Origin of the sequence: Paenibacillus sp. 22594 (genome assembly GCF_052044425.1) — a bacterium.
In the GTDB taxonomy this organism is placed as follows: Bacteria; Bacillota; Bacilli; order Paenibacillales; family Paenibacillaceae; genus Paenibacillus_AQ.
The window spans coordinates 230,685-288,355 of record NZ_JBQENA010000004.1 but is presented as its reverse complement, the minus strand read 5'-3'; the positions used below and the strand labels follow the sequence as shown (position 1 = coordinate 288,355).

At 48.8% G+C, this 57,671-nt stretch carries 57 protein-coding genes and 1 tRNA gene (1 of these 58 only partly in view); 49 read left to right on the top strand and 9 right to left on the bottom strand.

From position 1 onward, the window contains the following. Window positions 1–65 precede the first annotated feature (65 nt). A tRNA-Leu gene (locus ACTJKB_RS15375) sits at window positions 66–148 on the top strand. Between the two features lie 385 nt (window positions 149–533). Here ACTJKB_RS15375 and ACTJKB_RS15370 read toward each other — a convergent pair. Continuing rightward, the gene (locus tag ACTJKB_RS15370; protein WP_440835089.1) at window positions 534–845 is read right to left on the bottom strand and encodes a GHKL domain-containing protein; all 312 of its coding nucleotides are present in this window, start codon (window positions 843–845) and stop codon (window positions 534–536) included. 104 nt (window positions 846–949) lie between these two features. On the opposite strand from ACTJKB_RS15370, the gene ACTJKB_RS15365 reads away from it, so the two are divergent. The 3 genes from ACTJKB_RS15365 (at window position 950) to ACTJKB_RS15355 (ending at window position 2,795) form a co-directional block, all read left to right on the top strand. Further along, on the top strand, window positions 950–1,231 hold the full coding sequence (locus ACTJKB_RS15365; RefSeq protein WP_440835088.1) for a hypothetical protein: 282 nt from the start codon (window positions 950–952) through the stop codon (window positions 1,229–1,231). A 20-nt stretch (window positions 1,232–1,251) separates the two neighbouring features. Then, on the top strand, window positions 1,252–1,722 hold the full coding sequence (gene tsaA, locus ACTJKB_RS15360) for a tRNA (N6-threonylcarbamoyladenosine(37)-N6)-methyltransferase TrmO (RefSeq protein WP_440835086.1): 471 nt from the start codon (window positions 1,252–1,254) through the stop codon (window positions 1,720–1,722). 92 nt (window positions 1,723–1,814) lie between these two features. After that, window positions 1,815–2,795 (top strand): GNAT family N-acetyltransferase, encoded by a 981-nt coding sequence (locus ACTJKB_RS15355; protein ID WP_440835085.1) that lies wholly within the window; start codon window positions 1,815–1,817, stop codon window positions 2,793–2,795. Here ACTJKB_RS15355 and ACTJKB_RS15350 read toward each other — a convergent pair. After that, window positions 2,756–3,238, bottom strand: coding sequence for a glutathione peroxidase (locus ACTJKB_RS15350; RefSeq protein ID WP_074083280.1), 483 nt, complete (start codon window positions 3,236–3,238; stop codon window positions 2,756–2,758). The genes ACTJKB_RS15355 and ACTJKB_RS15350 overlap by 40 nt on opposite strands. A 186-nt stretch (window positions 3,239–3,424) precedes the next feature. Between ACTJKB_RS15350 and ACTJKB_RS15345 the strand changes: the two genes are divergently transcribed. The 3 genes from ACTJKB_RS15345 (at window position 3,425) to ACTJKB_RS15335 (ending at window position 4,939) form a co-directional block, all read left to right on the top strand. After that, the gene (locus ACTJKB_RS15345) at window positions 3,425–3,844 is read left to right on the top strand and encodes an organic hydroperoxide resistance protein (RefSeq protein ID WP_074083343.1); all 420 of its coding nucleotides are present in this window, start codon (window positions 3,425–3,427) and stop codon (window positions 3,842–3,844) included. Window positions 3,845–4,129: 285 nt separating this feature from the next. Beyond that, the gene (locus tag ACTJKB_RS15340; protein WP_074083281.1) at window positions 4,130–4,408 is read left to right on the top strand and encodes a hypothetical protein; all 279 of its coding nucleotides are present in this window, start codon (window positions 4,130–4,132) and stop codon (window positions 4,406–4,408) included. 105 nt (window positions 4,409–4,513) lie between these two features. After that, window positions 4,514–4,939, top strand: coding sequence for a thiol-disulfide oxidoreductase DCC family protein (locus tag ACTJKB_RS15335; RefSeq protein ID WP_440835083.1), 426 nt, complete (start codon window positions 4,514–4,516; stop codon window positions 4,937–4,939). An 88-nt stretch (window positions 4,940–5,027) separates the two neighbouring features. Here ACTJKB_RS15335 and ACTJKB_RS15330 read toward each other — a convergent pair whose 3' ends face one another. Further along, complete coding sequence (locus tag ACTJKB_RS15330) at window positions 5,028–6,218, bottom strand: copper amine oxidase N-terminal domain-containing protein (protein WP_440835082.1); 1,191 nt, start codon at window positions 6,216–6,218, stop codon at window positions 5,028–5,030. 275 nt (window positions 6,219–6,493) lie between these two features. On the opposite strand from ACTJKB_RS15330, the gene ACTJKB_RS15325 reads away from it, so the two are divergent. From ACTJKB_RS15325 to ACTJKB_RS15275, 11 genes are read left to right on the top strand one after another with little or no spacing between them, the layout of a single operon-like run. Further along, complete coding sequence (locus ACTJKB_RS15325) at window positions 6,494–7,663, top strand: hypothetical protein (RefSeq protein ID WP_440835081.1); 1,170 nt, start codon at window positions 6,494–6,496, stop codon at window positions 7,661–7,663. Continuing rightward, window positions 7,656–8,888, top strand: coding sequence for a CpaF family protein (locus tag ACTJKB_RS15320; protein WP_440835610.1), 1,233 nt, complete (start codon window positions 7,656–7,658; stop codon window positions 8,886–8,888). Before ACTJKB_RS15325 ends, ACTJKB_RS15320 begins: the two co-directional genes overlap by 8 nt. A gap of 5 nt (window positions 8,889–8,893) precedes the next feature. Beyond that, on the top strand, window positions 8,894–9,682 hold the full coding sequence (locus ACTJKB_RS15315) for a type II secretion system F family protein (RefSeq protein ID WP_440835080.1): 789 nt from the start codon (window positions 8,894–8,896) through the stop codon (window positions 9,680–9,682). 14 nt (window positions 9,683–9,696) lie between these two features. Continuing rightward, window positions 9,697–10,569 (top strand): type II secretion system F family protein, encoded by an 873-nt coding sequence (locus ACTJKB_RS15310; RefSeq protein WP_440835079.1) that lies wholly within the window; start codon window positions 9,697–9,699, stop codon window positions 10,567–10,569. 15 nt (window positions 10,570–10,584) lie between these two features. Beyond that, a complete protein-coding gene (locus tag ACTJKB_RS15305; RefSeq protein ID WP_440835078.1) occupies window positions 10,585–10,773 on the top strand; it encodes a Flp1 family type IVb pilin in 189 nt (62 codons plus the stop codon). After that, window positions 10,770–11,432 (top strand): TadE/TadG family type IV pilus assembly protein, encoded by a 663-nt coding sequence (locus tag ACTJKB_RS15300; RefSeq protein WP_440835077.1) that lies wholly within the window; start codon window positions 10,770–10,772, stop codon window positions 11,430–11,432. The genes ACTJKB_RS15305 and ACTJKB_RS15300 overlap by 4 nt, the downstream gene beginning before the upstream one ends. A 39-nt stretch (window positions 11,433–11,471) precedes the next feature. Continuing rightward, on the top strand, window positions 11,472–13,775 hold the full coding sequence (locus ACTJKB_RS15295) for a hypothetical protein (RefSeq protein WP_440835076.1): 2,304 nt from the start codon (window positions 11,472–11,474) through the stop codon (window positions 13,773–13,775). Between the two features lie 16 nt (window positions 13,776–13,791). After that, entirely contained in the window at window positions 13,792–14,286 is a 495-nt protein-coding gene (locus ACTJKB_RS15290) for a TadE/TadG family type IV pilus assembly protein (protein WP_440835075.1), read from the top strand. Window positions 14,287–14,316: 30 nt separating this feature from the next. Next, window positions 14,317–14,808 carry a hypothetical protein gene (locus tag ACTJKB_RS15285; RefSeq protein ID WP_440835074.1) on the top strand — a complete coding sequence of 164 codons (492 nt, stop codon included), beginning with the start codon at window positions 14,317–14,319 and terminating at the stop codon, window positions 14,806–14,808. Window positions 14,809–14,810: 2 nt separating this feature from the next. Next, entirely contained in the window at window positions 14,811–15,320 is a 510-nt protein-coding gene (locus ACTJKB_RS15280; RefSeq protein WP_440835073.1) for an A24 family peptidase, read from the top strand. A 17-nt stretch (window positions 15,321–15,337) separates the two neighbouring features. Continuing rightward, window positions 15,338–17,005 carry a DUF6382 domain-containing protein gene (locus ACTJKB_RS15275; protein ID WP_440835072.1) on the top strand — a complete coding sequence of 556 codons (1,668 nt, stop codon included), beginning with the start codon at window positions 15,338–15,340 and terminating at the stop codon, window positions 17,003–17,005. A gap of 17 nt (window positions 17,006–17,022) precedes the next feature. Here the strand turns inward: ACTJKB_RS15275 and ACTJKB_RS15270 are convergent, their stop codons facing one another. Both ACTJKB_RS15270 and ACTJKB_RS15265 read right to left on the bottom strand, forming a co-directional pair. Beyond that, window positions 17,023–17,928, bottom strand: a complete 906-nt coding sequence (locus ACTJKB_RS15270) for a TIGR01777 family oxidoreductase (protein WP_440835070.1) — start codon at window positions 17,926–17,928, stop codon at window positions 17,023–17,025. Window positions 17,929–17,944: 16 nt separating this feature from the next. Next, window positions 17,945–18,409 (bottom strand): DUF2621 domain-containing protein, encoded by a 465-nt coding sequence (locus tag ACTJKB_RS15265; RefSeq protein ID WP_440835609.1) that lies wholly within the window; start codon window positions 18,407–18,409, stop codon window positions 17,945–17,947. A gap of 171 nt (window positions 18,410–18,580) precedes the next feature. On the opposite strand from ACTJKB_RS15265, the gene ACTJKB_RS15260 reads away from it, so the two are divergent. From ACTJKB_RS15260 to ACTJKB_RS15195, 14 genes are all read left to right on the top strand, one after another. After that, window positions 18,581–19,708 carry a deoxyribonuclease IV gene (locus ACTJKB_RS15260; RefSeq protein ID WP_440835069.1) on the top strand — a complete coding sequence of 376 codons (1,128 nt, stop codon included), beginning with the start codon at window positions 18,581–18,583 and terminating at the stop codon, window positions 19,706–19,708. Window positions 19,709–19,755: 47 nt separating this feature from the next. Continuing rightward, window positions 19,756–20,652: a formyltetrahydrofolate deformylase gene (gene purU, locus ACTJKB_RS15255; protein WP_440835068.1), complete on the top strand. Its 897-nt coding sequence runs from the start codon at window positions 19,756–19,758 to the stop codon at window positions 20,650–20,652. 245 nt (window positions 20,653–20,897) lie between these two features. Further along, window positions 20,898–21,680 (top strand): SAF domain-containing protein, encoded by a 783-nt coding sequence (locus ACTJKB_RS15250; RefSeq protein WP_440835067.1) that lies wholly within the window; start codon window positions 20,898–20,900, stop codon window positions 21,678–21,680. 21 nt (window positions 21,681–21,701) lie between these two features. After that, a complete protein-coding gene (locus ACTJKB_RS15245; RefSeq protein ID WP_440835065.1) occupies window positions 21,702–22,766 on the top strand; it encodes a hypothetical protein in 1,065 nt (354 codons plus the stop codon). Then, complete coding sequence (locus ACTJKB_RS15240) at window positions 22,763–24,310, top strand: hypothetical protein (protein ID WP_440835064.1); 1,548 nt, start codon at window positions 22,763–22,765, stop codon at window positions 24,308–24,310. Before ACTJKB_RS15245 ends, ACTJKB_RS15240 begins: the two co-directional genes overlap by 4 nt. 18 nt (window positions 24,311–24,328) lie before the next feature. Continuing rightward, entirely contained in the window at window positions 24,329–25,378 is a 1,050-nt protein-coding gene (locus ACTJKB_RS15235) for a hypothetical protein (RefSeq protein WP_440835062.1), read from the top strand. Between the two features lie 15 nt (window positions 25,379–25,393). Beyond that, window positions 25,394–26,263, top strand: coding sequence for a hypothetical protein (locus tag ACTJKB_RS15230; protein WP_440835061.1), 870 nt, complete (start codon window positions 25,394–25,396; stop codon window positions 26,261–26,263). 79 nt (window positions 26,264–26,342) lie between these two features. After that, window positions 26,343–26,555: a hypothetical protein gene (locus tag ACTJKB_RS15225; RefSeq protein ID WP_440835060.1), complete on the top strand. Its 213-nt coding sequence runs from the start codon at window positions 26,343–26,345 to the stop codon at window positions 26,553–26,555. 5 nt (window positions 26,556–26,560) lie between these two features. After that, the gene (locus tag ACTJKB_RS15220) at window positions 26,561–26,704 is read left to right on the top strand and encodes a hypothetical protein (RefSeq protein ID WP_440835058.1); all 144 of its coding nucleotides are present in this window, start codon (window positions 26,561–26,563) and stop codon (window positions 26,702–26,704) included. Window positions 26,705–26,719: 15 nt separating this feature from the next. Further along, complete coding sequence (locus tag ACTJKB_RS15215; RefSeq protein WP_440835057.1) at window positions 26,720–27,100, top strand: hypothetical protein; 381 nt, start codon at window positions 26,720–26,722, stop codon at window positions 27,098–27,100. A 20-nt stretch (window positions 27,101–27,120) separates the two neighbouring features. Then, window positions 27,121–27,618 (top strand): hypothetical protein, encoded by a 498-nt coding sequence (locus tag ACTJKB_RS15210; protein ID WP_440835056.1) that lies wholly within the window; start codon window positions 27,121–27,123, stop codon window positions 27,616–27,618. 380 nt (window positions 27,619–27,998) lie between these two features. Next, entirely contained in the window at window positions 27,999–28,595 is a 597-nt protein-coding gene (locus ACTJKB_RS15205; RefSeq protein ID WP_440835055.1) for a hypothetical protein, read from the top strand. 11 nt (window positions 28,596–28,606) lie between these two features. After that, complete coding sequence (locus tag ACTJKB_RS15200; RefSeq protein WP_440835053.1) at window positions 28,607–30,868, top strand: hypothetical protein; 2,262 nt, start codon at window positions 28,607–28,609, stop codon at window positions 30,866–30,868. A 759-nt stretch (window positions 30,869–31,627) separates the two neighbouring features. After that, window positions 31,628–34,744, top strand: coding sequence for a hypothetical protein (locus ACTJKB_RS15195; RefSeq protein ID WP_440835052.1), 3,117 nt, complete (start codon window positions 31,628–31,630; stop codon window positions 34,742–34,744). 108 nt (window positions 34,745–34,852) lie between these two features. Here ACTJKB_RS15195 and ACTJKB_RS15190 read toward each other — a convergent pair whose 3' ends face one another. Continuing rightward, the gene (locus ACTJKB_RS15190; protein WP_440835050.1) at window positions 34,853–35,500 is read right to left on the bottom strand and encodes a hypothetical protein; all 648 of its coding nucleotides are present in this window, start codon (window positions 35,498–35,500) and stop codon (window positions 34,853–34,855) included. Between the two features lie 462 nt (window positions 35,501–35,962). Between ACTJKB_RS15190 and tkt the strand changes: the two genes are divergently transcribed. The 3 genes from tkt to ACTJKB_RS15175 all read left to right on the top strand — a co-directional run bounded on the left by tkt (window position 35,963) and on the right by ACTJKB_RS15175 (window position 40,058). Next, the gene (tkt, locus tag ACTJKB_RS15185; RefSeq protein WP_440835049.1) at window positions 35,963–38,011 is read left to right on the top strand and encodes a transketolase; all 2,049 of its coding nucleotides are present in this window, start codon (window positions 35,963–35,965) and stop codon (window positions 38,009–38,011) included. A 34-nt stretch (window positions 38,012–38,045) separates the two neighbouring features. Beyond that, complete coding sequence (locus ACTJKB_RS15180; RefSeq protein ID WP_440835048.1) at window positions 38,046–38,363, top strand: pyrimidine/purine nucleoside phosphorylase; 318 nt, start codon at window positions 38,046–38,048, stop codon at window positions 38,361–38,363. 252 nt (window positions 38,364–38,615) lie between these two features. Then, the gene (locus tag ACTJKB_RS15175; protein ID WP_440835047.1) at window positions 38,616–40,058 is read left to right on the top strand and encodes a M14 family zinc carboxypeptidase; all 1,443 of its coding nucleotides are present in this window, start codon (window positions 38,616–38,618) and stop codon (window positions 40,056–40,058) included. A 15-nt stretch (window positions 40,059–40,073) separates the two neighbouring features. Here ACTJKB_RS15175 and ACTJKB_RS15170 read toward each other — a convergent pair whose 3' ends face one another. Both ACTJKB_RS15170 and ACTJKB_RS15165 read right to left on the bottom strand, forming a co-directional pair. Further along, window positions 40,074–40,550 (bottom strand): GNAT family N-acetyltransferase, encoded by a 477-nt coding sequence (locus ACTJKB_RS15170; protein ID WP_440835046.1) that lies wholly within the window; start codon window positions 40,548–40,550, stop codon window positions 40,074–40,076. A 94-nt stretch (window positions 40,551–40,644) separates the two neighbouring features. After that, window positions 40,645–41,547 (bottom strand): NAD(P)-dependent oxidoreductase, encoded by a 903-nt coding sequence (locus ACTJKB_RS15165; RefSeq protein ID WP_440835045.1) that lies wholly within the window; start codon window positions 41,545–41,547, stop codon window positions 40,645–40,647. 247 nt (window positions 41,548–41,794) lie between these two features. On the opposite strand from ACTJKB_RS15165, the gene ACTJKB_RS15160 reads away from it, so the two are divergent. The 3 genes from ACTJKB_RS15160 to ACTJKB_RS15150 all read left to right on the top strand — a co-directional run bounded on the left by ACTJKB_RS15160 (window position 41,795) and on the right by ACTJKB_RS15150 (window position 44,497). Continuing rightward, a complete protein-coding gene (locus ACTJKB_RS15160) occupies window positions 41,795–43,150 on the top strand; it encodes a glucose-6-phosphate isomerase (protein WP_074084892.1) in 1,356 nt (451 codons plus the stop codon). A 129-nt stretch (window positions 43,151–43,279) separates the two neighbouring features. Beyond that, the gene (locus ACTJKB_RS15155) at window positions 43,280–43,912 is read left to right on the top strand and encodes a YigZ family protein (RefSeq protein WP_074084944.1); all 633 of its coding nucleotides are present in this window, start codon (window positions 43,280–43,282) and stop codon (window positions 43,910–43,912) included. 3 nt (window positions 43,913–43,915) lie between these two features. Then, window positions 43,916–44,497, top strand: a complete 582-nt coding sequence (locus tag ACTJKB_RS15150) for a TetR/AcrR family transcriptional regulator (RefSeq protein ID WP_062523860.1) — start codon at window positions 43,916–43,918, stop codon at window positions 44,495–44,497. A gap of 188 nt (window positions 44,498–44,685) precedes the next feature. Here the strand turns inward: ACTJKB_RS15150 and ACTJKB_RS15145 are convergent, their stop codons facing one another. Continuing rightward, window positions 44,686–45,087: a secondary thiamine-phosphate synthase enzyme YjbQ gene (locus ACTJKB_RS15145; protein WP_440835043.1), complete on the bottom strand. Its 402-nt coding sequence runs from the start codon at window positions 45,085–45,087 to the stop codon at window positions 44,686–44,688. A 186-nt stretch (window positions 45,088–45,273) separates the two neighbouring features. Between ACTJKB_RS15145 and cysT the strand changes: the two genes are divergently transcribed. The 11 genes from cysT to ACTJKB_RS15090 form a co-directional block, all read left to right on the top strand. Continuing rightward, window positions 45,274–46,089 carry a sulfate ABC transporter permease subunit CysT gene (gene cysT / locus ACTJKB_RS15140; RefSeq protein ID WP_440835041.1) on the top strand — a complete coding sequence of 272 codons (816 nt, stop codon included), beginning with the start codon at window positions 45,274–45,276 and terminating at the stop codon, window positions 46,087–46,089. Further along, window positions 46,086–46,883, top strand: coding sequence for a sulfate ABC transporter permease subunit (locus tag ACTJKB_RS15135; RefSeq protein ID WP_074112423.1), 798 nt, complete (start codon window positions 46,086–46,088; stop codon window positions 46,881–46,883). Before cysT ends, ACTJKB_RS15135 begins: the two co-directional genes overlap by 4 nt. Window position 46,884: 1 nt before the next feature. Further along, entirely contained in the window at window positions 46,885–47,949 is a 1,065-nt protein-coding gene (locus ACTJKB_RS15130) for a sulfate/molybdate ABC transporter ATP-binding protein (protein ID WP_440835039.1), read from the top strand. 75 nt (window positions 47,950–48,024) lie between these two features. Continuing rightward, the gene (locus ACTJKB_RS15125) at window positions 48,025–49,092 is read left to right on the top strand and encodes a sulfate ABC transporter substrate-binding protein (RefSeq protein ID WP_440835038.1); all 1,068 of its coding nucleotides are present in this window, start codon (window positions 48,025–48,027) and stop codon (window positions 49,090–49,092) included. A 209-nt stretch (window positions 49,093–49,301) separates the two neighbouring features. Beyond that, window positions 49,302–50,090: an MBL fold metallo-hydrolase gene (locus tag ACTJKB_RS15120; RefSeq protein WP_440835036.1), complete on the top strand. Its 789-nt coding sequence runs from the start codon at window positions 49,302–49,304 to the stop codon at window positions 50,088–50,090. 568 nt (window positions 50,091–50,658) lie between these two features. Further along, complete coding sequence (hydE, locus tag ACTJKB_RS15115; protein ID WP_440835034.1) at window positions 50,659–51,717, top strand: [FeFe] hydrogenase H-cluster radical SAM maturase HydE; 1,059 nt, start codon at window positions 50,659–50,661, stop codon at window positions 51,715–51,717. Between the two features lie 61 nt (window positions 51,718–51,778). Beyond that, complete coding sequence (locus ACTJKB_RS15110; RefSeq protein WP_440835033.1) at window positions 51,779–52,768, top strand: 2-oxoacid:acceptor oxidoreductase family protein; 990 nt, start codon at window positions 51,779–51,781, stop codon at window positions 52,766–52,768. 27 nt (window positions 52,769–52,795) lie between these two features. After that, window positions 52,796–55,087, top strand: a complete 2,292-nt coding sequence (locus ACTJKB_RS15105) for a thiamine pyrophosphate-dependent enzyme (protein WP_440835032.1) — start codon at window positions 52,796–52,798, stop codon at window positions 55,085–55,087. A gap of 87 nt (window positions 55,088–55,174) precedes the next feature. Then, complete coding sequence (locus ACTJKB_RS15100) at window positions 55,175–55,675, top strand: NADH-quinone oxidoreductase subunit NuoE family protein (protein ID WP_440835030.1); 501 nt, start codon at window positions 55,175–55,177, stop codon at window positions 55,673–55,675. 42 nt (window positions 55,676–55,717) lie between these two features. Next, entirely contained in the window at window positions 55,718–57,595 is a 1,878-nt protein-coding gene (nuoF, locus tag ACTJKB_RS15095) for an NADH-quinone oxidoreductase subunit NuoF (RefSeq protein ID WP_440835028.1), read from the top strand. A gap of 17 nt (window positions 57,596–57,612) precedes the next feature. After that, window positions 57,613–57,671, top strand: the 5' portion of a protein-coding gene (locus tag ACTJKB_RS15090) for an NADH-dependent [FeFe] hydrogenase, group A6 (RefSeq protein ID WP_440835026.1). 1,678 nt of this gene lie beyond the right edge of the window; the window shows 59 of its 1,737 coding nt (coding positions 1–59); the start codon lies at window positions 57,613–57,615; its stop codon lies off the right edge, out of view.

Sequence of the window (57,671 nt, the reverse complement as noted above, 5' to 3'; positions counted from 1 at the left end):
GTAAGAATCAATTTATAATATTGAATGTTGGCCTCAAACAATGATTTTGTTAAAGTACACACCGCGCGGTAGTGGTGGAATGGCAGACACGCTATCTTGAGGGGGTAGTGGGTGTATACCCGTGGAGGTTCGAGTCCTCTCTACCGCATAACATTCAAATGAGCAAAACCCCCTTGATGATTCAAGGGGGTTTTGCTGTATGTATCTTCAACAAAACTGGCTCTCGAATAATTCTGTTATGACTTTGTTGACCAATTATTGAGGGGGATTTATTAATCCTGCGAGAGAATGTTAAAGAATAAAACTTATGAAAAACCTAAAGTTAGTCGGTGTTATTTTTACTAAAGGACATAATGAACCAAAAACACATACTTGTCAATTTTCGACAAAGGGTTGGTGGGAAACGAGTGCTGTGAGGTTAAGTTTTATAAAGCAACTCGTCTGCTGACGCGAGCTGCTTTTTGTTTTGTGTGGGTTATATCTAAGTAAGATATTTGATATTTGGGGTATCTGGAGAAGAATACGAACATCGTTTATCCACATGTTTTCAATCCCGGACGGGAAAAAATTGCTTTCATATGTCCTCCGTATTTTTCTGCCGCCAGTTGAACATTGGATAAGCCTAATCCGTGAAAATTACGGTTTTTTAAAGGATAAGTTCGGGATTGTTCTGATATATTTGGACATGAGTTCTCCGCGTGGATAAATAACTTAATATTGGAAATCTGAAGTTTAATCCATCGGTCCATGGCGTTATGAACTAATTGCGTTGCTTCAATAGCTTTTTCAATACTTTTATCGGACGCTGGCAACAAGACAGAGAAAAAGTAATGCAGCAACAGCAATTGTATAAGTGTTCATCCCCCTTTTTCTCCATTTAGAGACTATTTTAACCCATTAATGGTTTTATATGATATATTCATTTTGACGGGAGGGCGGGGAATAATTTGTGAATAAAAACACAATGTTGGCGGTCAGACAGGGTGCTATAACTGATGAAGAAATTCCAGTTTTTCGCTATAAAATACAGTATATGAAAGAAGTTTTTATGATTTCAGCGACTATTCTCTTTATATTCTTGCAAATTGGCCGATTAGCTGAGGCGTGTGCCAGGGGAAAAAGAATGCAGCATGTGATTACATCGAATAGCGGACAACACATTATCGGTGATGAACCGGAGCTGATTACATCAAATATCACTATGATGCTGAAATCCCTATCCAATACATGAAAGAAGGATGGTGAAGGGAAATGAGTTGGTCGGACAGCAACTACTCCTTATCCACAATCGGCTTTGTAAAAAAAGTGCAGGGCCCTTTCAATGAGAGCAGCTTTCTGGAGATCATTCCTCCATATGCGGAAGGCCTGAAAGGACTAGATGAGTTTAGCCACGTTATTGTTGTATGGTGGGCGGGAGGCGATAACAACACGCAAACCAATGCTCTAACGATCAGACCTCCATATATGCAGGGGAGAAAGATAGGTGTTTTTGCCAGCCGCGCGCCGTTCAGACCCAATTCTATTGCCATTACCACTTGTGAACTGCTGGCTGTCAATCAAGAAGAGGGATTTGTTCAGCTCAGGGGAATTGATGCAGCTGATGGAAGCCGCATCCTAGATATCAAGCCCTATATTCCTGTGTGCGACAGAGTCAAGGATGTTGAAGTAGCCGAATGGATACCTGAAGAATGGAGGGAATGGTGGAAACTTGAAGAATCCTGATTATTCTTATGTGAATCTGAGTCTTCCTTTTGAATGCCTTGCGGGTAAAGTATCCGAAATGGGAGTAATGAAAAACAAGGAGGACAAAATTATTGAGTATTTTGAAAAAAGAAAATTATGGGAGGGTAACTCACCTTATAACTAGTCAGAATGAGCTGTCCGCATTTTCGATTCTGGATGGGCTGATGGCGGGCGAGATCATGGTGAATTCAGTGGGAAATCCTAAAGCTGTAATGATTGAATCCAGTGAAACAACTTTGATAGCCGGCTGTACGGATGACGAAGATTTTAACATAGCAGTTTCTGAATCCTTGGACTTCTGGGATCAAGTAACCCCAGATAGCGAAGAATGGAGAATAAAGATACCGAGCGTTCATTGCAACAAGTTTATTAGGGAATATACAAGACATAGATACACCTTAACCCGCGAAGAGTTTACTCCGGCTGATCTTTCTCTGCCTGAAGGTTATGTTTTGGAAATGGTTGATCTGAAGGTGCTTCGGCATAAAAACTACGTGAACGCAGACAAAATTTACGATTGGGTAAAGGCATGGGGGATCGATGAGCATTTGGATAAAGCAGGTTGCGGCTGCTATATTCGTTATCAGGATACAATCGTCAGTTGGTCAATAAGCGACTGTTATGCCAGAGACAGAATTGCTGTGGGAATTCACACGGATTCCAGCTACAGAAAAATGGGGTTAGCCAGCAAGGCTGCTTCAGCAGTCGTTCAATCCTGTTTTGACAAAGGTTATAACATCGTAGAGTGGTTGTGCGTATCCACCAATGTTGGCTCCAAAGCAATTGCCCAAAGACTGGGTTTCAAGCTGGAAAATAAATATGTCTCTTTCACATCGTACCCTGCCATAGAAAACCTGACTGATTTAGACGAGTATGGGTGGTATGAGTGGGGAATTTATTTGGAACAAGCATTACAGGAAGAACCAAGGCTGTACTGGGAATGTCTGAGAAGAGACTCTATCCCGCAAGGCACCGGGCCCTGCGTGAAGAGTCTCTTTTGTTTACGCGGTGATTATTTGCCAAGCAGCTTGGCAATATCGGCTTCAATCTGATCCGGCGTAGTCTGCGGGGAGAACCGTTTCAGCACCCGGCCCTCCTGGTCAACCAGGAACTTGGTGAAATTCCATTTGACGCTCTTAGAGCCCAGTACGCCTGGTGCTTCCTTGGAGAGGTATTTGAATAACGGATGAGCTTCGTTGCCTTTTACATCAACTTTCTCGTACATCGGGAAGGTTACGCCGTAATTGATTTCGCAGAACTCTGCAATATCTTCACTCTCACCCGGCTCCTGGCCGGCGAACTGATTGCTTGGGAAGCCAAGTACTTCAAAACCGCGGTCCTTAAATTTATCGTACACTTCCTGGAGACCCTTATACTGAGGAGTGAATCCGCACTTACTGGCTGTATTGACGACGAGCAGCACTTTGCCTTTGTACTTGGACAGTGATTCTTCCTGGCCTCGCAGTGTGTTTGCTTCAAAATCATAAATACTCATGGATAATTCCTCCCGAACATTGATTTATCACAATTTAATTTTACACTATTTATCGAAAGAAGCAAGCTAAAAGGTTGTAACAATATTTCGTATTCGTTTCAAAATGTGCCAGTGGTTTAAGTTAGAAGTATGCGGAAGTAAAAATTTGGCTTGAAAAGGAGCGAATTGGCGATGACAGCATTGAAAATGAAAGCATTATACACTGCTTCAGCTACGGTACGGGGCGGACGCGAAGGTTCAGTGGAATCCTCGGACGGTGCTCTCAAGCATGATTTGAAAATGCCGAAGGAGCTAGGCGGTCCGGGGGGCATGGGTACAAATCCGGAGCAGCTGTTCGCTGCAGGCTACGGCGCATGTTATGAAAGTGCGCTGGCGAATATTGCCCGTAAAGAGGGTGTGAAGCTTCAGGATGTCGTTGTGACTTCCAATGTGCTGATCGGCAAGGATGAGAGCGACGGAGGCTTCAAACTGGCGGTGAGACTGGATGTGAGCTTGCCCGGTATTGAACGCGCGAAGGCGGAGGATTTGGCCGAGAAGGCTCATGCCTTCTGCCCTTACTCCAAGGCAACCCGCGGCAATATTGAAGTTGAACTGAACGTGTTGTAATAATGGTAAGGAGTGGCTTGCAGCACTACAGTATTAGTTTATATCTAAATTAAGCCGGGCAGATATGTCCGGTTTTTTGGTGTTCCCCCTAAATGGATGGCATATATATAAGGTTTCTGGAAATAATGTCTAAATGGAGTCGGGAAATTCAGGTAAACGCATAAATGCAAGTCCAGAGAGACTGCTTTGGTTGACATCACCCCTAAAATTCTTTAATATGTCTAAGTATCTGTTAATGTCGCGTGTGCTATTAACTACCAAAAATTTAAATAATGGGTGATGAAGATGTCTTACAGACCGAATATTACGAATGTGACCAAAGCCAGCAGCAACGATAAGGAAGGATTGTACGAGTTCATTATCAAGCTTGCTGACGGAACGGAGTGCCGCGCGTTCTACAATCGGTTTCCGGAATGGAAAATGACGAACATCAGCCGCCTGCTTAAGACACCATGTCCGGTATGCCGCAAAGACTTCATCTGTAAATGCATGGAGGCTTTCACAGCTGATTTCGAAGGGCAAATGCTCGGGGACGAATGGATCGACAAGGCAATCGCAGAATAACTTAAACGGACGGATCATGACGGCGCGGGAGCTTATCCCGCGTTTTTGTTTTTTTTCTAAGCATAGTTCTGGATATACTGTGACTAACGGAAGGGGGAGAGGGCAATGAAGGAAGAACAGAGGGGAATTATGATGAAGAACAAATCTGTTGTGCTGATCGACGGGGTCTGCCATCTGTGTCAAGGTATGGTCCGGTTTATTATTCCGCGCGATCCCAAAGGCAGGTTTCTGTTTGCCCCGTTGCAGAGCGAGGTTTCTCATCAACTGTTGAGTGACAGCGGTCTTGTGCCTGGTCAGCTAAACACGGTAGTCCTGGTCGAGGATGGGGTCTTCTATACGGAGTCGGCTGCGGTGCTGCGGATCGCGCGCAGGCTGCGTTTTCCTTGGCCGGCTGCTTATCTGCTCATTGTTGTCCCCCGGCCGCTTCGCAGTGCCTTGTACAGACTTGTAGCCAGGAACCGTTACCGTTGGTTCGGGCGGGATGATCAGTGCCTGGTCCCAACGCCAGAGATCCGCCAACGGTTTCTGTGAGGGGTTATGGTTCCAAATAAAAACGCAGCAGATGCTCCCGGCAGGGAGTCTGCTGCGTTTTTTAATATCAGGAAATTGTCCATTTAGCCTATTTGGTCAGCGGTTCGATATTTAGATTGTAGGTTTGAACCAGCTTCCATTTGCCATCTGCTGATTTCTTGACGGTTGTCACGGTTTCTGCCCGGTAATCGGTGAATTGTGGCCCCTTCAGCTTTTTGGATGTTAATACGGCATAGATGGCTGCCTCGTTATTATTGTAGTAAATGATTTTGGAAGATTCCACAGCGGACTCCAAATCATAAGCGGCGAAAAGCTGCTTATAGGTTTGTTCGCTCTGTGCATAGGCTGGTGAGGATTCGTCTATTGTAGACAGTACGCCGCTCAGGTCTTCTTTGTTGGAGAAATCTGTATTGGCCTGCAGCACAGCCTTGATTTGATCTTCATCAGCCGCGGGAACAGGAGGTTTGGCTTCAAGTGTGCCGTCAGGCAGGGAGTATTTGATTGCCTTAATCTGCACATTGCTAATCAGCCAGTCGGAGCCGCCAGCATTTTTGGTAAGTGAATAAATGTACTCTGCGGTGCTGTTAGGTGTAAAGGCTCCGCTGTTTCTAACGGTTGTTTCCACTACGTCCACCGTTGCTTCCTTTGCCTGAACATCGATAATGTCCATTTTTGCGATCGCTGTGGTGGTATCAGATTTTTCCATCTGCTCTTTGAGTGCAGGGGCTGCTGCGGCAAGCGGTGACTTCGGATCAATCAGACCCAGGAATCCGGCGAAATCATTTTTGTTGGAATAGCTGGTGTATTTATCAAAAAGCTCAGATATTCCCTTGGTCACGGCGCTGCTCTGATTGCTTTTGATTTCTACGGTATTGGCTTTGGCATTCCAGGTGACACTGTTGCCTGTCGCTTCGCCTACGAACCGGAGAGGGACATAGGTAACGTTGTTGATCATTTTGGGTGCGGAAGTGAGCTGCTTCACAGTCCCGTTCACACTTGCTTTTTTGCTGCCAAGCTGCAGGGTGATCGTCAGGCCCTCCTTGGAGGCTGTGATCGTGCTTGTCTTGGCATTCCATACCAGGCTGAGGCCCAGCTTCTCAAAAATAGGACGCATAGGAACGAGGATAGCATCATGGTCTTTGACCGGTGCACTGGTGCTTAGGTTCAGCTTTTGCTGATCGATCGTTACGGTGATGGGTTGGTCTGATGCTGCTGCTGCCGATACGGTGATGGCACCGGATAAGGCTAGAACTGCAAGAAAACCGGGTACGAATTTCATGTGGTGTAAATCCCCTTTGTTATGGTTTTGAGTTAGGTGAATGATGAACGTATGTATTATACAGGGGGATAGGGGACTTGGGAATATCCAGCACTGGATATGGGAGTTCATGGGATTTTGAGGTAATGGAAAAAAAGCTATTGCTGTACTCTTATATATATGCTACTATTGCTGTAAATTATAGGAATAGTAACGGAAGCACCGTTCAATGACCGTATCCCACGGTTATTGGCGGTGCTTTTTTGTTGTCTTTATGCAGAAAGGAGAGAGGGAGCATGGCGGCAAGAATCGTACTTGCAGTGCGGGAGAGTCAATACATTGAGCCATTGCTGCACTATATTCACCATAGTGAATATGGAGGAATGCTGCGGATCAGCGCTTTCAGCCGGTTGGATACTTTTATGGAATTCATGAAGGGGGAGGAGGTTCCGGATGCTGTAGTGGCAGATCCTTCTTTCATTGAGGCCTGGCTGGTGGAGGGGAAGAGCACTGTTCCGTGGGCAGTTCTCAGCGATGCAGGGGACGTCCGCGGCAAACCTTCCGGAAATCTGGCGGGCGGACAAGTGATTGAAAAGTATCAATCGCTTCCTTCTTTGCTGGATGCCATTCTACAGCTGTGCGATGTGAAGCGGAGCAGAATGGCATCCATCTCCAAGGAGGAGACACTGCTGATTGGAGTCGTTTCAGCCAGTGGCAGCAGCGGCAAAACCACGCTTGCGCTCAATTTGGCCAAGCAGCTAGGAGGGCTGGGACTGTCCGTTTTTTATCTGAATCTGGAGAGTGTGGACAGCAGCGGGTTGTTCCTGCGGGTGCCGGACGGAAACGCCCCCGGTCTGGAGCGGCTGCTCTATGAACTGAAGGCGAATGAAGGGGAAGGGAGCAAAGTAAAGACAGAGCTGGAGCTTGAAAGGTATGTGATCAGACACGAAAGTCTAAGGAGTGAAGCCTTCAGACCGGTAGAGAATCTTAAGGAAAAGCTGCAGATGACACGTACAGATACGCTAGATGTTCTGGAGCAGCTGTCCGGGGCAGGACGCTATGATGTTGTCATTGTAGATACGGGAGCCCTTGAGGAGGAGCAAACCCAGGCTGTTCTGCATAGATGTGGACTTCTGCTCTGGGTACTGACGGGTGCTAAGACCAGTCACCATAAGACTGCCGGGTGGCTGGGTCACTGCAGTAATCCGCATTCTGGCATGCTTCAGGAGGTACCCGTCAAAAGCAGGTTTGTCATGAACCTCGCAGCCGATGCGCATAACGCGGGGATTCTTCCTGAAAGGATACAGGTTGATGCTGTGCTTCCTTATATCCCATCCTGGGCCATGCAGCATCATGTGGAGCTATGCTTGAATTCTCCGCAATTCACGGCCGGAGTGCAGCAGCTGTGCTCGGGAATTATTGAACCGGCGCTGCCGCATGTCTTTACCGGGAATGTATATGAATGAAGAAATGTTCAGGTCGCTGCGCAGTGACATTCGATCCGGGCTGGATCTGACTTCTGCGGTAGGCAACCGTGAGCTTACCGCGTATATTGAGCGGACGGTTCTTGCACGGGACAGCCTGCAGCATCTGACGGCTCAAGAGAAACATGCCCTGGTCAAGAAGCTGTTCGACTCCTTCCGGGGGTTGGATGTACTGCAGCCGTTGGTGGATAATCCGGCCATCACCGAGATTATGATTAACAGTCATGATGAAATCTTCGTAGAGGAGGAGGGGCAGATCCGGCGTCTGCCGCTGGCTTTTGAGTCCAGAAGCCGGCTTGAGGATATTATCCAGTCCGTAGTATCGGGTGTGAACCGGGTGGTTAATGATTCCTCGCCAATCGTTGATGCGCGGCTGAAGGATGGTTCCCGTGTCAATATCGTTCTGCCGCCGGTAGCACTGAAGGGGCCGGCAATGACAATCCGCAAGTTTCCCGAAACCCCGATGACGATGAATGAGCTGATCCGCCGGGAAGCAATAAGCGCGGAAGCAGCGGAAATGCTGCAGATGCTTGTGGTGGCCAAATACAATATTTTCATCAGCGGTGGCACCGGGTCGGGTAAAACCACCTTTCTGAATGCTTTGTCACAATTCATTCCGCCGCAGGAACGTGTGATCACTGTAGAGGATTCAGCGGAGCTGCAGATCGTGACTGTACCGAATCTCGTCTCACTGGAAACAAGAAATGCCAATACGGAAGGCCGCGGCGAGATCACCATCCGTGATCTGATCCGCTCCTCTCTTCGGATGCGGCCGAACCGCATTGTGGTCGGCGAGGTCCGGGGAGCAGAATGCCTTGATATGCTGCAGGCGATGAACACAGGACACGATGGCAGCTTGTCTACTGGTCATTCTAACAGTGCGCAGGATATGCTCAGCCGTCTTGAAACGATGGTACTCAGTGCAGCCGATCTGCCAGTGGCGGTTGTCCGGCAGCAGATTGGCTCCGCAATTGATATTTTTGTGCATCTGTCGCGTCTGCGTGACCGTTCACGCCGGGTGATGGAAATTTGTGAGGTTACCGGGGTTCAGGAAGGGGAGGTGGTGCTTAGTCCGCTGTATGAATTTCGTGAAACAGGTGAGAGGAACGGGCGGGTCCAAGGGGGATTGATCCCCAGCGGGAATCCGATGCTGCATACCGGCAAACTCAGAATGGCCGGAATTGATAAGAAGGAGGAAGTGCTCTGATCTCATTGAGACAAAAGCTGCAAGGACTGCGTGATACCGGAGCAGAGGCACAACTGCCAGATTATACGGTATACGTCCTAACCTCCTTGCAAAAGATCACGGCGATGCTGGCTGGCGGAGCGCTGCTATGGGCAATAGGGTATCTTTTTTATCACAATGGGCTGCTGTCTTGTCTGCTGGTGCCGGGCGGGGCATATGCTCCACGGCTGCTGCGTGACTACCTGCACCGGCGGCGCCGTACTGCCCTTAATCTGCAATTCAAGCAAATGCTGTTCTCTCTGTCTTCATCGCTGTCGGCCGGCCGCTCTGTTGAGAATGCGTTTCGTGAAGCGGTGCAGGATCTGCTTATGCTCGACCCCGAGGGGGGCGGCGATATGATCTTCGAGCTGAACATTATCTGTACGCGCATGGAATATGGCCAGCCGGTAGAAGAAGCACTGGAGGATTTCAGCAAGCGGGCGGGCATGGAAGATGTCGAACGGTTTGCTGATGTATTCTCAGTGTGCAAGCGGACTGGAGGTGATCTGGTAGAGATTGTAAGGCGCACTTCAACCATTATCGGAGAGAAGCTGGATATTCAACAGGATATAGCCGTCAGCATCGCCCAGAAGAAATTCGAGGCTAAGGCTTTACTGGTGTCCCCGCTCATTATGGTGATGTTCATGAGTCTGACAGCAGGGGATTATATGGAACCTATGTATACAGGTGCAGGTATAGCGATATCTACACTTGCTCTCGGGTTGCTGTTTCTTTGTTATCTGTGGACTTCCAGAATCATGAATATTCCACTGTAAAGGAGGTGAAATAAATGCTTTGGCTAAGCGGCACCATCACGTTGTTATTGACACTTGGATGGGGTTTGCTTCTCCTGAAATGCGGCAGCCGATACTCCGGGCTACGCGCACTCCCAATGGAAGGGCTGCGCCTGCGGCGGCTGGGTGAGCCCTTCCTTTGGCTGATCGACAGCTGGAAGCTTGGAAGCCATATTCCATCTGTCATGTTCCGGATACAGCGCTCACTCCAGCGGACCTACGGAAATCGTTACAGCGCAGAGCGGACACTGCTATTCATGGGAGAAATGATCACCTACAGTTGGCTCTTCCTGACAGCTGGATGTGCGTATACGCTATTTAGCGGGGAGAAAGCCGGAATTGCACTTGGGGGGATGCTGGCGGTAATATTGCCGTTTGCCCTGGTCAGTGACCTGCATAAGAAGGTGAGGCTGCGGGAGCAGAATATCATGCTTGAGCTGCCGGAACTGCTGAACAGCATCGTGCTCCTGGTAGGTGCAGGTGAGACGGTGCAGAGAGCAATCATCCGTTGTGTGGAAAGCCGCAAAGGGGACATGGCACATCCGCTTTACAAGGAGTTGCACAAAATGACTGCCGAGTGGGACAGCGGTTATTCGTTTCAGCAGGCTTTTGAGAATTTCAGTAAACGCTGTGCGGTACAGGAGGTTTCTTTGTTCACTACCACTGTTCTGCTTAATTACCGCAGGGGTGGAGCGGATTTTGTCTTGTCGCTGCGTGATCTCTCGCGGATACTCTGGGAGAAGCGGAAGTCTGTCAGCCGGACGCGCGGGGAACAGGCTTCCTCGAAGCTGGTTTTTCCGATGGTGGTCATCTTTTTAATTGTTATTGTGCTGGTGGGAGCACCGGCGCTCATGATGCTCAAAATGTAGAGGAGGAAGCTGAGGATGAGTTCAATGATGGTGGAAACTGTAAAGCGCTTTTGGAAGGATGAGGAGGGACTGGGTACATTGGAGATGATTATGATCATCGCTGTGTTGATTGCGGTAGTATTAATATTCCGTACGGAAATTGTGAAGGTCGTAAAAGATCTGATTGCTACAGCGGGTGAAAAGAGCCAGGAAGTTTTTGAGTGAACACACTCCGGAAAGACGAGGGCAGCTTTACTATTGAAGCCTCTCTATTGTTGCCGATCATTATGTGCATCACTATGCTGCTGCTGTTCTTCTGCTTGTACAGCTATCAGAAGTCGATGCTTCTGCAGGTAGCTTCAGCCGCTACGGAACGCGCTGCTTACAATTGGGATAACAGCCACAAAGAAACGAAGGGTTCTTACACCATTGGCGAATATGATTCTCTCTATTGGCGTATTGGAGACGACGATCTGCTCTCCTCTTTGTTCGGTATCGGTGCGCCAGATGGCGGAGCAGCTATTACGCTGCCTGCTGCCGGGGATGGGGGCACACTGCCTGTGGTCAAGCTTACGCATGCATCCGCTATGGTTCCGGCAAATATGCCGGGAGAGATGAACTATACGTATAGCCTTACGGGCCGTAAAGTAAGCGCAGAGCTGAAGCGGATACTGAATTTGCCTGTGCTGGATGAGATTCTGTCCGACAAGGCAGTGCCGGTGGTGCAGGCCCGGTCCGTGATTGCTGAACCTGTTGAATTCATCCGTACCGTTGATCTTATGCGTTATTATGGAGCCAAATTCAAGGGTAATGCGGATAGCGCCAAGTCAGGGACAGGCATGGATAAGAAAAATGCTGCCGTCATGATGAGCAAGCTGCATTGAGCAAGCTGCATTGAAGAAGCTGAATCAGCTTAATGGCCAATGGATATGAGGGCAGCAACTGAGGCACGGAAGGAGGATATGACACGCTTGAAGGCAGAGAAAGGGCATGCTTTTGAAAGAGTGGTAAGAGGCAAGGTCAGAGGGTATACCCGAACCGAAGGTTCAGTCTCTATCTTTTTAATTATGGTGCTGGCATTTGTCTTTCTGTTTACCGCAGTGCTAATTGACTATGCGCGCATTGCGGCTGTAAACGTGCAGGAAGAGCGTTTGGCCAGAGCTGCAGTCCGCTCAGTAATGTCTTCATACGATATCGAACTGAAAGATAAATACGGACTGTTCGCCTATGGCGGCAATGACGGTGATCAGCTTTTGGCCGGTGTGCTGAATGATAATCTGTTTGAGAGCGGGCGAGGCGATTCGTTTAATCTGCTGCCCCTGGGTTTGGATTCTTCCTCCTTGAGCTGGAGCCGTCCGCTCGGAAGCTATGATATCTTCCGCCGGCAGATTGTGGAAGAGATGAAATACAAGGCGCCGATTGATTTCGCCCTGGAGCTGGCCGGTAAGTTCAAGCCGCTGTCTGCGGCCATGGGTGAGGCTTCACGGACAACCAAGGTGCTCGGCAAGCTTCAGCCTTTATATGATGAGCGTGAGGAAGCACTGGATCAGATGCTGAAATCACGGAAGCAGGCAGGGGAGAGTGGACAAGCGCTGCAGGAGCTGATCATGAATCCACCTGGTGGCAGTATCATACCCGCTACCATAGGCACAATTGGCACGGCTGCGGATATTGCGGCTATGTACGGTGACTATGTGGGCAAATATTATGCCGATATGTATAGTGACGAGGACAGCCCTGCACAGTACTGGGGAATTTTATCTGCATATTTGCAGCAATCCGGTGAGCTGCTTGCCCGGTTTCCTGGTGCACAGGCTTCTTATCAAGAGAAACAATCGCGTTATTTAGAGGAGGCGGCAGCCGCGCTGGAGCGGGCGAAAACTTTGAATGCACAAATGAAAAGCCTACTTGAGCAGTCACGAAACAGTGGACCGGACGATGCGCAGGATTCAGCCAGAGACTGGGATATCCCGAACACTTCAGCTGAATTAAGTGCAGATCCCATTAAAAAACTGCGCGAGCAGGAAGATTCGCTTATCCTCACAGCAAGCGAGATCAGCACGATGGAAAATAGCTTGTCAGCACAGTTGACAGCTTCGCAGGCTGTAGTACAGAAGGTGGCTCTTTTGCCAGGAAGCTTAAGCCCGGCTTCGGGACTTAATGCCGACGTTTCCAGCATGAACGCCAGTATTCTCAACGCTTCGGAAGTGGTAAACAAATATTTGCGCAATTATGGAAACGCGGGGACGCTCATTGCTGCCGAAAGTGCTCAAATTGAAGCACATCGCACATATGATAAAGAGCGCAAGCAAGTGGAGCAGGAAGCTAAAGGCAAGCTTAGCGATGCCATGAAGCTGCTGGACCAGATCCGCGGGCTTGGCGCTAGTGCCGGAGAAGCGATGAAACGGTATCAGACTCTGCATAAGTATTACAACGACAATATTGCTTTCAATTCGGGAGTGGATCAGCAAACAGAGACGGCAATGGCTGATCAGAATCCCTATACTGCCGGGAGCGCCTCTATGGTCAAAGTGGACAGCCTCTATGCTGCAATGGGCAATGTGCTGGAAGGGGCCAGGGACAGGCTGTTTCAGACAGAGTATTCGGCGCTGTATTTTCCTCCCTTTGATATCTCTCAGCTGGCCGGTCTGGCTGCTGGATCTGTAAATGAAGGAACGGGAGGACTGGCGGATCAGCTAGATCCTAATGCTCAGGAGCTGGAGTATATTCTGTATGGCTTTTATAATCCTGCCGGGAATATAGCAGCAGCTTACGGGGAGATTTTTGCAGTGCGGCTGGCTATACGTACCATGGAGGGATTTACAGAACGTGCAGGGCTTGCCAATCCACTGCTGATATTGGCCGCAGCACTTCTGTACGGAGTTGAGCAGGCAGTACAGGATATGCTGCTGTTATGTAAAAATGGTGAAATTCCACTGTCCAAATACATACCTGTCAAGCTGAGCTACCGGGACTATCTGCGTCTGTTTCTGGTGCTGCATGGAGGGGGCGATGTTCAATTGTCGCGTATGCTGGCCCTAATCCGGCTGAATACAGGAAGCAACTTGGATGAGAAATTCACATACACAGCAGCGGATATCAAAATGGCTATGCCATTATGGTTTTTGCCGGGAGTGGTGAAGCTGCTGGATTATGGTACAGGTCTTTCCGGTGAAGTGCAGGGCAAATTATATTACCGGACTGTGCAGGCTGATTTTTCTTACTAGCGGGAGGTGGAACCAGGTGGGGTATGGGGATCGGAAGCAAAAAAATCCGGGATCTGAAGGCAGCATGGTAGTAGAAGCCGCAATGGTCCTTCCCATGTTTCTGCTCTTTGTCCTGTTCCTGATCTTCATCGTGCAAATGACCTTATATTCAACTGCGCTGCAGAGCACGGCTTCGGATACGGTTAAGGTGATCTCGACTCATATGTACCCTGCTGCGTTGGCAGCACAGAAATGGGAGGAGAAGAATGGAGAGGCTGCCGGTGGTCCTGGCGGTGCGGGAGCGGCTTCGGAGGGTGCTGCTTCCACGGATAAATGGAGCGTTCCGCGGCTCTCGCTTGAAGAGTGGAGTGACAGCTATGTGGCAGACCTGCCGGAACCAATAGCGGATTGGGTCAGCGCGGCCGTAAAGCGGGGTGAAGAACCTTTGCAGGAACTGCAGGCAGAGGCATCCGAAGGCGTACTGGATCTGGCGCTCAAGCCTGTAATGAAGCCTTATCTATCCACAGACTGACTGGATTATGACCGCATACATGTTTCGAATGTGATTGTCCCGGACCTGAAGACGGGGGCGCGGCCATACTTTGGACTCGTGGTGAGTTATGCGCTGCCGATGAAGGTACCTTTTCTGAATCAGCGCATCGTGCTTGAGGCCAGTGCGGTGGAACGCTTATGGATAGGGAATACAGATGCGGAAGGCGATGAAGACAGCTCAGGAGGGGAAGAAGATCATAGCACTATTGTGATTCTGGAGAAACCAAATCCAGGAGTAGCGAATGATCAGGGCAGGATCCGGGTTAAGATACCGCCTAATGCTTCTGCCAGTCTGTCTATCTTCTACAAGAGCGGCCAGAGTACAGCTAAATATTTAGGGTGGAAGCAGGCGGATAAGAACGGATATCTTGAGTGGGAATGGAAAATCGGGGTTAACACTACTCCGGGTACATGGCCATTTGTTATTCAGCTGGAGGATGGAACCTCTCTGGAGGCGACTTTTACAGTGGTGAAAAGAAATCAAGTGAAAGAAGTGAAATGATAATGACGGTATGGGCATTCTGGAGCTGCCTGCTATTCCTCGCAGCGGCACTCCTTATGGATATCCGTTTCATGAGAATACCGAACTGGATTACGCTTCCGCTATTGATCGTCGGACTGATTGCGCAGGGTGTGATGAATGGACGTCACGGAATCCTAATGTCTATATGTGGTGCAGGTACAGGGTTTTTGCTGCTGCTGATCATGCATCTTCTGGGGGCGGTTGGAGCTGGGGATGTGAAGCTTTTTGCAGGAATCGGTGCCTGGACTGGAATATTGTTCACACTGCAGGTCACGGTCTATTCTGTATTGTTCGGCGCAGTAATTGGTTGGATTATCGTTCTCGCAAAACATGAAACGGGAAGCCGTGTAAGAGGGATTATCAGCAGAAGTGCCGGGTTTCTAATGCTCCGGGATCCCCGGATATTGAATACCGGAAGCAAGGAAGCGTTGAAATTCCCTTTTATGCTGGCAGTTATGCCGGGGTTCATCTGTGCTTATTTGTACTTATAATGAAGAGGTGAGGAGTATTGTTCGGATTAAGCCGTGATTTTGTACAGCAGGATGGCATTTCGATGCTGCTCAGCAAGCCTGGGGGACTAAGACCGGCAGAGCTTAATATGGTTCAGACCCGGATGCTGATGAATTCAGGAATTCCCCATCATCTGAGGCTGCAGCTCCGGGAAATAGATTTGCAGGTAACCCTGGAATATGCGCTGTCCCGCCGGAAAATGCTCAGCCATCTCCTGAAAGGGGAGAAGCTCGGCTTGACCGATTTCTTCGGCCTGCTGTTGCAGATTGCGTCAGGGATGGAGGAGGGGCGCCTGTACATGCTGCAGGCAGAACAGTATTTGCTGCATGAGGATTATATTTTTATCGATGGGCCACTGCATGGCGGCAAAGTATACCTCACTTATCTCCCTATGCAGTCTGCTGAGGATTCAGTGAGTGCCGGAAGAGCGCTAACGGCATTGATTATGGCGCTTATGGCGTCCGTTAGAGAACTGTCCGGCGACGGGGTTCAGAGGCTGTTGCAATACTGCGGTGAAGAGGGGTTCACTCCAGGAGGGCTAAAGGAACTTCTGGCAGAGCTGTTGACAGAAGGTGAAGGGACAAAATGGCACTCGGATACTGTCCGGCCTGCACCAAGCACCTTTTTGCCCGATGCACATGTACCCGATGCAGAGAGAAGTATTCAGAAACGGAGTGGTTCATTGCCAGGCGCTACTCTACCCGGTGAAGAGCAGCGCAGCGCGGATCAGAGTTTCGCGAGTGTGGCTGCAGAGCCTCCAAAGCCAACTCCATGGATGAGCGGCTATCCGAGGCTTAAGCTGAAGGAGGAACAGCAGCAGCTGCTGGCGGATGATCGGGATCTTGGGAGCAAAGCGGCTCCCGATACCTCTGCTTACAGAACCTATGCAATGCTGGGTGGTGTTGTGGCCGATGCGGTGTTGTGGAAGTTTCTATATTTGAACCATCCCAAACCGCTTTGGATGGTTGTCTGTGTACTTGCGACGCTCATGTTAGGTATATTCTGCTGGCTGGTATGGAGTGGAAGGCTGATCTTGGGTGGTACCAAGGCAGATGAAGAGGCAGGAGACGAGATTGCGGCTAAGGGCCGGAGGAACCCTAAAGAGCTGGAATGGGATTTTGGCCGAAACACTGCAGTTTCTTCTACTATAGTAGATACTTCAAAGGCACTCGTTCCGGTACGAAAATTGGAGCACCCTATTCACAATGACATTCAAACTGCGGTGACGAAAGCCGAATGGCCGGAACGCAGTCTAGCCAAAGCACCGGTTCCAAACCCTCCATTATTTGTTGAAGCTACAGCACTGCTTCAGCATGGATCTCACTCCAGGATGGAACAGGAGCAGGAAGGGGAGCGTGCGATACCCTATCTTGAAAGAATTCAGGAAAACGCAGGCGGGATTCCGGAAAAGATCGAACTGAACCGTCCCAGTTTTCTTATTGGCCGATCCCCCGATGTAGCTCAGTATATAGAGAAGTCTGAAGGGGTCTCGAGAGTGCATGCAGAGATCTCCAAGAGTGCGGGAGGATACATCCTGAAGGACCTGGACTCCAGAAACGGAACACTGTTTCAGGGAGAGGCGATGATTCCGTACAAGGAGTATCCACTGACTGAGGGAGCTATGTTCACTATAGTAAAAGGATGTTATACCTTCCGTTCCGCCTGAGAGGAGGGCCTGACTGTTTATTCCGATTTCAGATGTTCCAATGATGGCTGTAAGGTAGGGTAAGTAAAGGAAAACCCATGCTGCAAGGCTTTGGCAGGGAGTACCCGCTGGCCTTCCAGTAAGATTTCCGACAGTTCACCGACGGCAGCCTTCAGCAGAAGTGACGGGATGGGGAACCAGTGTGGCCGATGATAAACCTTACCGATCATTTTGCCAAATGCCTCATTGGTAACAGGGTTCGGGGCAGTAGCATTGACAGGACCTTCAATTCCGGGAGTTTGGACGCAATAATCGATCAGCCGGACGATATCAGTGAGATCAATCCAGGACAGCCACTGCTTTCCGCTGCCAATTTTACCGCCGAAGCCGAGCATGTAGGGCAGTTTCATTTTGGGGAAAGCGCCGCTTTCGTTGCCGAGCACTACTCCTGTGCGCAGCTTGACCACTCTTACGTTCTTATAAGCTTCGTCCGCAGCTGCTTCCCATGTCTTAACAACCTCGGATGGGAAGTCCATGACATGGGCCGGGGAGGCCTCGTCATAGGTACCCTGCAGTGAAGTTCCGTAAATAGCTACGGCAGAAGACTGGATCACTACGGAAGGTTTGTTCTTCAGTGCATTCAGAAGCTTGGCCACTGCCGAGACGGTTTCAAGACGGGACTGCATAATGGCCTTTTTGCCGCTTGGGGTCCAGCGCTGGCTGAGTGAAGAACCGGCAAGATTAACCAGCGCATCTGCACCTTCGGCTAGCTCCGGATTTGACGCTAGGCTGTCCCAGGTAAGGAAGCTAAGGCCTGGATGGGCAGCGGTCTGGGATTTAGGCTGCTTGCGGCCGACAACAATGATCTGATGCCCGCCCTGGAGCCAGTATTCGGTAAGCTCGCGTCCGATAAATCCGCTGCCGCCGCAGATTACGTATTTCATACAATCGCTCCTTCGGTTACTTAATCAGATGCTGGTAAGGAGAGTAGTCAATGCCGTTCTTTTCAAGGAAGCTGATGAGAAAGCGGTTGTCGCGCCGTGGTGTAGCTACGATATAGCCTCTGATGCAGTGCTCACGGGTGACCTCCGGCGCATGACTCTCCACGGCAATCCTGCCAATCTCGGCAGCTATGGAGTGCTTGGCGATATCGCGGAAGGGACCCGGCACAGGCTGGACGAGCTGATCCAGAAAAGCTTTCATCTCGTCGCTCCACAGAGGACGGCTGCGTTCGACCCAATAATTTTGCCAGTCCAGCTTGGACTTGCCATCGGCTTTGGGCAGCACTTTGAGAAATTTGCGAAACATAAAATAGCCGCCGATGCACATGCAGCCGAGCAGCAAAAAAGTCCAAAATGCGATGGAGTTCATAAACCAATTGCTCGGTGCTGCGGATAACAAGCTTAAGCCTGATTTAAATGACATGATTACACCGCCTTTGACAATGATGATTGTCACAAACTTCATTCTCATCTAAAGTATAGCGTATTTCTATAGTTTTGCGAAGCAGAAGCAGGCACATGGAGCTTGCCTAGATTTATTTTCCCGATCACGGTAGAATAAGGGTTAATTCGTGAAGGAAAGAGGGAAAAAAGCATGCTGAAACTAGGTTCACATGTGTCCTGTGCGGACAAGGGTCTCCTGAGTGCGGCCAATGAAGCAAACGAGTACGGATCAACCTCATTTATGATATATACAGGTGCGCCGCAGAATACGCGCCGCAAACCGATTGAATCGATGTATCCCGCTGAAGGTAAGCTGGCGATGAAAGAGAATGGTGTGGAGGAAATCGTAGTCCATGCCCCCTACATCATCAACTTGGGTTCTTACAAGGAAAGCACATATCAATTGGCTGTTGATTTTCTGCAAGAGGAAATCCGCCGTACCCATGCGCTTGAGGTGAAACATATTGTACTCCATCCGGGAGCATATACGGACAAGGATGCTGAATACGGCGTACAACGGATTGCTGATGGCCTGAATGAGGTACTTGACGGTACGAACGAGACGGAAGTGCATATTGCACTGGAAACGATGGCAGGTAAAGGGACAGAAGTGGGCCGCAGTTTCGAAGAAATCGCCTCGATTATCGACAAGGTCACACATAACGAGCGGCTGTCCATCTGCCTTGATACCTGTCACATTCACGATGCCGGATATGATATAGTCGGCGACCTGGATGGTGTGCTTCAGCAGTTTGACCGGATCATTGGCCTGAATCGGCTGGGTGTAGTCCATATCAACGACAGCAAAAATCCGCGCGGAGCGGGCAAAGACCGCCATACCCCTATCGGCTCAGGATACATTGGCTTTGAAACCATCAACAAGGTAGTTCACCACGAAGCTCTTGCGGGTCTGCCGTTCATTCTGGAGACGCCTTGGATCGGAAAGGAAGCGAAGACACTGCGTCCTATGTACGAGGTGGAAATTGCGCTGCTTCGCGGCACGGTGGCTGAACGGTTCGGAGCGGAGTTCCTGGGTGAGGTTGAGCAGCTGCAGGCCTTTTTTGCCAAACAGGAGCTTGATCCCCGCCAGTATGTGCTGAATGTATGGGAACTGCTGAAGAACGATGCCAAGGCCAAGAAGGCGGACCCGCGTGAACCTCTGGAACGTTTGTACGATTCGGTTGCCGAGGCTCAGCTGTTTCCGCAGCTAAGCGAGGCAGCTGTCAATCAGCGGCTTATCGCCTGGCTGGCAGGCAAGCAATTACTCGTGAACGCATAAGCCAAACTATAGAATGCGCAAGTAGATGAGAGGATGGAAAGAGAACTATGGAGTTGCATGTCAAAAGAGATCATTCGTCAAGCGGACAATACCCGGACCGGGCACGCATGCTTATCTCCTGTCCGGATGGGCCGGGAATTGTGGCTGCAGTATCGCATTTTCTGTACCAGCATGGCGCGAACATTGTTCAGTCGGATCAATATACCATGGACCCGGATGGCGGAATGTTTTTTATGAGAGTGGAGTTTGACCTGCCCAAGCTGGATGAGCGGATTGACGAGGTGCGTTCGATCTTCGGCGGGGTTGCTGAACGTTTCCAGATGAACAGGCAAATTTTCAAGGTTAGCCACAAGAAACGGCTGGCTATCTTTGTTTCCAAAGAGGATCATTGTCTGGTGGAATTGCTCTGGCAGTGGCAGGCCGGGGATCTCGATGCGGATATCGCCCTGGTTGTCAGCAACCATACGGATATGCAGGCCTATGTGGAATCCTTTGGCATTCCGTTCTATCATATTCCGGTCACGGAGGATACCAAAGTGGAAGCGGAGCAGCGCCAGCTTGAGGTCATCGGAGATGACATTGATGTGATTATTTTGGCTCGATACATGCAGATTATCTCACCAGCATTCATAGAGCATTACCGTCACCGGATCATTAACATCCATCATTCGTTCCTTCCGGCGTTCGTTGGCGGCAAGCCCTATGCCCAGGCCTATCAGCGCGGAGTGAAAATTATCGGCGCAACCGCCCACTATGTTACAGAAGAGCTGGACGGTGGTCCCATTATTGAGCAGGACGTGCAGCGGGTCAGCCACAGCGATGACGTGAACGAGTTGAAACGCATCGGGCGCACCATTGAGCGGGTCGTTCTGGCCCGGGCGGTCAAATGGCATATCGAGGACAGAATTCTTGTACATCATAACAAGACAGTGGTTTTTAATTAATTGGAATTCCTCCGGTGAACAGCAGCAGTCATGCTGTATTTTGACAGTGTCTGCCGTTCACCGGAATCCTTCTCCAACCGGGACCTTGCTCCCGCAGTAACCTCAAGCCCAGTAACTCCTCATTGATAATCTAATACTTTTCTCAACCACAACAGGTGAAAAAGCATTTTACCGGACATTTTGGCGCACTATGCCAAAGTGTATTTTGTCGTGTTCACTAACACATTTATAAGGGGGTAGAAAGTTTGGTTTCACAGCGGGGACATTTGTTAAGACGCAATTATTTGTTTGCTTTTCTCATTTTGCTTATCGGCTTCGGCGGTCTACTCGGCTACGATCTGTACTTCAAACCGTACGTGCTGTCGCAGACTGTGGTTAAGATCAAAGTGGCCCAGGACAGCTTTTTGCCCAAAAATTATGAGCTTAAGCCAAGTGACCTGTATCTGGATTCTGTTCAGACCAAGGATATTCCTGCAGGGGTAATCACGGACATCAGTCAGGTGGAGCATAAGATCACTAATGTAAACTTGACGAACGGAAGTATTCTGACGGCAGTTCTTGTGGATGTTAGTGATTTGGAGCCGCAGCAGGATGAGGGGATTTTCCCGATTCCCAAGGAAGCGATCTATGCGATCAACGGCTCACTGCGCAGCAGAGACAAGGTGGATATTTATCTCGTCGAAGGCGATTCGGCGGATCAGGCGCGGAATAGCGGATATAGAGCCTCAGTCGCAACCGCAGGTGACGGGAATTCCGGCACAGATGGTTCAACAGCGGGGACAGGAGCCGTAGAATCACAGCCTTCCGCCCCTCCACGCAAGGTGTTTCTCACCGGAGTCACTGTTAATTATGTAAGAACTGAAGACAACAACGATGTCCAGGATTCCGAGAACGGCAATACGAACAACCGCTTCACCTCAACCGGCAAGGTCGCTGCTCCCGAACTGAAGCTGAAAAAAAGTGACGGCGAACGGCTTGGACAATATCTGGAGCAAGGTAAAAAGCTGTGGATTGTGCGTGTTGAGTAAAAGGGAAAGGAGGGGAATGGAATGAAAATATTCAGTTTTGGGATGGATCAGCTGACCATCAATGAGATCAAGCTTGCCGGGTTTACGGTAGTTACGCAAAATGTCCTGCCCGAGCCTTCCCAGACTCAGGGGCAGATGCTAATGGTTACAAGCGAACAGGTGCCCGTTTCAGGTTTAAGTGAACTGCGGCAGGGTTATCCGAACTCCTCCATATTATATATTTACCGGCAAAAGGGGGTAAGGAGCTATCAGGCTATTCATATGTTATGTGAAAGTCTGGGGATCTTCTTTATCCCGCCCCGTGCGACCTCTTCAGCGATTGTGGAGAAGCTGCGCTACATTCTGGAGGATGAGCGTGAAGAGCGCGGTAATCTCGTCGGATTTTTTGGTTCCGGTCCAGGTATCGGTTGTACGAGTATCGCCAAACTGTTCGCCCGGCGGATTGCCGCTTCGGGACAACGTGTGATTCTGCTCGGACTTGATCTGTATGATCCCGGATTCGATCGCAAGACGGCCATCAGCCTCGACAGGCTGCGCCCCCGGATGACCGGTAAAATGCTCCAGGCAGCGGATTTTGAAGGTCTGGTTAAACAGGAGGGGTACGCCTATTTGCCGGGCAATTTTGATTATTTAAGTGTTCAGGATTACCAAGAGGAGGAGATTGAATATCTGCTTGCCCAAGCTGCCGGGAATGCTGATGTGGTAGTCGCCGACTTCGGGTCCATTCCCGAGAGTGCCGCATGGTATGTGGGGATGCAGAAAACGGCTCTGCGCATGATGGTTACGCATCCGAAGCATGAGTATCGCCTTCAGCCACTCATGGAGCTTGCCGGACACATGGATCTGCACCCGCAGGATTTCCAGTGGATCATCAACCGCAGCAATGTGGAGGAAATGAGCTCACCTAAGAATTTGGCCCTCCGCTTCGGCAGTGAGATTTTGCTTGAGTTGCCCTATTACCAGCCATTTCAGGACAGTCTTCCACTGGGCAAAAGAGAGCTGCAGCAGGTGGACGACAAGGTTCACGCGCTGCTGGTATCCCTCGGTATGGCACCGGAAGCCCGAAAGAAGGGGATTTTTCAATGATTGAATATCGGGATGAGGTATGGGCGGCAAGTTGGAAGCAGCAGAAGGAGACGAAGCTTGAAGTCGAAGCTTTGGAACATGTACTTGAGCCGTTACGGCTGCCGATTCTACAGGACAACCATAGGCTGTTTTCACTGAAGCAAAAAGTGTTGAGTACCTGCAAGCCGGGCAAGGAGGACTTTTACGGTTTTCTGCAAAAAATGAAAAATGACATGAACGCCGAGCTGGAGCGGGAGGACGACGGGTACTTTGAGCTAAATGCAAAGGCGCTGATCGGGGATCCGCAGGCCGTTAGCTTTTTCATGAATGAGATCGAGAAATATCTGCGCAAAACACCGTTTACCGGCAAAGTGCCGGATGCCTACGGGACAGCGGCAGAGGCGCTGTTTCACGAATGGAAGGGATTTGGACCTGCCTACCGCTGGTTCACTGACCGGGCCTATAGCGAATCTACCGGGCTGCAGATGATCGGACGGCAGATTTTTTATAACCATCGCGGGAAATTTGTGGTGTATCCCTATGAGATGCCTTCACTGGACCGGGTTGAACAGCTCAAACGTTCCTTGCTGAAAAGCGACCCCAACAAAAAACTCAACAAGGATAACCCTTCCGTCGAGTTCAAAATGGATGATCCCCTCTGGCCCGGCCGCTTCATCCGGCTCGCGATTTGGGTATCGCCCAGGGTGTGGGAAGGCTTCACCACGATCTCGCTGCGGCGGCAGGTAGTGGAGTTCCTGGATCTGGAGGATCAAGCCGGTACTGAATGTATCCCTGCAGAAGCTATTGAGCTTATCCGCGCGCTGTCGGGTACGTTCCGCAACACCATTATCGCCGGTGCAGTAGGATCAGGTAAAACCACTTTCGCCAACACGGTTGTCGGTGAGCAGTTGCTCGGTTCCTCTTCCTGTATGGGAGTCGTGATGATCGAAAAGCATCCAGAGTCGATTTTGCCGTATCAGATCAAAGGCCACCGGATTATCCCGATTCAGGCAGCCAACGAGGAATTGATGGAGGTTGGGGTGGAGTCGCTGCGGCATGATCCGAACATTCTCTATATGACGGAAATGCGGTATAACGAATGGGAATTTTATCTGTGGAGCGGTGAAAAGGGCTATGACGGGATTACAGGAACCTTTCATACGGTGGATTCGGAGGATATTCCTTATCAGGGTGCTTTTGCGGTGTCCACCCGGATCGGCGGCAGCCTGAAGGGCCATCTGATCTCTGCGCTGAAGTCCTGTGAGCTAGTGTTTATTCTGGAAAGTGTAGCGGACGGAAAGAAACGGCTGGCGCGGATCTCCGAGGTGTACTATGACGAAGCAGCCAACTCCGTATTTGCCAATGATCTGATGCGCTGGGAAGAAGAACAGTCCGCATGGAGCTACAATGACAAGCTGACGGCCAGCCTGATGCGGAAGATGAAGAAGAAAAATCCGCGCGCTTCGCGGGTGCTTCTGCAGGAGCTTGGGCATTTGGCTGCGCTGAAACCGATGGACGGACCGCTGAAAGAGAGTCTCAAGTCAAAGATTGTCCTGAACGAATGAAAATGAGGGGGAGAGCTTGTGGAACTGTTATTTTATGTGCTTCAGGTTGCCTTTCATTTATTGATTGCCGGTGGCCTGTGGCTGCTGGTGAAGCCGCTCATTGAGAGGCATTTAAGGCAGCTTGGACAAAAGATCGACCAGCGGATGAGCCTGCGGATCAGTCTTTTTGGTAAAAAGGTCAGCAGCAATAAAAAGAGGAGGTGGCTGTACCGGCATTTAGACGATCTGCTCTATTTTGCTAAGCGTAAGTATGAGCCGGGGATTAGTGTCACGCGTTTTTTGATTCACACGTTGTTTCTGTTCAGCGCCGTGTTTCTCTCGGGAATGCTGACCTTGAGCGAACTGCCGGGGCATTTGAGCTTCAGTAATCCGTTTTTGGAGGGCATCAGCTTCGATGAACGGATTCCGGTTCAGGGGAATTGGCGCTTTCCGCTCTTTGTTGCAGTCATCGCAGGCAGTATTCCTTATTTGCGGACAAGATATCTCTATGCTCAGCGCAAGGTGCGCGGGAGCTACGATCTATTGGATGTGATCAAAATCGCGACCAAATTCACTCACCTGTCGGTAGACTCGATTTTAACCAAAACCGCTGAATTTTTAACAGAAGAAAGTGTGCTGAAAACCCCGCTTAGACTGCTGGGAGCGGCATTCTCCAACTATAGCAATGAACGGGAACTGACCCATGAGGCAGAGCGGTTTGCGGGGGCTATTGGAACTACCTTTGCCGTGGAATTTGTCTCGGATTTGCTCTACTGCGAGAAAGAGGGAACCCGTTATCTAAAGAACACGCTTATGATGCTAAGCCGCTCCATGGAGCAGCAGCGGGAGACGATCCTGACAGTGAAGGCGGGCAGCAGGGACGCTATCAGTCTCGGGCTGTACGGCAATCTGGTGGTTCTCGTGTCATCCGTCGGAACGTTTATTTACATGCTGAAGCCGGATGTTTATTTCAAATTGCAGTTCCAGACTACTGTCGGTTTGACGTTTTTGATGATTATTATTGCTGGACTGTTCATCTCCTTCATGATCAGTACCATACTCGCCAGGCCAAAGCTGGACTACCACTAAGGTGATGAATGAATTATGGACAGACTCTTACTTTTGATTGCTGTACTCGGAATTGTATATCTTTCGTTGCTGGTTTTTGTGAGCAGCAGTTCCAGACAGGAGCGTTATCTGCTTCGGCTGGGTACAAGGTGGAGGATACTCGGAGAACGGATGCACAATGAGCGGCTGCAGCTGCTGCTGAATAACAGCGGTCTAACCCTTTCCGCAGGCAAAATCACACTGTTCCGCTATTCGGCTGCACTGATTTATTTGTTGGTTCAGGGGGCAGGAGACTTCCTGCGTTCGGAAGCTTTTTCTATCTATGATCTACTTGTTGCTGTTCTGATTCTGTTGATTACCAGTCCGTTAAGATATCTTCCGCTGGGGTGGCTGCTCGCCTGGCTTCATCAGAAGACACTCATTCAAAAAGACGGTGAGTTGATCTCATTCATCCGGCTCTATGAGAACAATCGGCTGCGCAAGCGGGGTTACATGCAGTTTGGATCTTTTTGCGCCGGAACGGCCGGACATTTCAATTACATTCGCCAGGATCTGTATGAGCTGTCCGAACGTGCAGTCGATGAGGGTACCGAACGGGCGATTGAATGGTTCTGCGGTAAATTCCCGGACAATCACGCCTTTATCAACGATATCCGTTCCATTCTGCTGGCAACGGAGGGGATGGACGATGATACGGAAGCAGCCAATTATTTGCGGGAGCAAGGCAAGATCATTACCAAGATCTCCAGTGATCAATATTTGAAAAAATGGTCCTTCATCGGAGACATCTCTACCATCATCAACGTGATTCCCTCCATTGCCACTTTCCTAATGATTGTGTCGCTGGCAATGCAGTACATTTTGCTGATCAAAGGCAACTTCAATGGGGTAGGGATGTTTCAGTGAGTGGATGAATTGCATCGTATGAAATTTTCTATATTCAAGAATCATTTAAAAATATAAAATGAAAAGGGAGATATTAACAATGAAAAAAGACGCTATTTCTACTGGATTGTTCATCGCTATCGGATTCCTGTGTGTTGCCATCGTAATTGCCATTTTGATTCCGGTTGTTCGGGATGTCATTAACTCTGCGGACGACAACAGACCAACCATTCCAGGTGTCACTATAGTGCAACCGGTAGAGTCCGGACCATCGGCTACACTTGCCCAGACCCAGTTCCACACTTCGGTCTGATCACGATGAAAAAAGACTCCATTTCAGTCGCAATGTTTCTGGCTATCGGCTTTGTGATTGCAGGCATGTTCATCGCAACGGCCACAAATATTATCGGCAGCAGCCAGGACGATATCATCACACACACCAAACAAGTCGAGCAGTATTAAGAGGGGGCGTAGGCATTGAAAGCTACCGTTCTCCGGGCATTATTCATGTGGCTTGTCTTGTTCATTATCCTGCAGCCCATCTTCACCTACATTGATTATCTGCTCGATTTGCAGGTCAAGGCCAATACCTCCTATATTACGCAAAAAGCGGCAACGGAGGGGATGGTCACGGCTTCAATGAAAAGTGAGGTCATCGCTAATCTAAAGGCTGTTGGATTTCCTGAGGCTTCGATACAAATCACAAGCAGCACGGAAACTGTTCAGGAACGCAAGCGGCGCATGGATGTGTATGTCTCAGCACCTCGAATGAATCTTTTCCCGTATAATTTTTCCGGAGTGGCCCAGCCCACGCGTTATTACGGGCACGGTTCTATCATGAGTGAGTATCTCGACTGATTAAGGGATGAACCTAATCTATGGACTATATTATTAAGCTGGCGTTTGTTCTACTGATCTTCGTCTATTCCTGGTTTTTTCAGATTCAGAATCAGGAATGGGACATGCTACGCAGCATGCTCAAGGATGCTAATAATATAGCCGTCCATGACGCATCACAGGAGCTTAATGAGTCCGCACGGGCACAAGGCCGTCTGATCATTGATCCCGCTGGAGCTTTTGCCACATTCCGGCAATCCCTTCAGGCGAATCTGGGACTGGACGACGGCCTGTCCCCCCTGGCGGGCAGCCGGATTCAAACTCAAGTGAAAATTGTAAAGTTCGACATAGTCGATCAATCCAGTGGAGTTACTTTTCCTTTTCTCTACGAGGACAGCCAATATGGGATCACTAAATACATACAAGGTCCGTCCGTGATTGCCGTCATTGAGACGGCCCATCCGGTGCTAATCTCCCGGGCGAAAGTTCAGGAGGCCATCATCGTTCCTGCTGTGCAGGAGTATAAGATGAATGATTAATGCCGCTACTGCCGCGTCGATTATGAGGGATAATCTTTCGAAGTATGGGCTCATGAAGGATATGAGGTTGCAGGCTACTGTGATGACTCGTGGTTGAGTTATACGTTGGAAAAATAATGGTTTGTGCTTTTTCTCCAAAGCTGGAGACTGATACTACGAGTAAAAAGCGGAGTTAGCATTCGGATTGAGGGCCATTGATCCTACTTGTAGCTTCTCAAGAAACAATAAACGCAACGTCACCCTTCCCAACTCCGCTTGGGCGGTGTCCCCCACGATGAACTACCCGGTGAAGAATAATCGAGGTGGCGCAAATGGTAATCCTGATCCAAGGCGAGCCATAGCAGGCTGTATCTAAATACAATACTAAGGAGTGTTCGAAGATGAAAAAGACAATGATGAAAGCAATTATGGCAGCAACAATGTTAATCAGTTCAGTAGCAGGTCAGTGGGAAATTTCAAATGCACATGCAGCTGCAGCAACTCCTGCACCGATTATCAGAGATAACCTATTTAAGTTTGGTCTAAAAAAGGAAGTTGAGTTGCCGGTGACCATTACGTCCGGAGGGTTCAGCTATACGCTGGAAAAATTAATGATTTACGATGTGAAGTCCAATGATGCACAGGCGCTGATGAAAAAATATGGGTATAGTGATCGAATCTACAAAAATCCAACTAAATATATGGTTTGGACCAAAATAACTCTTGAGAATAAAGGGAGTAAAACTGTTCAATTCAGTGCCACAGATTTGTCGTTAAAATGGTTTATAACTATAAATGATAAGGATCTGCAAGCACCAACGCCTAAAAATAAAATAAATAAAGTAAATGACAAGGAGGCCTTATACACATGGGTTCTTAAGCCTGGAGAGAAGTTGACTAGCTATCAAATGTATGGAGCTACAAAAAAACCAACGAGTATCTCGATTTGGACAAACGTTGGTGGTGGTTTTGATGAAAAAATAATTGTAAAGGAGTAAAGGAATAAAAAATGAAAAAAATTTACATTGTTTTACTTCTCGTTATCTTGTTTTTCCCTAGCGTCCCAAACTCTACTCAAGCAGCGGATTCAAAAAATAAAACAATATCCTTGCCTACTGAAGTTCTTACTGGATCCACGAATAGCCAACAGACTTACTATTTGGCCTTGCCTAGTGGAGTTTCTAGTTCTTCTATTAATACCTCATCGTTAAAATATAACGGCACCAATCAGAAAGTATCGCTCTCTATCGAGAATGGTAAAGTGAAGGTCACATTAAAAGGAGTAGAAGCGAAACAAAGGATTGATAATGTATTAGGTTATTATTCTTCCTGGAAGAAACCATTTAAAACGACACCAGGTAATTCTATTTGGAGATATTCTGACGGTATCCGCTGGCAAATTAATCAGTGGGATCAGTATTCAAACTCTCAAGAGCATAAGGATGAAAATGGCCAAGGTTCGGGGACACCTAGAAATGATCCCCCGGACATGACTATTGCAACCAAGTCAGATGTGTCAAGGGATGGCGTGAAATGGTACAACAAAAGTGTAGACCAAATTATAGATTCTGAGAATATCGTAGAATCTTCTGTTCAATTACATGTCCTTACAGACCCGGATGTACTCCCGCCTACTTATGTCAGTCATAATATCGTTAATGGCAATCAATTTATCATCTACTACAAAACCAGTGCATCATTAGGTAATTATGGCACTGAAAACCTTCCTGATAGTTGGAAGGGAGGATGGGCTACGGGCAGACGTTATGCCATATTTCTTGATTATTATTTCACCGCCTCCACAAACGTCACCTCCTACAAATACAGCGGCAATGTTTCTTTCGACTACAATCTCCCCACGGAACCGACCCTTACAGGGGACGTTACCCTCATTAAGCCCAATCCCAATCCAGCTAAAATCACGGATAAAGTACCCGTCCGGATCTCCGTGAAGGGTGAACTTCAAGCCTACTCGGATGTAGCGAATATCAAAGAATGGGTGTTTTATGCTAAAAAGAAAGACCAAAACGGGACACTGCAGACAAAAAAGGAAAACGCCAAATCCTTAACGGCAAGCAAAGATTTTGACTTTGAAATTTCTACGGCAGATTTTTCTGGAGAAGAATTTACGCAAAATTATGATTTGTCAGTAATCGTGCGTTTCAATAAAAAGGTTTATACCAAAGCAGGAGAGATCGATTCGCTAGAAGTTAAATTGAAATCTGCGGCAGGCGTATACAAGAAGACTCCGACAGTCACATTTCCACCACCGGCATCAACGCCGGCACCCAAAGGAAAGCCGCCTGTAGCCGTCATCAATGCTCCAAGTGAGGTGAAAGCAGGCGATGATGTCCTTATTGATGGTCGGTTATCTTATGATCCCGATGGAACGATCAAGGACTACTGGTGGGATACGCCAGGTGCAAAGGAAAACATAGGCAATGTATCTAAAGGCACCACCTGGTATAGCGAGGCTCAGGTCGGTAAGGAGTTCAACATTCTACTAACCGTAGTAGATAATGATCTGCAGTTTGGTAGTACGAGCACAAAGATTACAGTGATTAAGCCAGAACCTGAAGCCGGTTTAAGCGTAGGAGGGACCCTTAAGCAAAATCGTAAGGTGATACTGAAAAATAGCAGTACAAGTCCTACACGGTTTCCGTTGGTGCCTGAAAAAACGTATGTGACCCTAACGGCTCTTACTGGAGGAACGAATGCAGATATAAAGTACAGCGGAGCATTGGGGCATTTTGAAACGAAGGATTTACTATTCAAAAAACCTGGTACCTATAAAGCTGCTATTTATGTGGAGAATACTTTAGGTTATTCCTCAAGCACATCCATTACATTTACTATTGTTCCGGATGAAGCACCCGTAAACTATTTTTCCATGGTGAGTACAGCTTATCGTAGCCCTGAAAATGGGAATAAAGCGCTTGTTTCAATTGACGATATGTCCTACTCACCGGATAAAGATGTTATTGGTCGGCGGCTATGGGAGTATCGTTATGATTCCAATAATGATGGCAATTTCAACAACGAGCCGTGGGTAATATACAGCAATGAAAATAAGGACCGTCTAAACCTGGAAGTAAGTGAGGTTGGGAAATATGAGGTCCGGTTAACCGTTTTTGAGGAGTTTGGCCAACCGACGATAGAAGAATTTGTGACAGAGAGTGATCGTAGATCAACAAATTCGGATGGGCAAGCGCAATCAGAGCGAATTGTCGAAGTGAAGAACCGCGGGCCAGAAGTTGACTGGTCTTGGTAAGGGGTGAGCAAGATGGTGCGGATTAAAAGAATATTATTAAATATTATGCCATTTTTAATGCTGTTTAGCCTTCTTTCTGAGTTGAACGTTTTTACCGAAACAGCATATGCAACGAGTGATAATCCGAATATTATCAATTATAAAAAAATCACTATTCCTGCATCACAATCCACTTTTAACAGTCCTTATGGTGGAGCAACAACAGGGAGTACCAATACGTTAATCTTCTCCAATATACAATATGATAAAACAACAAGAAAAATCACTTATGATCTTAATCCAGATGCAAAACTTACAACAAATACGACATTGGACGCACCTATTGATTCAGATGATGCACGAGTAGAGGAATTACAATTTTGTGTAGGAGCATTAGGGGATGATGAATACCCGCTAAAATATCCTGATAATTTGGATTATTATGGTTGTGGTATATATGAAATGAGTCATCCTAGTTTGGCAACTAATATGTTAGATAATCACTACTTCCAGGGTCCACTCTCCGTCTCTGGTGGTAGTTTTGCCACATCTTTTAATTTGGCTGCAGATGCTCCATATGCTACAGGCTATAGTCTCGGTACTTCATATGGTGTTGTTCCCGGTAGAACTCCTATGGCTCTTTTTGTTAGACTAGCCTGGACAGCAGGAAAACAACCATTATGGAAGTTAGGTCCACAATATGGATTTAGTACCCCCATGATAGGCCGTATCATGAATTTTGTCATTCCATTAGAAGAAAATGGACCGCCGACGATTAGTTTGAATTCGCCTAACGATCAGGTATTGCAGAATGAACCAGGGCGGAACACGATGAATATCGAAGGTTATGTTCATGATCCGGACAATGATGATCTGATTGTGAGTGCAGAGATACCAAACGTATTCTACAAAAAAACGGTGGTCAAGCAGACGAAAAGTTATCAACCGTTCTCGATACCTATTGATGTAATTGCGGATTCTATTCCTCCTGGGGATTACACAATCAATGTAAAGGTCGCAGATCCATCTGATATGTCTGCTTCTACATCAATGACTGTAAAAGTCAGGATTAGGCTGAAGCGAAGTGCATTTGTCCTGGTAAACACACCTGTTGAGAACAGCGGGACAACCTACAAGGACTATGAAAGTGACCCTAAATATGCAGAACGTGTAAGATATGATCATGATCCGAACTATTTTGAAAATTCAATGGGAATGATCAATGATTCTGGATTATGGAGGACTCAATTGTACAATTCATTCCCATACACGGGGGAATATGTGGTGACGTATCAGGCTAAGGACAATCCCAAAGCGAATGCCGCATTTTCGGATTATCAGATGTGGAGCAGGGATGCAGCATCAACCATGAGTTTCAAGGTCCACCGGAAGCCAATTGCACTTTTTGCCGCGAAGCTTGTCGGCTCTACCGTGCAACTCGTTGACAGTTCATACGACTTGGATCATGTATCCAGAGCAGATAAAGGACTCATGCAATGGCAGTGGCAGTACAAAAAAAGCTATGAGGAAATGTGGACCGATGGCCAACCAACAGGCGCTATCTCTACCAAAGATAATTATGATATCCGGCTAAGGGTGCGGGATGTGGATGGAGATAATGGAGCTGGTGCATGGAGTGATTGGTGCCAACGCACCATTGGAACTGCTGCAGGGAATTTACCCCCAGTGGCCATGTTCACCGTTGACCCTAGCATTGTGTCATACCGTAAGGCCACGACGATTATAGATAAATCCTTCGATCCGGACAATGACCCACTGGATACATATAAATGGAGTGTGGTTAAGGATGGATGGAATATGGTGTGGTCGCATTATGGTGGAGCGAATACACCGCCTAATATCGCGGCATATGGGGTAGGGAGTTATCAAATTAGCTTACAGGTCCGTGACAACCGGGGGCTATGGTCCGAGACCTACAGCCAAAACGTACAGGTAGTGAATCATCCGCCGGTAGCTGCGTTTAACATGCCCAATGAAGTCTATAGGGACACGCTGATCACCCTGGATAATCAAACGCCAGATCCGGATGAAGATGGCGATGCACTCACGTACACATGGAATGCAAGGGTAAACAGCAGTCCGTATTACTGGTCTGGTAACAATCGGTACCAATCCCTGACCATTCGGGACCTCATTGCCCGTAATGGGATTTCTCCGAAGCAGGCAATCTCAGACGGCTGGGAAATGCGGCTAACGGCTTCGGATGGATCGCTTAGTTCAAACGCTACACAATTATTTATTGTAAAGAACCACGCGCCTGTAGCCGCTATAAACGGTTCTGCAACGGCCCATCAGTATGATACCCTGACCTACTCTTCAAATGATGTGGACGAAGATACATCCGATCAAGGCTCCTTAGCCTACTACTGGAAAGTAACAAACAGTGATGGGGCCATAAAGTCATACCGAACATCAAATGTGAATCTTACCTTTCCAGAGCCGGGAGTGTACACCCTGGAGCATTGGGCCATAGACCAAATCGGAGATAAATCCAATGTGGCCGTACTCCAAGTAAGTGTGACGAAGAATCTTGCACCATCTATGGTCCTGACTTCCCCTCCAGGAGCACCGAGTAATCCAACGATTATAGATGCCGAGCTTCAAGGAGATCCTTTGATTAAGTGGACCTACTCTGACCCGGAGAATGATGTTCAGGAAAAGTTCCACTTGGATTTTTTCTCGAAAGGAGACGATCTGCTGAGGTATTCTGTAGAAAACACGGATAGTACTGGGTCGCTGCGGCAATATCAAGTTCCAGATCAAACTTTCGAAAGATTTAAATATTTCTACCTGTATGGAAGTGTATTCTCTAAAGAGTCCTGGTCGGATCTTTCGAATGAGAAAGCATTCATCATCGACAACCCGCCGCATCCGGGCTTTACCCTGATCACAGATACCGGACGAGACGCAGCACAGGTACCAATCTACCGTACAGATGTACTCCAGATTAAAAGTACAGCTACAGATGCCGATTTACCGAAAGGTGATAGCATTAAGCATCAATATTTCCTGAAGCCATCAGGTGGGGCGGAGAGCTTGGCGGGTACGCAGAGCATGTTTACCAAGCAATTCAGTTCGAACGGTACTTTTACCCTGCGGCAGAGGATTACGGATTCATTGGGGCTGTACCGGGAACTGACTCAAACTCTTACGGTTGTGAACCGTATCCCTACAGCTGATATCACATACCCGGCCAGCACTAGCCAGGCTAGTCCAACGATCGTCAGTACGCTGACTCCAATCATCAAATGGGAGTATCATGACGAAGACGGAGATCTGCAGCAGCGTTATAAGGTAAGAATCATTAATCTGACTACCGGAGAAGTTACGGTGCAGTCCGGCGAACAAGCATCAAGCGACAAACAGTGGCCAATACCATCCAGCGCCTTGGTAGAGAATCAGAAGTATGCTGCCGAGGTAGAGGTCTATGACGGCTTCAACTGGAGCACCGTGTCCCCGCGGAAATATTTTATGGTCAATTTGCTTACAGTTAAGGGTGGGGTTCAGCATACGGCAGAGTGGAATGCCAACCGTCAAGCCTACAATTTGAATAAAGGCGGGAGTGCAGAGAGTCCGCGCGGGTATAGTGTGTATTGGGCAGGAGAACGTTTTGTGCTGCAAGCGAATGCAACCGGGCTGCCAGATACGATTGATGTAGTAATGTCTGGCGGGTATACGGCGCAGCTTAGTCCTACAGACAGCGGGAAAACGTTATGGAGCGGTGAATTGTACGATCCCAACTTTGAAAAACTGCCTGACGGTCCAGTTACATTTACTTTCACCGCAAAGAATGAGTACAACACCAAAATAGATGCGGTAACCGTTACCGTGCTGGGAGACTGGACAGAATATTTTCAGAGCCATAGGGTCAAATAGAAGATGCGGATAAGCAAATCTTAGCTTTGTGAATTTTGAACCTGAGCATTTTGAACCAGACTGTAGTTAGGTATTCTATGTAAGCAGCAGCGTGCGGAGAGCGGGCGTTCAGACAACCCCTTCCGCACGCTCATCTTGCAGCCTTATCAATCTTGCCGCAACGGAAGCCGGAACTGCGGACCCTGAAGAAGTGTGTACACCAGAATTGTGGACTGTCATTCTGTGTGTTCTGCGCATATAGTAGGACAGCTTGCCGCTGAAGATTTTGTGAGCGCACAGAGAGTCAGCGAAATCTTCGGGAGTCACGAAGCAGGAGGGCTTGGCTACCGGATGAACAGCAGACTCTTCGAACACTGAGGCGACAAAATGGGAGCAGAAATAAGCGTCTTCCCGATTGATTTTCACATTCAGGAGAACTCCAATCAAGCCTAACAAATGGTATTTGTAGCGGTCCTGATGCTCCATCATGCCCTTCACGTGGTTGTACATCTTTTCATATTCGTCTTTGCTCACTCTGAGCTGATAGATTGCGCAGTCCGCACTGTTATAAAAGGGATGGATAAAGTCCTCGCGGATCAGCCCTGCGACAAAGGGGTTGTAGGCTTTTTTTCGCCCGAAGCTATAGACCTCGCGCAGTTCACAGTCAAAAGCAATCGAAGCATGATTGAGCTCGGCTTTGGTAAACCATTTAATGAGCCCGCTAAAAGCAGTGCCCGTTCCGGTAAGCACAACGTAGATATTATGATTTGCTGTCATCTTCGCGATTCCTTTCTGCTGGAAATATGAATAATTTGGTATAACCGCTCACTTAAGTAATTCCATCTTACTGTATATTCCAGCATTGTAAAACAAACTTTAGTCTAATTCGGGTACTGGACCAAAGCCTAAGTTGTGAACTGGTCTTATGTATGTTGCAGAACGTTTAAGGGGATAGCTCCTTCGTTACATCTGAAATAAAACGTTTTCATTTATGATTCTATCATACTCTATTTTTGCTCTGGCAGCCTGTTCTTTTCAAAGTGCGGGCTGTTTTTTTACTGCTCTTGTGAGGGGGTTAGCTGTTGTGAAACACTGGAAAATTGATGCATAGATTAGACTGAAACCGCAAAATATAAGCTGTTCGAACATCGAGTTTACAAAAACAATTGGAAATGCTTCCACTTTAGTGATACAATAATAGTCAAAATGACATTCTTGAATTAGAGGAGGATTATTTTCATGACTGAACAGGCAAAAGAACAAGCAATCCACAAAAAAGAAAACTCCACAGTGGACAACCTGGCCATCACGACGATCCGTACGCTTGCTATCGATGCGATTGAAAAAGCGAATTCCGGACACCCGGGAATGCCGATGGGTTCAGCTCCAATGGGGTATCAGCTGTTTGCGAAGACTATGAATCATAATCCGGAGCACCCGACCTGGGTCAACCGTGACCGCTTTGTTTTGTCCGCAGGACACGGTTCTATGCTGCTGTACAGCCTGCTGCACCTTAGCGGCTATGATCTGCCGATGGAAGAATTGAAGCAATTCCGCCAATGGGGCAGCCTGACACCGGGACATCCGGAGTTCGGCCATACTGCAGGTGTTGATGCCACTACTGGTCCGCTGGGTCAGGGTATCGGGATGGCAGTAGGGATGGCGATGGCTGAGGCTCAATTGGGCGCTACCTACAATAAAGGCGAACACAATGTAATTGACCACTATACGTACGCAATCTGCGGCGACGGCGATTTAATGGAAGGAATCTCTTCCGAATCTGCTTCGCTTGCCGGCCATTTGAAGCTTGGCAAACTGATTGTCATGTACGATTCCAATGATATCTCTCTGGACGGCAAATTGAATCTGGCGTTCTCCGAAAATGTAGCCAAACGTTTTGAAGCTTATGGCTGGCAGGTTCTGCGTGTGGAAGACGGCAACGACCTTCCTGCGCTGGGCAAAGCTATTAGTGAAGCTCAAGCCGACAGCAGCAAGCCGACACTGATTGAAGTGAAGACGGTTATCGGCTATGGCAGCCCGAACAAACAAGGTAAAGGCGGCCACGGCGGTACTCACGGTTCCCCGCTGGGAGCAGACGAAGCCAAGCTGACGAAGGATTTCTACAAATGGGTATATGAAGAAAACTTCTATGTGCCTGATGAAGTCCGTGCCCGTTTTGCCGAAGTGAAGGAAAAAGGCATTGCAGCCAACAAAGCATGGGACGAGAAATTCGCGGCATACAAAAAAGCATACCCAGAGCTTGCAGCTCAGCTCGAAACGGCTCTGAAGGGTGAACTTCCTGAAGGCTGGGATGCGAATCTGCCATTCTACAAAGCTGAAGACAAAGCGGTGTCCACCCGTGTTGCCTCCGGTAATGCCCTGAACGGACTGACTGCGGGAGTTCCTCAACTGGTGGGCGGTTCTGCTGACCTGGAAAGCTCGACAATGACCCATCTGAACGGTCTCGAACAATTCACTCCGGATTCCTATGATGGCCGCAATATTTATTTCGGTGTACGCGAGTTCGGTATGGCTGCGGCGATGAACGGGATTGCCCTGCATAGTGGTCTCAAAGTATTCGGCGGTACGTTCTTCGTATTCACCGACTACCTGCGTCCGGCGGTTCGTCTGGCTTCGATTATGAAGCTTCCGGTAACTTATGTGCTTACGCATGACAGTATCGCTGTTGGTGAAGACGGTCCGACGCATGAACCTATCGAGCAGCTCGCTTCCCTGCGTATCATTCCGGGCCTTACGGTTATCCGTCCGGCTGACGGCAATGAAACCTCTGCCGCTTGGGCCTATGCAATGGAAAACACTTCAAATCCGGTAGCGCTGGTGCTGACCCGCCAAAACCTGCCGATCCTGCAAGGAACGGTAGACGGTGTGCGTGATAACATCAAACGCGGCGGATACGTGGTTTCCGATTCCAAGAACGGTACACCGCAGGCACAAATTATCGCAACAGGCTCCGAGGTTCAATTGGCTGTGAAAGCACAGGCTGCTCTTGCCGAAGAAGGCATCGATGTCCGTGTCATCAGTTTGCCGAGCTGGGATCTGTTCGAGAAGCAAGATAAAGCCTACCGTGATTCTGTTATCCTGCCTGAAGTCAAAGCGCGTCTGGCTATTGAAATGGCGCAATCCTTCGGCTGGGAACGTTACACCGGTGATCAGGGTGATATCCTGGGTATTACAACGTTTGGCGCTTCCGCACCTGGCGATACTGTAATCAGAGAATATGGCTTTACGGTTGAAAATGTAGTCAGCCGCGTGAAGGCCCTGCTATAATAGACGGATTAAGGACAAAGGGGAGAATAAGCAGATGAGTCAGTTCACCAACGCGACAATTCAAAAAGCAGCTAATATTTATTACGATGGAAAAGTTACCAGCCGTACAGTTACATTGCAGGACGGCACTAAGGTGACGCTCGGCATCATGCTGCCTGGAGTGTATGAATTCGGTACCGAAGGCCCTGAGACGATGGAAATTCTGTCCGGCGATCTAAAAGTACTGCTTCCCGGCTCAGACATTTGGAAAGAAATCAAGGGCACAGACACCTTCCACGTTCCCGGCAATTCCAAATTTTCGCTGGAAGTATTCGCATTAACTGATTATTGCTGTTCTTACCCGGTTTTGTAATTTAAGCCAAGGAATGAAGAGTGTCTCAACAGCTTCGGCTGCTGGGACACTTTTTTTGTTTCAGGCAGATAAATCTACTAATTATTAATATTGACGACATGAATACATTCTCATATACTTCCACTAGCTACGAGAGAGGCTAGAGTGCCTCAAGCAGATAGAATGGGAGATGGAAATGTGATAAAGTCAGGGTTTTGCAAGGAAATACATAAGGTTACGCTATTTTTATTAAGTTTTATATTACTAGGCTCTTTGTTCGTTACTACCGGACCAGCACAGGCATCGGCAAACCTTGTGAACCCCAATCAGGTATACTCCTATACGGTAATGCAAAGGGATATTGAGAGAGTAGTGAAGCAATACCCCGACCTCGTATCTTATGAATCACTGGGACAAACCGCATATGGGCGGCAATTGTTTGCAGTGAAGTTAGGGAGAGGGGAATCCGTACTGTTTCTTAACGGTTCTCATCATGCCAGAGAGTGGATGACAAGTTCATTGTTGATGAAAATGATCGATACTTATGCTGAGGCCTATAATAGTAATAGTAAAATCGGTGATTACAACGTACGCAGTTTACTGGATGAAGTCAGCATTTGGATCGTTCCGATGGTAAATCCGGATGGAGTTACGTTGTCTCAACAAGGTACAGCAGGGTTGCCGGTAAGTCTAGCCCAAACGCTGCGTCAGTATAACGGAAACAGCACAAATTTTACCCGCTGGAAAGCAAATATGCAGGGAATTGACCTTAATCGTCAATATCCGGCAAGTTGGAATACGATTAAGAATGCGGCTAAGTATCCTTCGTATCAGAATTATAAGGGGCAGAAGCCGGGGCAAGCACCTGAAGTTCAGATGATGATGGATTTTACTCATAAGATTGATCCAGAAGTCACCATTTCCTACCATAGCTCCGGTGAAATCATATTCTGGCATTTCAATACCTTGAACAGCAATCTGACCCGCGACAAAACGATGGCCCGGGCACTTGGCAACCTGACAGGCTACTCTCTGGTGACTCCGGAGAAGAACCCTTCGGGCGGCGGGTATAAGGATTGGTTCATTCAAGAGTATGGCCGTCCCGGGTTTACTATTGAGATTGCAAATTATGCCGGTGAGAGCAGTGTTCCGCTAAATCAGTTCAACAGAATCTGGTCTGAAAATAAAGAGGTTGGGCTGTATTCCGCAACGCAATCCTATTCATTATGGCTTACGAAGCAGACTATTCAGTATCTTCAGCAATCTATGAGTCTGGTAGGGGGAACAGAGCTATATTCTAAAATAGGAGCGCAGGCGGGCGGTGTCCAGCTGCAACCGCAAAAAATTCATGTGATTGCCCGGAAGGGAGACTGGTACCAGGTTCAGGCCAATGAAGGACAGGGATGGATCCATCCATCACCGGGAAAGCTGACGATCATCGAGGAGATCAAGGCAACTGCTGAATTAAAAGTAAGTTCACCCGCCTATAAATATCCGGATGCCTTCTCTCCTAAGGTGACTGTCCTCGCTCCGCAAACCGTTCAAGTATCGGGAAGATGGGGAACCTGGCTGCTGGCCTCCACCCCAAGCGGAACTTGGTGGATTGACGGGCGTAAGGCAGAGCTCAAGTGGCCAATAGAGGATACTGGGCAAAATACGGCTACGGAAGTGGAGACATCCGGGGGTATACAGTTAGAACCTGTAACTACTCCGTAATATCAATCAAATTCATTACTGCTTCTGGGTTCGTTCATATTGAATCAGTGTTTCTTCACTATGTTCGAGCGGAACTTCTGCGATCTGCACAAATCCCAGCTTTTCATAGAAATATTGGTTTCTGACCGCCCATGAAGGGGTATCCAGTGTCCATTTCTGCGCATTGGGGAAAGTGCTGAACAGGAAGTTGAATGCATCTTGCCCGTACCCCCGGTTTTGATATAAAGGGTCGATGAAAATACGGCCGAGATGACATTCCCGTTCATCCGGTGAAGCGAATACAAGCATTCCGCCGATGATAGAGTCATCTGCAAGCAGCTTGTAATATAGGCCTTTCCCCATCATCTCGCTTTGCCAGGAACTGGAGCTATATCCCGGTGGTCCGTCTTCAGCTTTGTTCTGAAACCGCTGGGCGTCGTGATCAAATGTGATTTTTTGGACTTTAGCTAACGCAGGAGCGTCTAATGGATCAGCTAACTGGATAAACAGCATATTGATTTCCTCCTTGGTATTTTAGCCATCAAAAGACGCAGCCTGAAATTCCAGCTGCGCCAAATTAAAACCGGGGTATGTGAGAAAAGAATGCTTATTCCTTGCTTGCGCCGTCGCCGATCTTCTGGCCAATCCATTCTTCATACGATTTTACCACTGCGGACAGGTCTTCGTCCCCGAAGCCGTGGTTGAACCCGGCCTGGAACATGCTTTTGGCTACGCCAAGCATAGGTGAGGGCACACCTGTAGAGTCACTGAGTGAGGAAGCCAGCTTGAGATCCTTCAGCATCAGCGCAAGGGAGAACTGGTTGCTGAAATCATTATCGATGATCTTCTGGCCCTTCAGCTCAGCTTGTTTGCTGCCGGCCGATCCGTTCTTCACCAGTTCCAGGAACTTGTCAGCGGGAACGCCGGATTTTACCGCGATGGAGAAGCCCTCGGCGAGCGCGACATTATGAATGCCGACCATAGCGTTATGTGCCAGCTTCGCAACTGCACCGCTGCCGTTGCCGCCCATATGCAGCAGCAGTCTGCCCATAGAGTCGAAGATATCCCGGTGCTCTTCAATGACATCAGCACTGCCGCCAACCATGAATACCAGTGTGCCTTCAATGGCGGCGGGTTTGCTGCCCGTTACTGGCGCATCCAGGAACTTTCCACCCCGTTCCTCCACGGCTGCGGCAATTTCACGGGCCAAATCAGGAGATATTGTACTGGAATCGACTACGGTTGCTCCCGGTTTGATCACGTCCAGGATACCGTTTGCGCCATAGAATACTTCACGGATAGAATCATCATTGCTAATCATGGTAATAATAACATCCTTGCCTTTGGCGGCTTCTTGAGATGTTGCAGCCACCTGGGCGCCTTCTGCCCTGAGAGGTTCGCTTTTGCTTGATGTCCGGTTGTACACTGTAACCCCAAATCCGCTGCGCAGCAGATTGGAAGCCATAGGTGCACCCATTGTTCCGAGTCCGATAAAGCCGATCTGTTTCATTCCGTTTCCACCTTCGCTCTTTGAAATGGCATGCTTTGTTATATTCTATCACGCCCCCAGGGCTTGTTCCACAAAACCGTGCTTTGCTCTAGCGGCAAACGCTTCCACAAAACTTTCAAAAACATGGTTCTAAAGCCCGGGATGTGCCTTAAGACCTTGCCAGTAAAGGCAAATTAAAGTATCCTATTATAAAGTTGTAACAAACGGTGTCAAATCTAAAGAGATATACAGGAGGTTACCAATACCGATGTCCAAGAAGATTAATTTTGACTACACCAAAGCCCTTTCCTTCTTTAGCCAGCATGAGATTGACTACTTTGCCGCCCCGGTGAAGCTGGCCCATGAGCAGCTTCATAACAAAAGTGGAGCAGGTTCCGACTACCTGGGCTGGATCGATCTGCCTACAGCTTATGACAAGGAAGAGTTCGCCCGTATCCAACAGGCTGCCAAGAAAATCCAAGGGGATTCCGATGTGCTTATCGTTATCGGTATCGGCGGTTCTTATCTGGGCGCGCGTGCAGCGATTGAAGCTCTCTCGCATTCCTTCTATAACAACCTTTCCAAAGACAAACGCAAAACACCGGAAGTTTATTTTGCAGGGAACAATATCAGCTCGACATATATCACACACCTGCTTGACCTTGTAGAAGGCAAAGACTTCTCCGTGAACGTCATCTCCAAATCCGGAACAACTACTGAGCCGGCAATCGCATTCCGCATTTTCCGCGCAGCGCTGGAGAAGAAATACGGCAAAGAAGAAGCACGCAAACGTATCTATGCCACTACTGACAAGGAGAAGGGCGCACTCAAGAAGCTTGCTAATGAAGAAGGCTATGAGTCGTTCATTATTCCTGACGATGTAGGCGGACGTTATTCTGTACTTACACCAGTAGGCCTGCTGCCAATCGCAGTAGCTGGAATCAATATTGAAGAAATGATGCAAGGGGCCGCAGCCGCTGCCGATGAGTTCAACAATCCTGACGTGGCTACCAACCAGAGCTATCAATATGCTGCAGTCCGCAATGCTTTGTACCGCAAGGGCAAAACAACGGAAATTCTCGTTAACTACGAACCTTCCCTGCACTTTGTATCCGAATGGTGGAAGCAGCTATACGGCGAAAGCGAAGGCAAGGATTTCAAGGGTATTTATCCATCCTCCGTTGATTTCTCCACGGATCTGCATTCCATGGGCCAATTCATTCAAGAGGGTAACCGTAATATTTTCGAAACAGTGATCCAGGTTGAACAGGTTCAGCATCATGTATCCATTGAGAATGATCCGGATGATCTGGACGGTCTGAACTTCTTGACTGGCAAGACTATGGACTTTGTCAACAAAAAAGCGTTCCAGGGTACGATGCTGGCACATACAGACGGACAAGTACCGAATCTGATCGTGACCATCCCGGATCAAACGCCTTATACCTTTGGGTACCTGGTGTACTTCTTTGAAAAAGCGTGCGGAATCAGCGGATACCTGCTGGGCGTTAACCCGTTCGACCAACCGGGCGTAGAAGCATACAAGAAGAATATGTTCGCACTGCTCGGCAAACCGGGCTACGAGAAAGAAAAAGCAGAGCTCGAAGCCAGACTTACCGAATAGTATTGCCGAACACCGAAGATCATTCATACAAGCAGTAAGCACCCGGGAGCAGTCCATAGGTAATCCAATACCATGGCCTGCTCCTAATATATATCAAGTTATTATATAGATGTTAGGAATGGAATAATGATGCTGGAACAATACCGGACGGTGCGCTCTCCCGGTTCCCGGGAAGTCGTAATCCGTAAGTCACGCTTTATCGGTCATGTTATGCCGGTAGAGAACGAAGAAGAAGCGGTACAATTTATCGAGAATATCAAGAAGCAGCATTGGAATGCCACACATAACTGCTCAGCTTATATGATTGGTGAGCGGGACGAGATCCAGAGACAGTCGGATGACGGGGAACCGAGTGGAACGGCCGGTAAACCGATTTTGGAAGTAATTCGCAGCCAAAACGTTAAAAATGTCGCAATTGTTGTCACCCGTTATTTTGGAGGCATTATGCTGGGTGCAGGCGGATTAATCCGGGCCTATACGGACGGCGCTGTGCTGGCACTCGAAGCTGGAGAAGTGATCACCCGTGTGCTGAGGCGGGAGGTATTTGTTGAAATCGACTATACCTGGCTGGGCAAGGTTGAGAACGAGCTTAGAGGAAGAGGCATTCAGACTGGTGAAACTTTATTTACGGATAAGGTTACGCTGTTGTGTCTTCCACGCAATGATGATGGCGACGCGTTTATGGCATGGATAACGGATCTTACCCAGGGGCAAGCGCTGGTTACAGAAGGGCGGCGGCTTTACTACAGCGAAGGGGAATAAGATATGGCAAGAAGAGCAGTCGAGCAGGAGTTGTCGAGGGAAAGAATCCTGGAAGCGGCGAGGCATTTATTTATTACCAAGGGATACCGGGCCATATCGATGCGCAGCATTGGCCAGCATTTGGGGTACAGCCATGGGTCGCTCTATTATCACTTCAAGGAAAAGGCTGAGTTGTTCTACGCCATCGTCGTCGAGGATTTCAATCATGTAGCCACATTGCTGAATCAAGTCATGCAGACTCCTCCTGAACCGGGAATGACCCGGGTGGAACAGCTGATTCTGGAATTTATCCGGTTTGGCTTGGATCATCCTTATCAGTATGAAATTATGTTCATGATCCGTGACGAAGAGCTGCTTGCTTATTGTCGTGCGGAACAGGGCCGATGTTTTGAGTTATTCGCAGGTATTGTACGTTCGCACATGAAGGAAGAGGGGTATGTGTCCGAAGACTGGCAGAGCATCCCGTTAACCTTGTTCTTGTCTGCACACGGATTTATTTCTTACTATATCCAGGATAAGGTATCCTTCGAAGATGTCAGGCAGGCTGCAATCATGCATGTCAAGGTATTAAGCCGCAGTTTGTAGGGCTTGTTTTTTTATCACTCATCAATTTAGCGCGTTGCATTGGTATTACTTTATTACTTTCAATGACGAAAGTGTGAAGGCAGCTCTCATAGGTATAGGTGTATAAAAGGCGGCTCCGCCGGAATAGGCGGAGCCGCTATTTTTGTTAGGCAGAGAAGTACTTTTGAAATTTGGCGGTTAAGGCTGTCTTAGCCCTCGATGATCTTAAAATGGCATTGCCGGCGTCTGGGCCCGTCGAACTCACAGAAATAAATGCCCTGCCAGCGTCCCAGCAGAAGTGCGCCTTCATGAATAATAATACTTTGTGAGGGGCCGGCGGTGATGGATTTCAGATGAGAAGCGGTATTACCTTCTCCATGGCGGTATTTGGGATGCTCCCAAGGAAAAACCTCGTCAAGCCTCATTAGCACATCATGTTTGACATCAGGGTCGGCATTCTCATTAATGGCTATTCCGGCTGTGGTATGCGGGCAGTAGACGACGATGATGCCATTCTGTACACCGCTCTTTTTGACATAGGAAATGACTTCGCGGGTGATGTCCCGCAGTTCATCCCGTTTGCTGGTACTGATCTCCATAGTGTGCAGCATAACGTTATCCCCTCTCTGTGTTGCCAATATACTATATTTTACCCCAAATCGGCATGAAAGTAATTGACGGGGCATGGGGCATTTGGTAAAGTAATGATAACTTTAAACCAAGTATATTAATAGGAATAATTATGGCTGTAAAGGCGAGTATACCGACCGGTAAGCCGGAGGTGGGGGGACTTATTCTTGAATACGCTGCTTAGACACAAGGGATGGACCTGGGGATTCCGCACGACGATACTTCTTTATTTTGTTGTACTTATTGTTCTGCCGATACTCGGTGTCTATTACAACTCATTCTCTCTGGGCTTCGGAAACTTTGCCGAGAGCGTCAGCGACCCGATTGCCTGGAAGTCGGTACTGTTGACATTGAAACTGGCCGTTATTGCTACAGTTATTAATGTTCTGCTCGGCACGATGATTGCCTGGGTGCTGATCCGCTATCAATTTCCCGGCAAGGCACTGCTGAACAGTCTTGTGGATTTGCCATTTGCGCTGCCTACGGCGGTTGGGGGGCTAATGATTCTGCTGCTGCTGGGTCCGGGCAGTCTGATCGGCGGAATGGCTGAAGCATTGGGATTTGAGATTGTATTTCACCAGCCGGCTATTGTGATTGCCATGGTCTTTGTAACTTTTCCATTTGTGATCCGTGCGGTACAGCCGCTGCTGGAGGAATTGGATGCCTCTGAAGAAGAAGCGGCTTATACGATGGGAGCTACACGCAGCCGGGTATTCTGGCAGGTTATTCTTCCTTCCATGTCCCCCGGGATGATTAGTGGCGGCATGCTTGCATTCTCCCGGGCACTTGCCGAATTTGGAGCCGTCGTGCTCGTAGCGGGCAATATTCCGGGACGGACGCTAGTGTCCTCCGTGTTTATTTTCGGTGAAGTTGAAAGTGACAATCCGGTCGGTGCCGCAGCGGTGTCCATCATCCTGTTAACCTTGTCCTTTCTCATTCTCTGGCTGATCAATATGCTGCAGATGCGGGGGAGAAGAGCATGAGGAGACTATGGATCGGACTGACTTATCTTGTGTTTTTCCTGCTGATTGCTGCACCTCTCGGGAAAATGGCGATCGGTGCCTTCAGTGAAGGCTTCGGCGGCTTCTGGGATGCCCTGACCCGGCCGGAGGCGCTGCACGCGCTGATGATGACAGGATTCGTCGTTGTGGTGGTCACGCTGCTCAATACGCTGTTTGGCATTATGATGGCCTTGTATTTGGTAAGGGCGAACTGGCTGGGCAGACGGGTCAGAGGGCTTTTGAACAGCATCGTAGATTTGCCTTATGCCGTATCGCCGGTTATTGGCGGACTGATGATTGTGCTCCTGCTCGGGCCGGATAGTGCGCTGGGTGCTGTATTTGAGCAAATCGGGATGAAGATTGTGTATGCTTTTCCGGGAATGGTCATTGCAACACTCTTCGTGACCTTTCCCCTGATGGTACGTGAGGTCATGCCTGTGCTTCAGGAGATCGGGTCACAGCAGGAGGAGGCAGCTTCAACGCTTGGTGCGTATGGCTGGACTACTTTTTGGAAGGTAACCTGGCCCTCCATCCGCTGGGCTGTGATCTACGGTGTGATTCTGACGGTTGCGCGTTCACTGGGTGAATTCGGAGCAGTGCTGGTGGTTTCGGGGAATATCATGAACAAAACCCAGACTGCCACTACCCTGGTCTATCAGGACGTTGAGAACTTCAATGTAACGGCTGCGGGCGGTATAGCGCTGGTGCTGGCCGCATTCTCCGCGGGTCTGCTGCTGCTTATGGAATGGAGCAAAAGAAGAAAGGAAGTGCATTAATATGCATGTGGAAGTCCGGGGACTCGATAAGCACTTTGGAGATTTTCATGCGGTGAAGGATGTTAACTTCGGAATTACCAAAGGCCATCTTATTGGCCTGCTCGGTCCAAGCGGCGGCGGGAAAACCTCGATACTGCGCATGCTGGCGGGCCTTGAGACACCGGACAGCGGCGAGATCATTTTTCACGGCAAGACCGTAAATAATCTTCCGCCCCAGGAACGTGAGATTGGCTTTGTGTTCCAGAACTATGCGCTGTTCAAGCACATGACTGTGCATGAGAATATTGCTTTTGGACTTAAGGTGAAAAAGGTGAACAAAAACACGATCCAGCACCGGGTGGCCGAGCTGGTGGAGCTTACGGGACTGAAGGGCTTTGAGAAACGCTATCCGCATCAGCTTTCGGGCGGGCAGCGCCAGCGGGTCGCTTTTGCCCGGGCGCTTGCACCTGAGCCGCAGCTGCTGCTGCTGGATGAGCCGTTCGCCGCGATTGATGCCAAGATCCGGCAGGAGCTGCGTTCATGGCTTCGCGAGCTGATTGAGCGCGTTGGTATCACCTCCATTTTCGTGACCCATGACCAGGATGAAGCCATTGAAGTGGCGGATGAGATTATGATTATTAATCAGGGACGGTTGGAGCAGAAGGGTACACCTTGGGATATCTATAAAGAGCCGAAAACGCCGTTTGTGGCAACCTTTATCGGGGAATCCACACTGATCGGGAGCGCATCCGAGCTGAAGGGCTTCAAGAATGCAGGTGGCGGCAAGCCTACCAAGGCGCTGATTCGTCCGGAATACATCGAAGTAGGCCACATCAATGAATTCAAAATGGCTTCGGCCACGGAGCAGGGCATCGTGAAGCATCTGCATTTCCGCGGCAGTGAATGGCTGATTGAGGTGGAAGTGAACGGACACAAGCTGGTGACCTACCGCTCTCTGGAGAAAGAAACCCTTACGCCGGGTCAGGAAATCGCTGTGCTTGTCCACCGTGCCTACTTGTTCAATGACGAGCGGAGCTGGATTCAAGAGAATGGACTGAAAGAAGATCCAATGCCTGTATTTATTTAATAAAGTACTGGAGTAAGCTTCGAAGTCAAATCTCCATATTGTGGGGGGTATCTTGTCAAAGGATGTGTCGCCGGGATGAGGCTTATCAAAAGGAGCAGACAACTGCACGGATGGCTAGCAGCCTTAATGCTGGCAATGCTTGCGCTGGCCGTGGCCGGTTGCGGGAATGGTAAGGAAAGTACGGCGGCTGACAGCCCGCAGCAAGGGGATCTTACGCTAGTGATTGGAGCCTATAGTGTTGCGAAGGATGCCATGGGTGAGATTCTGCCCCTGTTCGCAGCAGAGTGGAAGGCCAAAACGGGGCAGACACTCACCTTTCAGCAGTCTTATGAGGCTTCGGGAACCCAGGCAAGGGCCATTGTTGGCGGATTTGAAGCGGATGTGACGCTGCTGGCGATGGAAGGCGATGTGGAGAAGTTAGTAAAGGCTGGACTTGTTGAACCTGGCTGGAAGGACCGTGGGGTGAACGGAATGGTGACCCGCTCTGTGGTTGCATTGGGTACCCGGGAGGGCAACCCGAAGGGCATTCATGATTTTGCGGATCTGGCGAAGCCAGGGGTGAAGGTGCTCTATCCCAATCCGAAGACCTCCGGCGGAGCACAGTGGGATATCAACGCCATCTACGGGGCGGGCCTGAAGCTGTCTGAGGAGCAGGAGGGGGCAAAGGATCCAGCTGCCGCCAAAGCATTTTTGGAGAGTATACACGCGAACGTAGAGTCTCTGGACAAAAGCGGACGGGCTTCCATGGCGGCTTTTGAATACGGGGTGGGCGATGTGATCGTCACTTACGAGAATGAGCTGCTGGCCCGGATTGCACAAGGTGTGAAATATGAGGTGGTTATTCCCAAGAATACAATCCTGATTGAAAATCCGGCTGCGGTCGTGGATAAGTATGCCGAAGAACATGGCACCAGCGAAGCTGCGGACGCATTGGTGGATTATCTGACTACACCAGAGGCGCAGGAGGTCTTTGCCAAATACGGGTTCCGGCCCGTTGACAAGCAGGTCTATGCAGAGAATGAGAGCCGTTATCCGGTTCCTGCGGGTCTGTTCGACATTTCGTATCTCGGCGGCTGGAATAAGGTGCGCACTACACTGTATTCGAAGCGGGGCATCTGGTATCAGGTGCTGGCTGGAATCTAGATTGGGCATTCGGATGAAAAAAGAGAGGTCTCATCGGCAGGGCTAACCTGCGGATGAGGCCCCTCTTTTTTATGTTCGGCCAGGGTTAGTCCGATGGATCGGAGCCACTTCTTACTACAGGGTGCAATAGGTGGCTGAGCTGTTCTATAATGATAAAGTGTTTCTGAACATCCGTGACGCGTGACGCGAAATTTAAGGAGGGCTGGCTTGTGGACACATTGGTATTCTTGGGAACCGGGGACGCCATGGGCGTACCCCGGGTATATTGCAGCTGTGAGACCTGCATGGAGGCGAGAAGCAGCGGAGAAAATATCCGGCTGCGCTCCTCAGTGCTGATAGATAACGCCAGTGATTTCTGGGTCATAGACTGCGGCCCGGATTGGCGGCGCCAGATGGAGCTGCAGGGGCGGCGCAGCATGCGCAGGCTGCTGGTGACGCATGCCCATTTCGACCATATCGGCGGATTGCCGGAATGGGCAGACAGCTGCCGCTGGATGGGGTATAGAGGTGAGCTCTACGCGCCGGCGGAGGTGATTCCGGTAATTCAGCGGCAGTATCCGTGGCTTAGCGGCCACATTGATATGATTCCGTGCGATGACGGACTTGAACTGGACGGCTGGCAGATCCGCACCTGGCGGGTCAACCACGGGAAGAACGGCTATTCCTATGCCTACAGGCTGGAAAAGGACGGCTACACCTGGGTCTATTGCCCGGACTCCATTTCCCTCTCGCCAGAAGAGACGAAGCACATGCATGGGGCGGATCTCCTGGTGCTGGGAACAAGCTTTTATTATGAATCTGCTGAGCTGTCCACCCGTTCAGTCTATGATATGACCGAAGCTGCAGAACTGCTGGACATCGTACAGCCAATCCGTGCGGTGTATACCCATATGTCGCATGATGTTGACTTCAGAAAAGACTACATTCTTCCGGGAAATGTGACCCTCGCGGTAACAGGGCTGAAGCTACAACTGGGTCACGGCGAAGGTCGAGGCTGAAGAGAGGCTGACTGTCCGGGACTAAGCCCAATCCTATAAGTGGATTTCTCCACAAAACGGCTGCGCCGTCCATTGAAGGACGGCGCAGCCGTTTTGTTCATTCATGGCCGGGCCTGTCATAAAAGAGGCCAGCGGGCTGGCGAGGAACAGCCCCACATTCGCTCCGGCCTCAAGGAACTTGTCCGCGATTCCCTTGCCGATTCCGGTGAGTCCTCCGGTTATCGGAGGCCCGCTGTTTTTGTCAAATTATTTTTTTTGCGAATGATAGTTCTCACATACAGAGTCAGTATTCACAAAATATAATGTAGACAGATTAATAATTTCCAACTTATTCCTCATCAAACCCCTCTAGTACAAACATACGCTGTTGATTTTGCAGTTCCTTATGGATGAGCTTTTTTAGAAATACGTAAAAAGCAAAATGTGCAGATCACGCCGACATGTAACCCTCATACTCAGCATAATCTTAAGTAATTCATTGTTTATTCCAACTTGTTTACTTCACAAAGGATTGAGAAAAAAGCAGTTAATCGAATAGCCAGCATACGGAATGGAGGAATACGCCCCGATGGAGGTATTGCTCGGCAAATTAGTTGAGCAGAATGAGCTGACTAAGGAAGAAATTGTGTATTTCCTTATGAATCTGACTCCTGATCTCAAAGATCGCTTGTACATTCTAGCGGCACAAACTAGAAAGAAGCACTATCATGAAAGCGTTTTCATGCGAGGCCTAATAGAATTTTCAAACTTCTGTAAACAGGATTGCCTATATTGCGGTCTGCGCAGGTCCAACTCCAGGGTGGAGCGTTACCGGCTGACAGAGGAAGAGATTCTGGAGTGTGCGGCAGAGGGCTATCGTCTCGGATATCGCTCGTTTGTCTTACAGAGTGGAGAGGATTTTTACTTCACGGAAGAACGGATGATACGCCTAGTCACGAGCATGAAGGTTCGTTATCCTGATGTGGCAATCACTTTGTCCATTGGAGAACGAAGTGAAGCTTTTTATCGTGCGCTTTTCGATGCAGGAACTGACCGATACTTGCTAAGGCATGAGACGGCCTCCCGTTCGCTGTACCAATCTTTACATCCAGGGATGTCGTACGATAACCGTGTGAACTGCCTGCGGACTCTCAAGGATATTGGCTACCAGGTTGGAGCCGGTTTTATGGTTGGACTTCCGGGCCAGACCTACGAGCATCTTGCTGAGGATCTGCTATTTCTTAAAGAACTCCATCCGGAAATGATCGGCATAGGTCCATTCATCCCGCATAGCGCAACGCCGCTTAAAGATGCTCAAGGTGGAACTGTTGAGGACACGCTCGTGATGATTGCCATGGCAAGATTGCTCGTTCCAGATGCTCTGATGCCTGCTACCACGGCAATGGGGACTCTGGATAGAGAAGGTAGGGAGAAGGCACTTTTGGCAGGAAGCAATGTGGTCATGCCTATTCTATCCCCCTTGAAGGTTCGCGAGAAATATGCCCTTTACGAGAATAAGATTTGCATGGGCGACGAAGCTTCACATTGCAGGAACTGTATTGAAATGAGAATCGCAGCCGCTGGATTTAAGATTGAACTCAGTAGAGGGGATCACTGCAGCTTCATTCGCACACCAGATAAAAGCTAATGCTGTGAACATCATTTTTAATAATGTAAGTGAATATTTTCACGTTTAAGGAGGAGATTTAATGTCAACTTTGCCAAAAAAGAATGCGCTAGGTTTTTACGAAATCCGTCTTGAATCCATCGGCGGACTTGGTGCCAACCTTGCGGGTAAAATGCTTGCCGAGACAGGCGCAATTGAACTTGGCTTCAATGCAGCCAACTTCTCGTCTTACGGTTCTGAGAAAAAAGGCACCCCCATCAAAACCTTCGTTCGCTTCTGCGATCCAGAGGTTGAGATTAGGGACCACAGTCCAATTGAGGAACCCCATCTGGTTGCGGTTTTTCATGAAGCCCTGTACAAGACAGTAAACGTGGTAAGCGGCATGCAGCCAGATGGAGTTGTACTGGTTAACACCTCACGTGCCTTCGATGAGGTTCGGGCAGACCTGAAGCTTGAATACGGCACGATTGCATTAGTAGATGCGATGGGAATAGCCGTTGAAGAGAAAACCAAAGTAAATACCTCGATGCTTGGCGCTATGTTCCGTATCTGCGACTTCCTTGATCCGGAAGCAATGCGTACGGTAATCCGCAGAACCTTTGAGAACAAATACCCGCACTTGGTAGAGCCAAACATCCGTACTTTCGATCGCGGTTACAATGAGGTGAAATTTAAAACCTATGAAGTACCGGAAGGTCCCGAAGCAAAGCCTTTCATACGTGCAAAATCCGCACTTGGCTATCTAACACAGCTGCCCGGTGGCGTTATTACGGCTCAAGGCAACAGCACTCTGAAGGATTTGAGCGGCTCGCGGTCTGGTATGCTGCCGGTACTTGATTCAGATTTGTGTGTTAGCTGTGCGGCTTGCGACAATGTTTGCCCTGATTATTGTTTTGTTTGGGAGACCGTTCAAGATAAACGGGGACGCCAGCAGCAGCAGCTGCTCGGGATCGATTATCAATACTGTAAAGGCTGTCTGAAATGCATCGATGTATGCCCAACAGAGGCCCTCACCAGTCTTCGTGAAGAAGTTGGGTTTGCCGAACAACATCGTGTTCCTCAAGTGTTGTAAATCAATCGAAAGGGAGGATACAAAAAAATGGCTGTAGTTGAAAATCAATTGAAAGAGGTTAAGCTTGCTGAGCAAGTCACACACTTCGAATCCGGAAATGAAATGGCTGCTACAGCAGCAGCTCAAATTAATTACCATATCATGGGGTATTTCCCGATTACGCCTTCCACGGAAGTTGCTCAGTACCTGGATCAGATGAAAGCACGCGGTCTGCACGATATAGAGCTGATTGCAGCAGATGGTGAGCATGGTTCTGCCGGGATATGCTACGGTGCAGCTATGGCGGGTGCACGGGTCATCAACGCCACCAGTTCTCAAGGATTTCTGTATATGCTGGAACAGCTCCCCACCCAATCCGGGACACGTTTTCCAATGGTTCTTAACCTCGTAACCCGTGCTGTCAGTGGGCCGCTTGATATTCGTGGGGACCACTCAGACTTGTATTATGGTCTTAATGTAGGCTGGGTCATCCTAACTGCCAGTACACCGCAAGCAGTATATGACATGAACATCATGGCACTCAGAATTGCTGAGCATTCTGAAGTGCGTCTACCTGTTATCGTTGCTTATGACGGCTTCTTCACATCCCACCAGAAACGCAAGGTCCAATATTTCAAAGAGAACGAAGTCGTACAGAATTTTGTAGGCCCGAATCCGAATCACAATTATCCGAACGTCTCAGATCCATCCCATCCGGTAACCATTGGTGCACATATGGGTGGCGATGACCTGCTGAATAACCACTACCAGCTATCAGTAGCGCTTGAAAAAGCGGGCGGGGTCTATGAGGAAGTCGCTCGGGAATATGCCCTCTTGTCAGGACGCGAATATCCGGTTCTCGACCTGTATCGTATGGATGATGCTGAAGTAGCTGTGTTTCTGCTTAACTCTGCAGGTGAATCAGCCAAGGATACCGTTGACGCTCTGCGCGCCAAAGGCATCAAAGCGGGGCTAGTTCGTCCGAACATCATCCGTCCGTTCCCGGCCGAACAGCTGCGGCAAGCGCTCAAGAACGTCAAGGCACTGCTTGTCGGTGAACGTGCAGACTCTTATGGAGCCAAGGGCGGCAACCTGACTCACGAAATTCGCTCCGCTCTGCAAGTAGATCCAGAGAACAAGACAATCATCGTCTCCCGTATCTTTGGCCTGGGCGGTAAAGACTTCTATGCTGATGATGCAGAAGCATTCTTTAAATTGGCTATAGAGGCGGCAGAAAAGGGCTATGCGGAGAAACCTTTTGACTATCATGGATACTACCCTGGTGAAGAAAAAGACGCTCTTGTTCCGGTGATGGAACCGATGCATGGTGATGCCTTTAAAACCGGCCTGATCACGGTCACCCAAAACGAAGATACCGGTTTGCTAAAAGTTAAGCTTCCGCCACTTAATCAATTGACTGTGAAGCCGCATCGTTTGGCTTCTGGACATGGCGCATGTCCTGGCTGTGGTGCACTCTCCGCATTGGAGCTGTTTTTCAAGGGAATCGAAGGCGATATGGTCGTCCTGTTCCAAACGGGATGCGCGTATGTTGTCACGGCAAGTTATCCGTACTCATCTCATAAACAAACCTTTGTCCACAATCTGTTCCAGAATGGTGCAGCTACCTTAGCCGGTATGGTTGATGCCTTCTATGAATTGAAGCGGCGAGGCGAAGTGCAGGTGAGTGACGATGTTACCTTCGTGATGGTATCCGGCGACGGGGGTATGGATATCGGGATGGGCGCAACCGTAGGTGCGGCACTTCGCAACCATAAGATGATCATCCTTGAGTACGATAATGAGGGTTATATGAACACCGGTTCCCAACTGTCCTACTCCACGCCAATGGGACACATGACCAGCACCTCCGGTGTCGGTAAAACCCAAAAAGGGAAGAAGGGGCATCACAAGGATACGGCTCAAATTCTGGCGGCTTGCAACATCCCTTATGTATTCACTGGCGCTGAATCCAATCCCCAGGATTTGCTGCAAAAAGCAGCTAAAGCACAGTGGTACGCCAATAACGTGGGTACTGCCTATGGCAAACTTCTCTGTGCCTGCCCGCTGAACTGGAAAACCTCTGACCATAGCGGCTATGACCTGGTGAAGGCGGCTGTAGATTCCTGCTTCTTCCCGTTATATGAAATTGAGCAAGGCATCACCAATATCACCTACAATCCAGAATTGAAAGGCAAGCGCATCCCGGTAGTGGAATGGCTGAAGGGAATGGGCAAGACCAAACATCTACTGAAGGATGACGAGCTGCTGCAAAACTTCGAAGCCGAGATTGAGCGCCGCTGGAGCCGCTTGAAGCTCAGACACGAGAGTTCGCTGCTCTAGGGATGGTACTACGGAGGCCGATAGTTAAAGGGCTTCGGCCTCTTCCTCGCCAATGAATATCACTCTAATACAGAGGGAGCGTTCTTAATGGAACATCAACAAAACAGTAGCAGTGTAAACGTAGCTGAAGTAGACGAGAAGCTTTTGAAGGTACAGTCCGCTATCGTGCAGTTCAAAGCAATCAAAGGGGCCTTGATCCCTGTGCTCCATGAAGTTCAGGATATCTACGGCTATCTGCCGGAGCATGTACTCCAGATCGTGTCCACGGAGCTTAATTTGCCAATGAGTGAAATCTATGGTGTGGCGTCGTTTTATCATTTCTTTTCGCTCACACCTAAAGGGGAAAATGTGGTCCATGTGTGCCTCGGCACAGCTTGCTATATCAAGGGCGCACAAGCTGTGCTTGACCGTCTGAGCACGGAACTTAATGTGCCTGTGCAAGGAACTACAGCGGACAACAAGTTCACACTTGAAGCGACCCGCTGCCTTGGGGCCTGCGGCCTTGCGCCAGTCATGACCATTGGTGAGAAAGTGCATGGGCGCCTGGTTTCCAATAACATTCCGAAAATTCTGAACGAATACAAATGATGATCTTGCGCTTCTGGCGCAATTGAAACGGGAGGTATGGGTATGAAGCTTTTAACGGATCTTGATGCCATCAGAACGCTCACGCAGGGTCGTCTCGACAACCGGAAAATCACCGAAGAATCCGCTGATTCCATCAAGTTCAGGTCCGTGATGGTGTGTGGGGGAACGGGATGTACATCGTCGGATTCCAATATGATCATCGCCGAATTAAACCAGGTAATAGGAAGTCATGGCATTCAGGAACAGGTGGAAGTCGTACGAACAGGCTGCTTCGGCCTCTGCGAGCTTGGTCCAGTCGTCATTGTATACCCGGAAGGGATTTTTTACAGCCGCGTAGAGGTTAAGGATATTCCGAAATTGGTTGAAGAGCATCTGCTTCACGGAAAACCATATGAGAAAAAAATTTACGAGAAGACCAAACAGGACGGCGAAATCCTGAACTTTGAAGAAACCGAATTCTACAAAAAACAAGTGCGGATCGCTCTGCACAACTGCGGAGTCATTGACCCGGAAAATATTGATGAGTACATCGGCAGTGATGGCTATAAAGCCCTTGACCAAGTGCTGAAGACCATGAGCCGCCAAGAGGTTATTGATACGATGAAGCAATCCGGTCTTCGGGGACGCGGCGGCGGCGGATTCAACACGGGTCTGAAGTGGGAATTTGCAGCGAAGCAGAATAAGGAGCAGAAGTATGTCATCTGTAATGCGGACGAAGGAGACCCAGGAGCATTTATGGACCGCTCGATCCTGGAAGGCAATCCTCACTCTGTGATTGAAGCCATGGCTATTGCCGGTTATGCCATTGGTTCAAACCAAGGGTTCATCTATGTTCGTTCAGAATATCCAATCGCTGTTAAGCGTTTTATGAAAGCGCTTGAACAAGCCCGTGAGTATGAGCTGCTCGGTGATAATATACTTGGAACCGGATTTAGCTTTAACATTGATGTGCGGCTGGGTGCCGGAGCTTTTGTCTGCGGAGAAGAAACGGCTTTAATTCACTCCATTGAAGGCCACCGGGGAATGCCAACACCCAAGCCGCCTTTCCCGGCCGTAGAAGGCCTGTGGGGTCAGCCAACGATTATCAACAATGTTGAAACACTGGCTAACGTCGCCCAGATTATTCTTAAAGGTGCGCAGTGGTATGCAAGTATCGGAACCGAGAAGTCGAAAGGCACTAAAGTATTTGCTCTTGGCGGAAAAGTCGTGAACACCGGCCTGGTTGAAGTGCCAATGGGCATAACCCTGCGTGAAGTTATTTTTGAAATTGGCGGTGGAATTCCAGATGGGAAAAAATTCAAGGCTGTACAGACCGGCGGGCCTTCTGGCGGCTGTCTGACAGAAGAACACCTGGACTGCACCATAGATTTTGATACACTGACCAGTCTCGGTTCGATGATGGGCTCCGGTGGCATGATCATCATGGACGAAGATACCTGTATGGTTGACGTTGCAAGGTTCTACCTGGATTTCACACGTGATGAGTCCTGTGGTAAATGTACGCCATGCCGCATAGGTACGAAACGTCTGCTTGAATTGCTCGATAAAATCACTGGAGGCAAAGGAAGTATCGATGATCTCGAGAAGCTTGAGAACCTCTCGGTCCAGATCAAGAATGCGTCACTGTGTGCGTTAGGCCAGACCGCTCCTAACCCGGTATTATCCACGATTAAATATTTCCGTGAAGAGTACATGGCCCATATTGTCGACAAAAAATGTCCGGCTGGCGTCTGTAAATCCCTAATTTCTTATCAGATCGTTCCTGATCTATGCCGGGGCTGCAGCCTCTGTGCACGAAAATGCCCGAATGATGCGATCTCAGGCGAAGTTAAAGAACCGTTTGTCATCGACACGGTGGCCTGCATCAAGTGTGGTGTCTGCTTCGATGTATGCAAGTTCAATGCCGTAGCGATAGTCTGACGATGGGAGTGATCAAGTTGAATACCATAAAAATAATGATTGATGGCATCGAGGCAGAAATCCCCAAAGGGATGAC

What these genes read in the sequence shown, in the direction of transcription:
- tsaA (WP_440835086.1), top strand. Translation starts at nt 1,252, where the DNA reads ATGAGTTGGTCGGACAGCAACTACTCCTTATCCACAATCGGCTTTGTA.
- ACTJKB_RS15310 (WP_440835079.1), top strand. Translation starts at nt 9,697, where the DNA reads ATGCTTTGGCTAAGCGGCACCATCACGTTGTTATTGACACTTGGATGG.
- ACTJKB_RS15190 (WP_440835050.1), bottom strand. Translation starts at nt 35,500, where the DNA reads ATGACAGCAAATCATAATATCTACGTTGTGCTTACCGGAACGGGCACT.
- ACTJKB_RS15345 (WP_074083343.1), top strand. Translation starts at nt 3,425, where the DNA reads ATGAAAGCATTATACACTGCTTCAGCTACGGTACGGGGCGGACGCGAA.
- ACTJKB_RS15260 (WP_440835069.1), top strand. Translation starts at nt 18,581, where the DNA reads ATGCTGAAACTAGGTTCACATGTGTCCTGTGCGGACAAGGGTCTCCTG.
- ACTJKB_RS15165 (WP_440835045.1), bottom strand. Translation starts at nt 41,547, where the DNA reads ATGAAACAGATCGGCTTTATCGGACTCGGAACAATGGGTGCACCTATG.
- nuoF (WP_440835028.1), top strand. Translation starts at nt 55,718, where the DNA reads ATGAAGCTTTTAACGGATCTTGATGCCATCAGAACGCTCACGCAGGGT.
- ACTJKB_RS15340 (WP_074083281.1), top strand. Translation starts at nt 4,130, where the DNA reads ATGTCTTACAGACCGAATATTACGAATGTGACCAAAGCCAGCAGCAAC.
- ACTJKB_RS15205 (WP_440835055.1), top strand. Translation starts at nt 27,999, where the DNA reads ATGAAAAAGACAATGATGAAAGCAATTATGGCAGCAACAATGTTAATC.
- ACTJKB_RS15210 (WP_440835056.1), top strand. Translation starts at nt 27,121, where the DNA reads ATGGACTATATTATTAAGCTGGCGTTTGTTCTACTGATCTTCGTCTAT.
- ACTJKB_RS15100 (WP_440835030.1), top strand. Translation starts at nt 55,175, where the DNA reads ATGGAACATCAACAAAACAGTAGCAGTGTAAACGTAGCTGAAGTAGAC.
- ACTJKB_RS15245 (WP_440835065.1), top strand. Translation starts at nt 21,702, where the DNA reads ATGAAAATATTCAGTTTTGGGATGGATCAGCTGACCATCAATGAGATC.
- ACTJKB_RS15220 (WP_440835058.1), top strand. Translation starts at nt 26,561, where the DNA reads ATGAAAAAAGACTCCATTTCAGTCGCAATGTTTCTGGCTATCGGCTTT.
- ACTJKB_RS15200 (WP_440835053.1), top strand. Translation starts at nt 28,607, where the DNA reads ATGAAAAAAATTTACATTGTTTTACTTCTCGTTATCTTGTTTTTCCCT.
- ACTJKB_RS15240 (WP_440835064.1), top strand. Translation starts at nt 22,763, where the DNA reads ATGATTGAATATCGGGATGAGGTATGGGCGGCAAGTTGGAAGCAGCAG.
- ACTJKB_RS15305 (WP_440835078.1), top strand. Translation starts at nt 10,585, where the DNA reads ATGAGTTCAATGATGGTGGAAACTGTAAAGCGCTTTTGGAAGGATGAG.
- ACTJKB_RS15350 (WP_074083280.1), bottom strand. Translation starts at nt 3,238, where the DNA reads ATGAGTATTTATGATTTTGAAGCAAACACACTGCGAGGCCAGGAAGAA.
- ACTJKB_RS15135 (WP_074112423.1), top strand. Translation starts at nt 46,086, where the DNA reads ATGAGGAGACTATGGATCGGACTGACTTATCTTGTGTTTTTCCTGCTG.
- ACTJKB_RS15320 (WP_440835610.1), top strand. Translation starts at nt 7,656, where the DNA reads ATGAATGAAGAAATGTTCAGGTCGCTGCGCAGTGACATTCGATCCGGG.
- ACTJKB_RS15170 (WP_440835046.1), bottom strand. Translation starts at nt 40,550, where the DNA reads ATGCTGTTTATCCAGTTAGCTGATCCATTAGACGCTCCTGCGTTAGCT.
- ACTJKB_RS15325 (WP_440835081.1), top strand. Translation starts at nt 6,494, where the DNA reads ATGGCGGCAAGAATCGTACTTGCAGTGCGGGAGAGTCAATACATTGAG.
- ACTJKB_RS15125 (WP_440835038.1), top strand. Translation starts at nt 48,025, where the DNA reads ATGAGGCTTATCAAAAGGAGCAGACAACTGCACGGATGGCTAGCAGCC.
- ACTJKB_RS15150 (WP_062523860.1), top strand. Translation starts at nt 43,916, where the DNA reads ATGGCAAGAAGAGCAGTCGAGCAGGAGTTGTCGAGGGAAAGAATCCTG.
- ACTJKB_RS15230 (WP_440835061.1), top strand. Translation starts at nt 25,394, where the DNA reads ATGGACAGACTCTTACTTTTGATTGCTGTACTCGGAATTGTATATCTT.
- ACTJKB_RS15180 (WP_440835048.1), top strand. Translation starts at nt 38,046, where the DNA reads ATGAGTCAGTTCACCAACGCGACAATTCAAAAAGCAGCTAATATTTAT.
- ACTJKB_RS15265 (WP_440835609.1), bottom strand. Translation starts at nt 18,409, where the DNA reads ATGTCATTTAAATCAGGCTTAAGCTTGTTATCCGCAGCACCGAGCAAT.
- ACTJKB_RS15270 (WP_440835070.1), bottom strand. Translation starts at nt 17,928, where the DNA reads ATGAAATACGTAATCTGCGGCGGCAGCGGATTTATCGGACGCGAGCTT.
- purU (WP_440835068.1), top strand. Translation starts at nt 19,756, where the DNA reads ATGGAGTTGCATGTCAAAAGAGATCATTCGTCAAGCGGACAATACCCG.
- ACTJKB_RS15130 (WP_440835039.1), top strand. Translation starts at nt 46,885, where the DNA reads ATGCATGTGGAAGTCCGGGGACTCGATAAGCACTTTGGAGATTTTCAT.
- ACTJKB_RS15110 (WP_440835033.1), top strand. Translation starts at nt 51,779, where the DNA reads ATGTCAACTTTGCCAAAAAAGAATGCGCTAGGTTTTTACGAAATCCGT.
- ACTJKB_RS15295 (WP_440835076.1), top strand. Translation starts at nt 11,472, where the DNA reads ATGGATATGAGGGCAGCAACTGAGGCACGGAAGGAGGATATGACACGC.
- ACTJKB_RS15155 (WP_074084944.1), top strand. Translation starts at nt 43,280, where the DNA reads ATGCTGGAACAATACCGGACGGTGCGCTCTCCCGGTTCCCGGGAAGTC.
- ACTJKB_RS15105 (WP_440835032.1), top strand. Translation starts at nt 52,796, where the DNA reads ATGGCTGTAGTTGAAAATCAATTGAAAGAGGTTAAGCTTGCTGAGCAA.
- ACTJKB_RS15145 (WP_440835043.1), bottom strand. Translation starts at nt 45,087, where the DNA reads ATGCTGCACACTATGGAGATCAGTACCAGCAAACGGGATGAACTGCGG.
- ACTJKB_RS15225 (WP_440835060.1), top strand. Translation starts at nt 26,343, where the DNA reads ATGAAAAAAGACGCTATTTCTACTGGATTGTTCATCGCTATCGGATTC.
- hydE (WP_440835034.1), top strand. Translation starts at nt 50,659, where the DNA reads ATGGAGGTATTGCTCGGCAAATTAGTTGAGCAGAATGAGCTGACTAAG.
- ACTJKB_RS15330 (WP_440835082.1), bottom strand. Translation starts at nt 6,218, where the DNA reads ATGAAATTCGTACCCGGTTTTCTTGCAGTTCTAGCCTTATCCGGTGCC.
- tkt (WP_440835049.1), top strand. Translation starts at nt 35,963, where the DNA reads ATGACTGAACAGGCAAAAGAACAAGCAATCCACAAAAAAGAAAACTCC.
- ACTJKB_RS15160 (WP_074084892.1), top strand. Translation starts at nt 41,795, where the DNA reads ATGTCCAAGAAGATTAATTTTGACTACACCAAAGCCCTTTCCTTCTTT.
- ACTJKB_RS15280 (WP_440835073.1), top strand. Translation starts at nt 14,811, where the DNA reads ATGACGGTATGGGCATTCTGGAGCTGCCTGCTATTCCTCGCAGCGGCA.
- ACTJKB_RS15335 (WP_440835083.1), top strand. Translation starts at nt 4,514, where the DNA reads ATGAAGGAAGAACAGAGGGGAATTATGATGAAGAACAAATCTGTTGTG.